This window comes from Sutcliffiella horikoshii (assembly GCF_019931755.1).
Lineage (GTDB): Bacteria > Bacillota > Bacilli > Bacillales > Bacillaceae_I > Sutcliffiella_A > Sutcliffiella_A horikoshii_E.
In genome coordinates, this window is record NZ_CP082918.1 from 3,508,933 (window position 1) to 3,566,603 (window position 57,671).

The following is a 57,671-nucleotide window of genomic DNA, read 5'->3' on the forward strand; positions in this document are numbered from 1 at the left end:
TAGAGGATGCTCTTTACAAAAGTCCTTTTATTCACACTAACTCACTCCTAATCCATGCTTTTGCGGTACATAGCTTTAAATGTTGCAAACGAGAAGATTAACGTAATTAAGAATAATCCGTATGCGACCGCTGCGGCGTATCCATAGTTGTTAAATTTAAATGCCTGGTTGTACATATATAAAACCATTGTGTTTAGAGATCCTTGCGGTGCACCCATACCGTCTGTTAATAACATCGGCAATTCGAAAATCTGCAAGCCGCCAATTAATGAAGTGATCATGATATATAACATAATTGGTTTTAACAATGGCAATGTAATGTGGAACAATGTTTTCCAACGGTTCGCTCCATCAATAAGTGCCGCTTCATAGTAATCCTTTGAAATACCTGAAATACCCGCCATTAATACGATAAATGTATGTCCGAACCACATCCAAGCTCCGATAAGAGCAACAGACCATTTTGCTGTAGTTGGGTCGTTAAGCCAGTTGATTGGCTGAGAAATAATTCCTAAATCCATTAATAAATGATTCAATGTTCCATGATGCCAGCCTAGTAAAATACCAAACAATAAAGCCACCGAGGCGATAGTTATCAAGTTTGGAAGATAAAGTACAGCTCGGAAGAAACCAAGTCCTCTCATCTTCAAGCGAATATCAGAAAACAATATGGCAAGCCCCAATGCTATAAGCATTTGAAAGAAGAAGTTAACTCCCCAAATGTACCAAGTGTTAAAGAATGCTTGTAAAAAGTAGCTGTCAGTAAGTAGTCTTGTATAGTTAGCCAATCCAATAACTTCAGGAACTCCCATACCGGAATAGTTTGTAAAACTATAATAGAAGGTTAGTAGTATTGGATAGATGCTAAATATCCCAAAGACGATGAAAAATGGTAGGATGAACAGATAGCCATAATGATCTTTTTTCTTCAAATCAATCGCCTTCTTTCTTTAAATGATGGGTGGGAGCTAAGTTTTCAGCTCCCACCACATCCTTTGTTGCATTATTCAGGTGTCTTAATATCCGGGTATGCATTTTTCACTAAACGATAGAACTCTTCAATTGCTTCTTCTTTCGTCTTCGTTCCTTCTACATACTCCCCAACCATAGATCCGAAGAATCCGTCAATCTGCTGGTCATATCTTGTTACAGTACCTGGGTTGATGTTTGCAGCTTCTTCTAAGAAAAACGTGTAGTTATTTTGTCCGCCTAAGAATGGCTCTTCGAATTCACCCTTGATCTTTTCTGTAACCGGTAAGTAAGAAAGCACATCTCCAGTTTCTGTTGCCCAATCAGTTAAGAACTCTTCATCATGAGTCATCATTTGAACAAATTTCCACGCTAGGTCTTTATTTTCAGAACCTTTGTAAATTCCTAACCAAGTTCCGCCCCAGAAGTATGGGTTCGGACCGTTTGTTACTGCCCAGTCTCCAACAGTTTCTTCTGTATTTGTTTTTAGAACACTGTGAAGACCCCAAGTTGGTAGTGCATAAGCAAACACTTCTGTTTGATCAGAACTTTCCTCGTTAACTTCTTCCCAACCTGCATTGTAGTTGATTGGCTCATCCATTGCTGCGAACCAAGCAGGAGACCATTCTGGTGCAAATGCAGTTAAATCTTTATCACGTAATTCTTTCGCATAATCGAAGTAGTTGATTCTTCCTTCTGTAAGAACAAGTTCGTTATTTTCGTTAACCCAAGGTTGTGGATCTTGACCTTGTGCAAACCAACGAACAGCTCCTTCATCAGGGAATAGACGGTATCCAGCGGATTTCAATTCTTCTCCGACTTCAAACAAACCGTCCATTGTACTCATTCTTTCGCCGATCTCAGTAGGATCATCAGTACCTAACACTTCTTTAGCAATACTTCTTCTATAGAAGATACCGCCTGGAGTTGTTTGCCAAGATACAGCCTTGATTTTTCCTTCAGAGTCTTTTCCTAGGTCGAATACGTAAGGAATATAGTCATCTTCCCATTCTTGTACGTTATATGGCTCTTGAGAAAGATCTTCCCAATAATCTTGCTCTACCCAGTCTTTAATGAATGCAAGTTCTCCAGTAAATACATCAGGAGCTCCTTGGCCGCTCTCTAATACCGGACGTAAGCGCGTTGGATAATCTTCAATTGGAATAATCGTCAAATCAACCGTTACTCCATTTTCTTCTTTAAATACATTAATTGGTTCTTGTAGCTCATCCGTAAAGGACCATACTGTTAAATCTGCTTTCTTTGAAGAAGAACTGTTGCTGCAGGCAGCCAAAAGGCTGAACGTCATTACTGCAGTAATAAGAATTAAAAGCTTCTTTTTCACAAAAATACCCCCCTGTTTTTTGTTGTAAAGATTTACTAAAGCGCTTTCGATTTTGCGAATAGAATACTAAAGCGCTTTCGTATTATGGATAAAAAGAAGACTTATTTAGTCCCCTCTTCACTCATCAGTTTTAAGTGCCTTACACGATTCCCTGATAATGAGTTCTACTGGGATCGTAACGGCTTTGTTGAGCTTTGTTTTGTCATTGATCTGATCTAGTAATAGATCGGCTGCTGTGGAACCAAGTTGATCCATATTCTGTTTGACTGTGGTTAATGGCGGTGCTATATGTTGGGCAATATCAATATCATCATAACCGATGACAGAAATATCATCTGGTACAGATAATCCTTTTTCCCTGATTGCTTTAATTGCACCAAATGCCATATTATCTCCTGCAGCATAAACTGCCGTTGGAGGATCATCTAGTGATAACAATTCTTTCATCGCTTGCTCTCCACTTTCCATGGAGAAGAATCCACCATTCACAATGTAAGATTTGGGAATATCTAAGTTATGCTTTTTAAGCGCTTTTATAAAACCCTTTAATCTTTCCGTACCTGCATACGTTTCCTGATGTCCGTAAATATGTGCAATCTTTCTGTGCCCAAGCGAGTATAGGTGGTCAACAGCCAACACACTTCCATAGCTATTATCACTATACACAACACTTGACTTGGAGCTATGCATATCAATGATTACGGTAGGTAATGGAGACTCCATAAGCTTTTTCACTTCCGGATCATCGGATATGGAGCAAACTACCACTACGCCATCCACTCCTCTATGGCGGAAATGGTCCAGGTAGCTTTTTTTCTCATTGATGATGTTTCTTGATACAAAAAGCATGTCATAACCAAACTGCTCTGCTCTTTGCTTAAAACTTTCAATCACGGCATTGAAAAAGGGATGTTTAATACCAACACCTAAGTTTTCCATGAAAACCACACCGATTGTCCAAGATTTCTTGGTCATCAATGAGCGGGCATGGGAATTGGGGTAGTACCCCATTTCTTCTACAGCTTCTAATATCTTCTTTTTGGTCTTCTCACTTACATCTGTATAATTGTTTAATACTTTTGAAACAGTTGTAATGGAAAAACCGGTCTTTTTCGCAATATCATAAATAGTTGTCATTGTTTTCCCTCTCTCGAACCGAAAGCGCTTTCGAAAGTAATTATAAAATAGAATGTAAACGCCGTCAATGACTTTTTACAAAGAAATTTCAGAAATATTGCAGAATATTACTGGTAAATCTCCCCTTCTCAAAATTTGCCCGCTAAACCTTAAACCTTTTCCCCTCCATTTCGTTATAATTAGTGAAGGATTTAATAATGAATGTTGTTCTACTTGAGATTGGAGTGCAAGGTGTGAGACTCCAGCGGGGGAGTAACGGTAGCTTGAGACCCCACAGGCGAAGCCGAGGAGGCTCAAGCACCGTCCTCTGGATAAGCGAACACCTGGAACGGAAATCTCAAGAAGTTAAACAAATTTTTCATGCAGTCAAACAGAAAGAAGGATTCACCATGATCGAAATTCGCAATCTATCAAAAACATATAAACAACAAAAAGTGCTCTCTTCCATTAACCTGCGAATTTCCACAGGAATATTCGGTCTCTTAGGTCCTAACGGCGCAGGAAAATCCACACTGATGCGAATCATGGCCACCTTAATGAAACCATCTGCCGGAGACATTCACATCGACTCGATTTCCATCCTTTCACATCCCGAAAAAGTTCGGAGATTGATTGGATACCTGCCACAGCACTTTCATGTCTATCCACAAATGTCCCCGATGGAGATATTAGATTTTGTTGGAGTGATGAAAGGCATTACTAACAAGAAAGAACGCAGAGAACAGATAGAACACTGGCTACACGAGGTGAACCTCACTTCCAAAGCCAATGAAAAGATTAAAACTTTTTCCCATGGAATGAAGCAACGTGTCGGCATCGCCCAAGCGTTTATGGGAAATCCGAAATTAGTTATTTTAGATGAGCCTACTGTAGGATTAGATCCAGAAGAGAAGCTTCGATTTAGAAATCTCTTATCCAAAGAAGGTCTAAACAAAAGTATCCTTCTCTCTACACATGTTGTAACAGATATTGAAAGCAGTTGCTATGAAATAGCGGTATTGAAGAAAGGCGAACTTCTATTAGATGCTACGGTTGAAGAGTTGAAAGAGTTGGCTTGCGGCAAAGTGTGGGAAGGAACTGTTCCATCAGGTTATTTAGAAGATATGGCAGAAGATACAATTCTATGTTCAGAACACCGCGGCAGCACTGTTCATGCACGGGTCTTGGCAGATGAAAAGCCATTTTACGGAGCAAAGATGCTAGAGCCAAGCTTAGAGGATGGTTATCTCGCCTTATTAGGAGGGACTTCCTCATGAGATTTTTAAAACAATTGCAACTAGAGAACCGTTTCCTTCTAAAAAATTGGTTCTTCCTTTTAGCCCCACTGATATATGGGATTAGTATGGCTTTATGGATGTCCAATCAAAATCAAGCAGCTACAAACATTCTGGGACAATATACATCCGGTTTCTTTAAAACGAATAATGAATTCCTTGCAATAGGGCATACCCTTTCCCTTGGAGTATTATTTTTAGCAAGTGTCCTTTCGATTCGCAGAGAGAAACAGACAGTCTTATTGGATTGGACGAATTCCTTGCCCAACTCCTTTTTATCCATTATTCTAGCAAAATTTTTATCCCTTGTTATTTATAGCGGTCTGTTTACTTTATTTTATTTCTTGGTCTTCTTGTGGCAAGGTTCATCCTATGGCAAAGATATGTACTATTTACTAGAGCACGGCTTGACATTCTCGATTCAAAGCCAGTTATCTTATGCTGTCACTATTTCTTTAGGGATGGTATTAGCGGTTCTAATCTCCAACCGAATTGTTTATATTATCGTATTTTGCGCATGGATGTTTGGCACTTTCTTTATGGAAGGATATATTATTCAACGCTATCAATTGCATTTTTTAAAGACGTTTCATCTAAATCAGTTTTTCATGGATGTCTCTCATTCTGAAGATTGGGGGTACCGTATTTCTAGAAAAGAAACCTTGTACTCACAGCTTTTTGTGATGTTCTTCAGTCTTTTTCTATTGGCAATTACGATCATGAAGTCATCCACCAATCGAATCTCATCTTTTGAAAAGAGAAAGTGGACTTTCTTTGGACTTGTAACTGCCCTCACCATTGCTTCCTTTCTTCCTTACGGCTCTTTATGGGCAGACCGTTTAGGGCATTATAATTTTTTGAAAGCAGGTGCTGTGGAGCAGATTGATTCTGAGGATGGAACTCTCCTGGACACAGTAGGGGAATTTTATTACGTGGATAGCTATTCCATTAAGATGGAACGGACCGCAAAGAATTCATTTCACGTAAAGGCAGAGTTGGTTATCCCTAATTTGAAGGATAACACCCCTTTAAACTTTAGTCTGTATCCCTCTTTTGAAGTGGAATCGGTATCTTGGAACGGTGTGAAAACTGACTTTAAAAAGGAACATCATCTCATCACAGTCTCAGACATAGATCAACAAGAATCAAACCGGTTAGAAGTAGAATATACTGGAAGCCTAAACGAATGGGGACAAGTTTACGGAAGGGAAAGGAATTTTACTTTCTTTAAAAAGGAAGATATGTACATTCCATCCTATATAGGTTGGTACCCTTTACCGGGAGATTATCCTATTTATACTCTTTTTGATGCAAATACGGAGGATTACATTCATACGATTGGATTTAATCGCCACATAGAATTGAACCAGGCACTTCCCACTTCCGATTTTCAAGTGGAATTGATTAACTTTGATCATCACGTTTTCAGTACTGCCCATTCTAGTAAAAAAACTGCTGACGGGGTGCAAATATTCACCAGCGAGAATGCTAAAGGCCTAACACTTTTTTCAAATAAAGGACTTGTTGAAAATAGGGGGAATCTCCCTTTTTCTGTTATTGCGCATAAGGAAAACTATCAGATCATACAACAGAAGCTTGGCGATATGGCTGCAATAGAAGATTATTTTCAAAGCTGGCTAGATGAAGAATTTCAAAAAGACTTGAAGCTCGTCTATATCCCATCTCTTGACTATGTCGGGACAGAAACATATAATAGCAACCATTTTGACGAAGCACTCTTCTTTGATGATAGTGTTCAAACATACGTACAGGTTGATGATGGTAAAGTCATTAATAATACGATGATAGATTTAAAATCCAGATTAATGTCGTTTTGGCTGTTCAGACATGAATCTCTAAACCACTATTACGAGGGTTCAGAAGACTCCGTGTTAAGGGGGCTTTTGGAAACATACCTGTTTGTTTTATATAAAGATTATTATAACTTCAAATGGAATGATTTCGAGCAATTCAATGGCACAGATTTCTATTACCTCTCTACTGTCTCTCATATTAACTGGATGAGTTCATCCGATGATATGACCACCCTTGAAAAGTTTGATGAGCTAATGAAATCATACAAGCTTCAATATAATAATCAGGTTGTATTGATGGTGGCAAAGGAATGGGAGAAGGGGAATAAAGAAGAAATAAAAAAATTACTTAAAGAAATATATAAAGATATAAAGACCAATAATAAGGATTCTTTCACTTATGAAGAATGGATGACCTATTGGAATCGTACGTTTGAAAGCGGGGGAATGCGGTGATAAGCGATGAAAGGCTCCTTGAACAAATGGCTGAGGGTGACCAAGCGGCATTCGAAGCATTTGTTCACAGGTATCATGTACCGATACATCAATATACAGAAAGACTATTAAAGGATTCAAAAAAAGCGGAGGATGTCGTCCAAGAAACATTCATCCGCTTGCTGAAACAGCTAAAGTCAAAACAAATACCAACATATCCGAAGGCCTGGCTCTACCGCGTGGCTTCTAACATTTGCAAGGACTACTGGCGAAGTGCTCAGTACCGTTCTGAAGATACGGCAAAAGAAGAAATGCCGATCACGGTGGATCAGCAGGCATCTGTTGTTGAAATATACGAGCGACAGGAAACCAGAAAAGAAATGTTAGCTTCCTTAAAAAGTTTGTCAGAGTCACAACAACAAATCGTTACATTGAGATTTTATGAGGATATGAAATTGAAGGAAATTGCAGATATTCTGGATATACCTTTAGGGACTGTTAAATCCAATTTGTTTCATGCTTTAAAGAAACTTAAAGGGGTATTATCAAAAGAAGCGGAAAAGGAGGCGGAGAAAAATGAAGGAACAACACAATCAAGACCAAGAGCTGTATCAACTAGAAGATGAAATGAAAGAAGTGTTTTCTTCATATGTCGTTAAATCGCCATCCAGTCAGGATACTAAAGCACTACTGGCAGCCTTGCAGCCTACATTCAATGAAATCGGCAGTTCGCCTGAAGAAGAATTTATACAAGAAACTATTCAACCACCAAGCTTCCTTTCGCAGCTAAAAGCACAAATCTCTTTTTATCAATGGCACTTTTGGGTAACCAGTACGCTCATTTTTGTCATGCTGACATTATTTTCATCTAATGCATATGTCACTGAAGCAACACAATTTTACCAGTTTGCCATTCCTTTATCGATGCTGGTTGGTGTGTTCTATACGTACCAAACATGGAATAAACAAATGCGCATAATTGAGAGCATTACACCTTTTCCACCTGCATTGCTATTGTTAAGTCGGATGGTAATCATATTAGCCATGAATATTATTATGGGAATTATAGGCTCCTTTTACCTTAGCTTCAAGGTTCAACACTTTGAGCTGCTTCCCTTTTTGTTAGATTGGATCGCGCCCGCAATGTTGATTTATGGAATGATCGCATATGTCATGATGCGAAAAGGAGTAAAGTTCGGTCTTGCGTTCGGTATAGCAGCATGGATCGTTCTTATGGTTATTGGCGCCATTTATCAGACACATGGATATGCAATAGTCCAGTTTTCACACAGCCAAGTAGCAGGTATACAAACCTTTTTGGTCACTCTTGGCCTATTCCTTCTATTTTTAGCTTACAAAAAAAGCCTGAAACTCCAAACTATGTTTCGTTAATTGAGGCGATGATAAATGATAAGACTAAATAACATTTACTGGAAATACAAACACTTTTCCTTAGAAATCGATGAATTAACCCTTCAACCTGGGATAACGATTCTAGTAGGAAACAACGGGTCTGGAAAGTCTACACTTCTGCATCTCCTTGCAACCGCAACACGGGCGCCGCGGGGGACAATTTATTATCATGATGATACGATGGATACAGACCTTCCTTTAGTTAGAAGTAAAATTGGTTTTGTACCGACAGGAGTGGAACTATATCCTGATTTCACTCCTGTAAAATTATTGATGTATATGGCACAGCTTAAAGGTCTGGGAAAAGAATTTTCCATGCGCCAAATTGAGGAACTGTTGAGTGTTTTTCATCTTGAAGATGTTAAAAAGAAGAAAATCAAAAAACTATCCCAAGGTATGCAACAACGATTGGCGCTGGCACAAGCTTTTCTCGGAAAACCCAGCTACATTTTTTTGGATGAACCTCTTAACTTTCTCGATATTCATGAAAGAAAAAGTCTATTAAACTATGTAGCAAAACTCGCCCCACATTGTGTCATACTTGTAGCTACCCATGAATTGAATGAATGGGGTCCAGTCTGCAATAGAGTTTTATGGATGTATCAAGGAAGAGTTATCTATTCCGGGAGCAAACTAATGTGGAAACAACAACTCCCCTTAAAAGTTTGGACCGGTGAACTACAGGATAGCTTATACGAGAACTTCTCATCCCAACACCTTATCGTTTATGCAGGAAGAGTTAAAGATAAACTGACTGTCCGTTGTGCAAGCAACGTAAAACCTGTATTAGGTTTTGTAGAAGCACAACCAACCATGGAAGATGCTTTCTTTATTAGAAAATATCAAAAAGAAGCTAAAAATTGATAGCTTCTTTTTTTCTTTAAGCTCTGTTAAACCCCGCTGTTACACAAGTTTCACATATTCCCAATATCTTTGTAACAGTGTGGTATTGTATAATAATATCGGGGGAATATTTTCTTTGTGAAACCAGCCTTTTTAAAGGAGTATTAGAGAATGATAAATTTTTTCAAAAAACTTGATTGGTTACTGTTAACAGCTATCGTGTTGTTATGTATATACGGTTTAATTATGATTTACAGTGCCGGGATGTTGCTAGGTTATGAACTTCATGAAGACTACGCTTATTTCTTTGACCGCCAGAAAACTTGGCTTTATTTAGGAATACCCGTTTTCATAGCTGCTATCATCACTCCTTACAAACTATATGACAGATTGACTCCTTTATTAGTAGGATTAACACTTTTCTCTTTATTACTTGTATTGGTACCGTTTATCGGAAATGAAGTGAATGGGGCAAGAAGTTGGTTTCAATTAGGGAGTATCAGTGTGCAACCCGCTGAAATAGCAAAATTGGTCATGATCATCTATTTTGCTAGGGTTTATGCAAGAAAACAGCCTTATATCCATCAGTTTGGTAAAGGCGTTGCCCCTCCTCTGGCTGTTCTTTTTTTAGTATTATTTTTAATAATACTTCAGCCCGATGTTGGGACCGGCTCTATGATTACCATTGCCTGCGGAGCTATCCTCATCTGTTCTGGAGCTAGATGGAAGCATATTCTATTACTTGGCTCTGTTGCAGCCTTTGCGATTTTCATTCTAGCAAAAACCGCGAGTTACCGTTGGGCAAGGATTACTTCTTTCATCGATCCTTTCGGTGATGCTTCAGACACAGGTTTCCAACTGGTGGAATCGTTTATCGCCATTGGCAACGGCGGCTTATTAGGGAGAGGCTTGGCGCAAGGCGTACATAAACTGGGCTATCTTCCAGAAGCTCACACAGATTTTATTTTAGCAGTAATATCCGAGGAACTTGGTATCTTTGGAATTCTGACATTGTTTTTGCTGTATGGAATCGTACTGGTACGGGGAGTTCGGGTTGGGGTTTCCCTAAAAGATCCTTTTGGCAAATTACTTGCATTCGGAATCACTTTCCAGATCAGCAGTCAGGTGTTCATTAATGCTGGTGCAGTAAGTGGTTTAGTTCCAATTACCGGCATCACACTTCCTTTCATCAGTTATGGAGGGTCTTCCCTGCTCATCACTATTTTTGCAGCAGGCATTCTAGTTCACCTATCTAAACATGCAACCATCGCGAGAGAAGCTAGAGAGGAGACAGAATCAACATGGGGACAGAAAATAACAAGCTAGAGTATAGTCGAATAGATTATACTTTGTTATTTCTGCTGTTTTTGCTATTTATTATCAGTTTAGTAGCTGTTTATAGTGCATCGGGTCAGTACTTCGTCAATGACCCGTATTATTTTGTGAAACGGCAGATTATTTGGTACATAATCGGGGTAGGAATTATGTTTTCCATCATGTTCTTTGACTACGAACTATTGGAAAACCTAGCCTTACCCTTTTATTTTTTAGGAATTAGTCTTTTAGTTGCCGTTCATTTATTCGGGACGGTAAGAAATGGATCACAGCGTTGGATCAACCTTGGCGGGTTTATGTTACAACCTTCCGAGTTTATGAAGATATTCCTGCTAATTTTGCTTGCAGGAGTCATTTACAAATGGGCGAAAGAAAAACATGAATTAGATACTAAGACTCCTATCAGTGTCGTAGTGAAAATTATGGTCTATTCCCTGCCTCCTTTTGGCTTGATCCTTTTACAGCCTGATTTAGGAACGGCACTTGTTGTTGGGGCCATCATGGTGACTATGATATTTATAAGCGGGACTTCTTGGAGGATACTTACCTTACTTGCAGGAACCATCATCGCTGGATTGACGACACTTGTTTATTTGCATAACAATCATATTGAATTATTCTCAAAGTTTATTAAGCCTCACCAGCTTGAACGGATTTACGGTTGGTTGAGTCGGGAGGAATATGCCTCCTCCTATGGTTTTCAGCTAACGGAAGCTTTGAAAGGAATTGGTTCCGGCCAAGTGTCCGGGCGAGGCTTATTAGAGGGCGTTCAGTCACAGAGCGGCCGGATACCTGAGGTTCAGACAGACTTCATATTCGCCCTTATTGGAGAGGAATTCGGATTCATTGGAGCAACTCTTGTAATCTCTATTTACTTCATCATGATCTATCGCTTAATTATCATTGCCATAAGCTGTGATAATCCTTATGGCACCTACTTGGTGACAGGGGTCATTGGCCTGTTGGCATTTCAGATATTCCAAAACATTGCCATGACCATCGGCTTAATGCCAATCACCGGCCTCGCCCTTCCATTTATGAGTTACGGCGGAAGTGCCTTGTTGACAAACATGATAGCCATGGGAATAGTCATGAGTGTCAAATACAGAACAAAAAGGTTTATGTTTAACTAATATAAAGCATCTCATCTTTCATTAGATGAGATGCTTATTACATTTCACGGACCCATTGTACAAGCTTTAAGGATAAATGTGTAGCATCCTCTGAACTACTGAATACAGACCGAAACTCTTCTTCCAGCCTCCGCGTCAAACTCGTATTACTTTCCTCATACGGAATAATAGTAGACCATTTAATAGAGGGAATAGCAATCAATGTCTGCTCCTCTTTTTTATTCTCATGTATATACACACTAACAGTATCCATTTCTAAATTTGCTTTTCTTATCTTCATAGGTAAACCTCCTCCTAATCTTTATAGTTCATATTTTAACGAGACTTACATAAATAATCAATTAACCGTTTCATTTGTCAACCTGAAAAAGAATGATGTTGACAACTATCAATCTTTTAGATTATTATTTTATTGTCAACTACATACAACAAAGGGGTTTACATTATGAAACGTTCACTGTCAACATTGGATATTACCTATGCAGCTATGTTTGTTGCCTTAATGGCAATTGGCGCCAATATCGTATCATGGATGCCATTTCTTCAAGTTGGTGGTGTTCCACTATCTATGCAGCCATTTTTCTGCGTTTTAGCTGGAATATTATTAGGCTCAAGACTTGGAGCTCTTTCCATGATTGTGTATCTGCTAGTAGGTATTGCAGGCGCACCGGTTTTTGCTCAGTTTAGTTCGGGGTTTGCAACAATCATCGGCCCGACTGGAGGATTCCTATTATCCTATGTGGTCACCGCTTTTGCAGCTGGACTGATTGTAGAAAAGAAAGCTCAACCGAAACTAGGCACATTTATGTTTGCCTCTTTCATTGGCATTTTTCTTATTTATTTTATCGGAACAAACTACATGTTTGTGATTCTTAACTATGTATTAGAAATAAGCACACCATATATTGCGGCATGGTCAACAATGGCTCTTTTCGCTTTAAAAGATGTTGTGTTTACGATCCTTTGTGCATTGCTTGCTGCTAGATTGTTCTATGTCGTAAATAAAACAACCAAAGCACCTTACACACGTAAGGTCGCTTAATAAGACAAACCGGGCAAAGCCGCCCGGTTTTTTTATAGTAATTTTAGTAATCTGTTAATCTCCGCTGTTCCTTTCCGCAAATAGCTGCGCTTTCCACGGGGCGACCTTGAGCCTCCTCGCAACGCTTGGGGGTCTCAACATTGCCGCTACTCCCCCGTAGGAGTCTTCGCCATTTGCTCCAATCCACAGCTAGGAATCACAAGAGCATTAGGCTACTGCTTTTTTCAGTATGTCGGTTAGATAGCTTTTTACACTTCTGTGAATGCAATAACCTTGTTGATTGGAGTGGAAGGCGCGCAGACGCCCGCGGGCGGAAGGGACAGGTGAGACCCCGGAGGCGCAAGCCGAGGAGGCTCACGGACCGTCCGCAGGCAAGCGAAGCGCCTGGAACGGAAATCAACGGTACAATATACCTTCTTATTCTTTAACAAAAAGCCAGGCTGCAAAACGCGCAGCCTGGCTTTTTTGTGTATTTTATAAGATTACCGCAGCAATACAGCCGAAAATAATCAGCGGGATATTGTAGTGTAGGAAAGTAGGTACACATGTATCCCAAATGTGGTTATGCTGACCATCCGCATTCAAACCTGAAGTCGGTCCAAGCGTACTATCAGAAGCAGGAGACCCAGCATCACCTAGAGCAGCCGCTGTACCAACAATAGCGATTGTTGCCATTGCACTGAATCCTAGCTCCGCACACAACGGCACAAATATCGCTGCAATGATAGGGATGGTGGAAAAAGAAGATCCGATTCCCATGGTTATGAGTAGTCCGACTGTCAACATGGCTAATGCTGCAAGCAACTGATTAGATCCAATCCATTCTGCAGAAGAAGCAACCAATGTTTCAATATCACCAGTCTCTCTTAAAACACTTGCAAATCCTGATGCCGCAATCATAACAAATCCGATGAACGCCATCATTCGCATACCTGATGTAAGGATAACATCGGTCTCATTGAATTTCATTACTCCGCCCGCATACAAGATGATGATCCCTACAAGTGAACCATAAATCATTCCTTGTACATTCAACACCTCGCTTAGGTAGACTTGCGTGGCAAGCGAGATAACCACAGCCACTAAAGCAATGATGATAGATTTCTTAGTATATGTCTCTGTTTCTTGGTCTCCTATAGTTTTTTGTTCGTACGTTCTCGGCTTTCTATAGCTGAAGAAAACCGCAATTAGAAGTCCTACTATCATTCCTGAAACCGGTATTACCATTGCAGTTGGGATGGAGGATAAGCTGATATCCAAACCGCTTTCTTTCATATTCGTTCTTAAAATATCATGGAAAATTCCGCCAAACCCGACAGGCAACAGGATGTATGGTGCCGTTAGACCGAAAGTGATGATCGTCGCTGTCAGCCTTCTGTCAATATTCAGTTCATTAAGGATCTTAAGTAATGGCGGAATTAAGATCGGAATGAACGCAATGTGAACAGGAACAACGTTTTGTGACATAATTGAAACTGCTAATAGGATAAGTAAAATAAGTACCTTGGATAACGCTTTTTTGCGTGTATCTTCCTTTGTTCCAACTAGCTTAATAGCACCTTCAACAAGTGCATCCGGAAGTCCTGTTTTGGAAAGTGCCACTGCAAAAGCACCCAAGAGGGCATAACTTAGGGCGACCGCTGCATTTCCTCCCAGACCTTCTGTAAAAGTATTGATTGTGGTTTCAACGCCTAAACCTCCAACCATTCCACCGATAAAAGCACCTGAAACCAGCGCAAGTACAACATTTATTCTAAGTAAACTTAATGTAAGCATAACCAATACGGCTATGATAACTGCATTCATAATAAAGACTTCCTTTCTATCTGTATATCATGTTGTTTTTTACTTTAGTCAATTAAATCATTAGAGAATTAGAGCAAAAAAGCATAAAGATAAATTAACATAGATTTAGAGAGACTGTCAACGGAAAAGTAAGGAAAAAATTTGGATTGGCAAAGCGTTAAACGGGAGTTGGCGGTTAATCGACGCTGTTCCTTTCCGCTAATGGCTTCGCTTTCCTCGGGGCGACCTTGAGCCTCCTCGGCAAGCCTGCGGGGTCTCAACATTGCCGCTACTTCCCCGATGGAGTCTCCGCCATTAGCTCCAATCCACAGCTAGAAGTTACGTGAACAAATCATCAATTCTTATTCAGTTAACTCGGTTAGATGTCCTTTTATTTACACTTAGTTAAATGAAGCAACCTTGTTGATTGGAGTGGAAGGCGCGCAGACGTCCGCGGGAGGAAGGGACAGGGGAGACCCCACAGGCGAAGCCGAGGAGGCTTCCGGACCGCCCGCAGGCAAGCGAAGCGCCTGGAACAGAAATCAACAGAATCTTATACTCTTAGTCCATAAAAAATACGCATCCTAAAGTAGGATGCGCATTAAATATACTCTGTATGAATGATTAATTTTCTTCTGTCTGTCCAAAACGCTCTACTAGTGTAACAAGCGTTCTAACCATAGCTCCTGTTCCACCACTTGGACCAAGGTCATAGGCAGACTTGGCAGTAGCAGTACCTGCGATGTCCAAGTGTACCCATGGAGTACCTTCTGCAAATTCTCCGATGAACGCTCCTGCAAAAATGGCATGCCCGTCACGACCCGGCGAGTTGTTCAGGTCGGCTACTTTGCTGCTGCGAACTCTTTCTTTTGCATGATCAAAAATCGGAAGTCTCCACATTTCTTCTCCTGCTTCATGGGATGCTTCAAGTACTTGTTCAAACCATGCCTCGTCATTTGTCATCGCGCCTGTGGTGTGATGACCTAACGCGATGATGACTCCGCCAGTAAGGGTTGCCACGTCAACAAGGTAGTTAGCTCCATGTTGTTTTGCATAGGTTACCGCATCAGCTAATACAAGACGCCCTTCCGCATCCGTATTTAAGATCTCGATCGTTTTTCCGCTCATGGAGGTGATTACATCATCCGGTTTAAAGGCTTCTCCGCTAATCATATTGTCTGTAGAAGCAATAACTGCAAGCACATTTTGCTCCGGCTTCAACTCACCAATCGCTTCCATTGCTCCAAGCACCGTTGCCGCTCCACCCATATCTGTTTTCATTCCGACAATGCCGTCTTTTGGTTTGATGGAATATCCTCCAGTATCAAATGTGATTCCTTTTCCAACTAAACCGATCACATCTGTCCAGTCTTCTTTTCCTTGATATTTCAGCACGATCATCTTAGGAGGTTCCACAGAGCCTTTGTTAACAGCTAACAAAGCACCCATCCCAAGCTTCTCCATCTCTTCTTTTTCAAGAATTTCAAGTTCAAAGCCATACTTCTCTGCTAGTCCAGCAGCATAGTTTGCAAGATCTGTTGCAGTTAACATATTACCTGGAAGGTTTACAAGCGTTCGAGCGCTATTTGTTCCTTTAGCAAAGACATATCCTACCTGTGCACTTGCTCCAACTTCTTCTTTATCATGTTCTGTCAGTAGAACAACCTGCTCCAGGTTCACTTCCGGTTCATTGGATTTTTGCTTATATCCTTCGTACTTATAAGTTGCTAACGGAATCGATTCACCCAAAGCATGTGCAACGTCTAACACATCCAAATCTTCTGTTACGAAAGGATCCAGCGCCACTACAACACTGTTAAGTTTTGATTCTTGAAGAGTTTTACCCACTTTACCAAAAACCTTACGCAATTCAACGAAAGTCAGTTTCTCTTCACGACCTGTCCCCACTACAAAGATTCTTTTGTAGGAAGTTTTGCCAAATGTATGTATTCTTGCTAGCTTTCCTTTTTTTGCAGATATGTCTCCGTCTTTTAATAATTGCGTCAGATGTCCTTCCAACTGAGAATCTAGTTCTCCCAACAATCCATCCAATTTGCTATGTTTCTCAGAAAGGCCTACTACCAACGCCTCCTGTTGACTTGAAAAGTCCACTTCATTATGTACGACAAACATATTTGAACACCTCCATTTTATTGTAAGTTTATTATATCGAACTTAAGGAAATAAGGGTATAGTAATAGTAACAACTGCTGAGAAAGGGCGATACTATCAAATGGAGTTATTTTCTAATTTTCCTCTGTGGGCTGCACTTGCAGCAATCGGATTTGCACAATTTGTAAAGGTTCCTATTCAATATATTGCTTCAAGAAGGATTGATTGGTCCCTGATCACAAGTACAGGTGGCATGCCAAGCTCCCACTCTGCTGCGGTTACGGCATTAGCTACAGGCGTTGCATTTGAAACTGGCTTGGATTCTCCGGTTTTTGCCGTTGCGACCGTCTTTGCTATCATCGTGATGTTTGATGCAACCGGGGTTAGGAGACACGCGGGCGAGCAAGCAATTGTGTTAAACAAACTTGTTGGTGATTTTAACCGATTTGTGGAAGAGACCAAGAAATGGCCGAAAATGAATGAACAAGAAAAAGTGAAAGATTTGAAGGAACTACTTGGCCATAAACCGATTGAAGTATTTTTCGGAGCGATTACAGGGATTTTGCTGACCATCATTTTGCATTATTTGGTTCATGTTATGTAAAGGAGGTAGGAGTGGATGAGACTTATATCCATTTGTCCGAGCAACACGGAGTTGCTACACTATCTTGGATTGACAAGCAGACTAGTGGGAGTGGACGATTTCTCCGATTGGCCAAAAGAAGTTTTAGACCTTCCAAAGCTTGGACCAGATTTGAATATCAATATGGAAAAGCTGGAAGCCTTAAAACCTGACTTAGTACTAGCCAGCTTAAGTGTCCCTGGAATGGAGCGGAACATTGAAGAGTTGGAAAAGCGTTCCATTCCACATATTATATTAAATCCACAATCACTCGAAGATATCGCGCGTGACTTGATGACGGTAGGAGAACAAACAAATTCCTCCTCCAAGGCACACGAGATTGCTTCCTCTATGAGGGAAATAATCCAGACATACAGACAGTGCGCAACAGCATGTGAAAATAAACCCTCTTTGTATTGGGAATGGTGGCCAAAACCCATTTTTACTCCCGGCAAGATCAATTGGCTGACGGAAATAAGTGATTTGGCAGGGGCAGTCAATATCTTTTCCGATAAAGAAGTGGCAAGTTACCAGACAGAGTGGGCAGAAGTGGTGAAGAAGAATCCTGATGCAATTTGTATGATTTGGGTTGGGGTAAAGGAATCAAAAATGAATCCTAAGCATGTGATGAAACGGGAAAATGCCGAGACCATCCACGCCGTTCGAAACTCCCACATACATGTACTAGAGGAGAGCCTCTATTGCAGACCTTCTCCAAGGCTTATCTTAGGATTACAAAAACTTGCAGCCCTTCTTCACCCTACAAGCTACCCCGCGTACACGGGAAACGACCCTTTATTGAAATAACAAAAAGCCGTACCCTCAGAAAACATTCTGAAAAGGTACGGCTTTTGTCATGCTATTCTCCGGTCCCTCTATATTGCTGACGGAACACCTGCATGCTTTCTTCTTCGTTTAACCTATTTAATTCTTCCTCGGTCAATGTGCCATCGCCTTTTTTAATAATATAAACATCTATGGTCTGCTTGCCCCAATCATTGAACACTTCATCCACTGTATCGTAGTAGAGATCGATTTTATTCCCTTTAATCGCACCGCCGATATCAGCCACTACTCCATAGCCATAACCGGGTATAAATAGTATTGTACCTATGGGAAAGACATTGATATCTGCTGCAATCGTCGAGTATAGATCCCTTTTCACTTTAAGACCTGAGTATGTAATCCCATAGCTTGGATCACCTGGATTCTTGCCTGTTGATTCATAGCCTGCTGTATATCCAGTGGCGTGGACCGTATGTGTCTCGTATTGATCCCACTCTAGATCTTCCAGTTTCTTTGGCTTATCTATCGCCTCTTCCGCTGAAACCATGGTAGGTGTTGCAGAAAGGAAATTCAATTGTTTTAAGTCTAGTCCGATTTTCTTAAAGAAGCCTTCTTGTTCTTCTTCTTGATCACCTTGTCCATTAGTGGCATATATGTTATTTTCTTTTAGCCAGTTGTGAATGGTGGATGCCTCAACACCTGATATGGATTGGAAGGTTACAGACAGAGCAAGTACAAATAATAACCCGATAACCGTCCTCCGACAAATTGTTTTCGCTAATTTCATGTGATTCACTCACACTCCTCTCACAAGATATTCCTTCCCTGTTTTGAAGAAAAGTATTCCTTTTTTGTGAGAAAAGCTAGTAATCACCTATTTTTTCCAATAATAAATACTAGATTAGTGGAGTATTTCGATGCATTAGGCAATTAAAAAAAACCGGCCAAAAAACGCTCGGTCCTTCTTAAAAATAAAACATTAGTTTGTGGTTTACAGCCGCTGTTCCTTTCCGCAAATGGCTTCGCTTTCCGCGGGACGGTGCTTGAGCCTCCTCACAACGCTTCAGGGGTCTCAATCTACCGTTACTCCCCCGCTGGAGTCTACGCCATTTGCTCCAATCCACAGCTAAAATTTGTGTAAATGTTACGTTAATGCTTGTTCAGCTACCTCGGTTAGATACCTTTTCATACACCTTAAATGAATGAAGCCATCTTGTTGATTGAAGTGGAAGGCGCGTAGACGCCCGCGGGAGGAAGGGACAGGTGAGACCCCGGAAGGCGAAGCCTGAGGAGGCTCACGGACCGCCCGCAGGCAAGCGAAGCGCATGGAACGGAAATCAACCGGATTATATACTTTCTTATTCATAAAAAATAAGAACCGGCACAGTACCGATTCTTAACTTGACTTTAAAACATTTGATATCCATTTTTGCGAAGCATTTTAATCACGATACCAGAAGTGATCGCCCCAGCTAAGCCACTCAACAAAATAGTGATATCCGCAACCTGCAAGGAAGCAACCTCTGAGCCGAGTTTTGAAAAAGCACTAGCTGGCTCCCTGAAATAATCGATCAATCTCACATCATCCTGAGCGATGATCCACACACATACTATTGGATAAATAATTGCCATTATCCAAGACATGCGCAATAACATATTTAAAAGGAATCCGATTCCAAAGAAAAGTACAAAAAATAAGACAACAGATATAAGTAAAATTGGTATATTCAATACCAAGCACCTCCATTACACATCTTTCCTTAGTGTACTGAAAGCGTTGATACGAGTCAATTAATTTTGGCAATCAAACAAAAACACAATCGCAATTGTCCTAAATACGTCATAAATGACCTATCATAGAACTAGCGCGATTGTGTGGAAAACTCATAAATTTATTTCCTTCCGCTTCCTCCACAGCAGGAACAAGTTTCTGATCCGCCTAGCAAAAGTTGAAAATACCCCTTACCCGAACAATACGGGCAATCCTTCTTCTCTGTTTGCAGTTGATTTTTCATTCCCTATCCCTCCAGATGATTTTTCTCAAAACAGAAATTTAATTTAATTTTCTGATAATATATCATCCTTTTTAGGGAAAAGGAAAGGGACAAAAACGGCTGAAAAATACGATGTAAGCGAATACATCTTATCCAATCTTTCTGTTTCTTACTTTTTCTTAAATTTACAGAATTATTAGAAAAATAACTTGTACGAACTATAGTTAAAAACCTGTCCGGGATTCATGGCATTCGTTTCTTTTAATATAGAAAGGTTTGTAAGCTTGGAGCAATAGTGGATGAGTAAAGAAGAATCCGGATCACTCTCCAATTCCTCAAGCGATTTAAATGCCGCGTCAGATAGTTCGCTTTCCTGATAGACAACGTCTTTGTTTAAGGGAGTACATAAAAACAGGAGCATATTATCGCTAATCCTTTCCTTAATCACGCCAGATCTGACTCCAACCAAACCGTCAACTTTTACTCTAATGCCTGTTTCCTCTAATATTTCACGAGCAACAGCCTCATCTACGGTTTCATTTGCTTCCACAAATCCTGCAGGAAAGGACCATTTCCCCTTTAGTCCTCCGTAACTTTTTTTCACGACAAGCCATTTGCCGTCCTCCGCTACCACAATACCTGCAACCGCGAGCCAGACATTTTCTCTTTTTCCCATGTTATCGTCCCCCTGTTTCTAGCTGATAAAGTAATGGTATCAGGAAAAAAGGCAAAAAGAAAAGCTGCACGTTATAAAAGGTGCAGCTTCTTTAAGATATATTTTATAATACGTTAAATTTACCTTTTTTCATTACTAGTCCAGCTCCACCGATCATATATAGAGCACGGTTGTCGACCATTTTCTTCATGAAAGATGCTTTGGAACCCCAGATTTTGCGACCGAATACTACCCCGATTGCATCATCTTCACCTAGAGAACAAACTGTTCCTTTTAGGTCTGGAGTGAACGTTTGTAATTCACCTTGGCCACGAACCAATACTGCCAAGTTTTTCGCACATACTTCCCCTTGCTGCATCGCGATTTGTGCAGTTGGAGGGTATGGACGGTTGATTTCTTCGTTGATGATTAGAGAACAGTCTCCAACGATGAATACATCCTCATGTCCAGGAGCGCGCAAGTATGGATCTACTTTCACACGGCCACGCATGTTTTCGAATCCGGAATCTTCCACCAAGTGGTTTCCACGTACACCAGCAGCCCAAACAACTGTACCAGCTTTGATTTCTTCCACTTCTTCGTCTTTTGCAACGATGATTCCTTCTTCCGTCGCTTCTTTGATCGCTGTGCCAATTTTGAACTCTACGCCTTTACGCTCAAGCGTGTTTACAGCGTATTCCACTAGTTCTGGATCAAACCCAGGAAGTACAGTCGGTGCTGCTTCTACACACACGATGCGTACTTTTTCTTTAGGAATATCAAACTCTTGGCAAAGTTCAGGAACACGGTTAACTAATTCTCCAAGGAACTCGATACCAGTAAATCCAGCTCCACCAACTACGATAGTTAAACGATCGTCGCGGCGGTGTGCTTCTGTGTTGTAAGTAGCAAATTGATATTCGATGTGTTCACGGATCTTACGAGCAACATTTAGGTTTGCGATTGTGAACGCATGCTCTTTTAAGCCTTTGATGCCAAAAGTCTCTGCTTCATAACCAAGACCAACCACTAGGTAGTCGTAAGAGATTTCTCCGCCTTTAGTCAATGCAACAGTTTTGGCTTCACGGTTGATGCCAGTAACTGTATCGTGTAAGAAATGAATCTTGCTGCGATCAATAACATCAGAGATTTTGTAACGCGTACGATCAGCTGGCAATGTTCCTGCTGATGCTTCGTGTAACCATGTAGACTCGTAATGGTAATCGTTTTTGTTTACCAACGTAATATCGGCTTCATTGACACCGATCATTTTTTGAAGACGAACAGCCGTTACTAGTCCACCGTAACCTGCACCTAGAATAACTATACTTGGCTTTTTCAAATGAATCACACCTTTTATATTGAAATTTTTTATAAAATAAATATGAAGACATGGAACAAATCCCACTTTACCTACTCTTACTATCCACTATTAAGATAAAATTTATTAGAAATAAATGATTGTGAAATACTTCACGAATATGGACGGCAAAAAAGTGCGAAATTTGTCACAAAGAAACTTAACCTACCTAACATCATATTCTTTTTCCGTCTTTTTTTCAAGACAAAATCATAGTTTAAAAAGCTTTAAAATATTCGGAAAAAACAAGTAATTTAGAACAAAAATTCCTAAACTTCTATCTATTTTCAGTATATGTTCCCCTTTTTCCAAGGTTGAAAACAGAAATTGTGAGAAAATTATGCTATGATAAAGAAAGAAAGTTAACAAATGTTTAGGGGGATAGATTAAGATGAGCGAAGAACAAAAAGTATTTGACATCACCATCATCGGTGGAGGGCCTACTGGCTTATTCACTGCTTTCTACGGAGGTATGAGGCAGGCTAGCGTCAAAATCATTGAAAGTCTACCACAATTGGGTGGACAGTTATCCGCATTATACCCCGAAAAGTACATATATGATATTGCCGGCTTCCCAAAGATCCGTGCACAAGAATTGATCAACAACCTAAAAGAACAGATGGCCAAGTTTGAGCCAACGGTTGCACTTGAGCAATCTGTACAAACCCTTGAAAAAATGGGAGACGGCACGTTCAAGATTGTAACAGATAAAGAAACACACTATTCCAAAGCAGTAATCATAACTGCCGGTAATGGAGCATTCCAACCACGCCGCCTTGAGCTTGAGAACGCTAAGGAATATGAAAACAAGAACATCCACTATTTTGTTGACGATATGAATAAATTTGCAGGCAAAAAAGTCGTTGTATTCGGCGGCGGGGATTCCGCTGTTGACTGGGCGTTAATGCTTGAGCCGATCGCTGAGAAAGTAACACTGGTTCACCGTCGTGACAAGTTCCGTGCACATGAGCACAGTGTCGAAACATTAATGAATTCCAAAGTTGAAATTAAAACGCCATATGTACCGGCGGAACTGATCGGTGACGAGAACGCAATCAATCAGGTTGTCCTCGAAAAAGTAAAATCCGAGGACCGTGAAGTATTGGATGTTGATGATGTAATTGTAAACTATGGATTCGTTTCCTCCCTTGGCCCTATCAAGGATTGGGGGCTTGAAATCGAAAAGAATTCCATCGTGGTCAACTCCAAAATGGAAACGAATATCTCCGGAATTTATGCTGCTGGAGATATTTGCACCTACGAAGGAAAAGTGAAACTAATCGCTTGCGGCTTTGGCGAGGCACCTACTGCTGTAAATAACGCCAAATCTTATATCGATCCAAAAGCAAAAGTACAACCGCTTCATAGTACTAGTTTATTCTAAGCCGACTATGAAGGTGCAGCCAACCCTTGTGGAAAACAGGGGTTGGTTTTTTTGTGTTTGGGAGACATTTCCTCTGTAACCTTCCTCCACCTTTCACCGTCTAACTTATTAACAAACCTAATGAGGTGATCAGCCAAATGAAACTCTTCAAAGTTGTGGTCCTATCTTTTCTCCTCTCTATGCTATCCTTACCGTTCTTCTCATCAACAGGCTACGCATGTTCCTGCTTGCCACCGGGTACACCGCAAGAGGAACTGGCAAAAATGGATGCCGTATTCACTGGAAAAGTATTAGAGGTTGACGAAAAATACAACAGTACAACAAAAGTTAAGTTAAGCGTGTCAGAAACATGGAAAGGTGTGAACACGAAGGAAGTAGTTATTTACACCGCTATGGACTCCGCGGCATGTGGGGTTTATTTTGAAAAAGACAAAGATTACTTGGTCTATGCTCATTTGGAGGATGGAGAATACATGACATATCTTTGTTCAAGAACAGCGGAGCTTGCGCAGGCACAGTCCGACTTGAAGGAACTTGGGGAAGGTACTGTCCCCACAGATGATACAAAGCCATTTGCTAACTTCTCCACACAAAATGCAGTTATCGGAACCTTGGGAGTGGCACTGGTGCTAGGCGCATGCTTCTTCTATCGCTGGAAAAGCACAAAATAAATAAGTATGGAAAAAGCACCTCTCTTTTGGAAAGGTGCTTTACTTGTTTAATATGATTAATATAAGACAATGATACTGCCATTATCGAGGCTAATGAAATATCCAACATAGTTTCCAAGATCTACACTTACCTCTTCCCCAGTTTCCAGGACGTGTTTAATGCCATCCACTATCCCGGTATACTCCATCCAATCGTCTGTTGAAAAATAATCGATCAACACCTCTGCATGAGTGGGGTCTGTCCCCGCTGCCCCTGTGCTCATGGAAAGTAATACGCCTTCTGTCTCATGGTAGATCATGAATCCGTCGGAATTTGGAATTCCATACAGATTGGCACCATGTTTTTCTGCGATGGCTATATGATTTTTAAATTTTTCATCATTTATTTTGTGATAGGTATAGTCTCCTAAAGTGACTGTTTCAGGCTGTTCTTCAACCTTATCTTTCTTATGATCAACTGTTTCCGGGGCAGGGGGATCTTCACGAGGAGCTTCAGTTGGGTTTTCTACTGGCTGAGTACTGACTTCTGTAACTTCTTCTGCTTCATTGCTATCTGCTTCATTGTTATCTATGGAAAATGTATTAGATGGTATCGCCATGCGGACATATTGATTGGAAGTTTTTTTTGAATGAAATTGGTATGACTCACTGGCCTGTGTGTCAACTCCCTGACAGGAAGCTCCGATACTTGCAAATCCTAGTGCCGACAAAAGAATAATTGCCATGCTCCTTTTCTCTTTCACTGCGACCACTCCTTCTTTTTCACCTAACAATATAGACGGTTCGAAGTGGTATTTGGTTTCATAATTTTGGAAAATAAATAAAATAAAAAAACTTGGATAACCTGAAAGGCTACCCAAGTTTTTGACTGTTTTTTAGCATTCTTCCGGCTTACCTGCTTCCGTTGCTGTACGGAAGGAAGAGCCACAACCACAGTTTGCTATCGCGTTAGGATTGTCGATGGTGAATCCGCCGCCCATCATGGATTGTTTAAAATCAATTTTTACATCTTGAAGAATTGGCTTGCTTTCGGCATCGATTAAGATCTTGATTCCGTGCTGTTCCAATTCGATGTCCTTTTCGCCTTTTTCTTCTTCAAAGCCCATACCGTAAGAAAGACCGCTACACCCTCCACCTTTCACGCCTACACGTAAAAAGACGGATTCATCGCCGTGTTCTTTCATCATATCTTTTATTTGAAAAGCTGCTGCTTCTGTAATTGTGATTACATCACTCATATGTTACACCTCCCAATGTATTTCCAGTTCCATTACCTTTATTATATCGTGAAACGGAAGTCTGCTCAAACTTACTGCTTTTATAGTATATGCAAGAGGAACAAGCCATTGTGATTAATAATAGAAAGATCCTGTACAGATAACTTCCGCTGGCCCACGCATTTTTACAGAACCGTCTTTTGTCCATGTGATAAAGAGATCTCCCCCTGCGAGGTGAACGACCGTTTCTTTGTCACGGGCCGTTTTGTTGTTCAGAACAGACGCCACTACTGCCGCACATGCACCTGTACCGCATGCTTGCGTAATGCCAGAGCCTCTCTCCCAAACACGGAAGTGAAGTTCATCTTCTGCGACAACCTCCACAAATTCAACATTTACGCCCTCAGGAAAACGAGGATCTTTTTCTACTATAGGACCAAAGGTCGTTAGAGGAGCATCTGTAATGTCATCCAGATAAAAAATAACGTGTGGGTTCCCCATGGATACTGTGGTTATTTCGTAAGTTTCTCCGTCGACTGTGAATGGTTCCGCAACTAGGGCTTCCTTTTCCTCCACAAGTATCGGGATTTCTTTTGAAGAGAGCCTTGGTTCTCCCATATCGACCGTTACAGAAGTGACCATGCCGTCTTCTAGTTCAATTTCGGCTTCTACTAATCCGGAAAGTGTTTCAATTTTAAAAGTTTCTGTTTGAACGATTCCCTGCTCGTAAGCATATTTTGCCACACAGCGAAGCCCATTCCCGCAGTTCTTCCCTTCGGATCCGTCGTTATTGAAGATTCGCATTTTTACTGGTGCTTTCTCCGACGGGCAGATGAGGATCATCCCGTCAGAACCTATACCTGTATGGATGTTTGCAACCTTGACGGCTAGATTTGATAGCTCATCTTCTTTTAACTTTTCCTCAAACATATTTACATATATATAGTTGTTTCCGAGTCCGTGCATCTTGGTGAATTGAAAGGAGCGCATTTTTACTATTCCTCCAAAAATAATTATTTCTTCAAGTATAAATACATAAAAGTCTGAACACAATAGAAATATCCCCCGTTTTATATGAAAAACCCATGTATCGCTTGCTTCTGCGGAAGCCCGATAACATGGGTTTTTCTGGTTTTGGTTGAAGGATTGTAAAGGTGAGGACCTGTTTCGGGCGGTCTCAGGGCTTCATTCGCATTATGAGGACCTCTCTCGCTCGGAAATCTGCTCTTAAAGGTCTTCATTCCGCTTATGAAGACCTCGCTCACTCGAAAATCAACTCTCTAAGGTCTTCATTCCGCTTATGAAGACCTCGCTCACTCGAAAATCAACTCTCTCAGGTCTTCATTCCGCTTATGAAGACCTCTCCCGCTCGAAAATCTGCTCTCAAAGGTCTTCATCCGTCCCATGAAGACCCTTTCATTCAGAAATCTTCTCAATAGTGTCTTCATCCACCTTCCATACAAAAAAATCCACCCGCCAGGTACACCAGCGAGTGGATCACTCAATTTTAGAACAAGAACATACCTGCGATTGCAGCACTTAAAAGGTTTGAAAGGGTACCGGCAATGATTGCGCGGAATCCTAAACGTGCAATATCAGGACGACGGCTTGGAGCTAAGTTTCCAAGTCCACCTAATAGGATTGCCAAGGAAGAAAGGTTGGCAAATCCACAAAGTGCAAAAGAAATGACCGCAATGGATTTGTCGCTGAACATATCAAGTTGAGCAGAGAAAGTGGAATAGGCAACAAACTCGTTCAATACAAGTTTTTGACCAATCAAGTTACCTGCAGCAACTGCTTCACTCCAAGGAATACCGATTACAAACGCAAGTGGTGCAAATAGATAACCAAGAACGAAATCAAGTGAGAAGTTGTCTGAGCCGAACCAACCACCGATTCCACCTAAGATTCCATTAATTAATGCAATCAATGCGATGAATGCTAGTAGCATTGCACCAACGTTAAGTGCCAGTTTTAAACCGTCAGATGCGCCGCGAGCAGCAGCATCGATTACGTTAGTTGCTCTGTCTTCTTCAGATTCACCAATTTGAGCATTTGTTTCGTTTTTTGGCTCTTCCGTCTCAGGAATAAGCATTTTGGCCATGATTAATCCACCAGGCGCTGCCATGAAACTTGCTGCCAATAGATACTCTAGAGGAATTCCAAGTGCAGCATAACCGAACAATACAGAACCTGCTACAGATGCAAGTCCACCTGTCATAACCGCGAATAACTCAGATTTGGTCATTCCTGCGATATAAGGACGAATGACTAAAGGTGCTTCTGTTTGTCCAACAAAGATGTTGGCGGAAGCGGATAAAGATTCTGTCTTGCTTGTCCCTAAAAGCTTCGCAAGACCGCCACCTAAGAAACGAATGACAATTTGCATAATACCAAGATAATAAAGAACGGATATTAATGCAGAGAAGAAAATGATAATCGTTAATACATGGAATGCGAACACAAATCCTGTAGCTTCAGCCCCAGGGTTACCAAGTACCGGCCCGAAAAGGAAACCGATTCCTTCATTGGCGTAGTTGATAATATTTTGTACTAGTTCAGTTAACCCAAGAAAAGCTTGTCGGCCTAACTCCCATTTTAATACGATAAATGCGAATAGCAATTGAATAGCCAATCCGCCTAAAATAGTACGAATCTTAATCTTTCGTTTGTTTTCCGAAAGTAGGAATGCGATTGCAAAGATAACTGCGATCCCCATTAAACCCCAAAGGATATTATTCATAATATTCACCTCTATTAAAAATTTCTGCAAGTTGTTTGTCGTCAGACATCTAACTATCACAGTACCACTTTACTACGAAATGAAAGCGTTTGAAAGAACTTTTTTTTGTCAATTTGTTACATCCAATTAGAAACCGTTCTCATAACTAAGTGTTCTTAAATAAATTACCCAACAATTACAAAATAATGTATAGACAAGGAAAAAAACACAGCCACTTTTTCTAGGCATTTAGCATCAATTAAGTTGTACAAATTTTGCTCTTATGGTACTTTTGTATTACATCGTTGAGAAAGGGTGATAGTGATGGATCCGTACTATAGCAAAAATATTTCATGCGAAAATTGCCAACATGAATATAGCACATTAAAAATTAAATCTCGTTTTATTCGCCCTTTGACACATGATTCGGATTTTTGCACTACCTACCAATCAATAGAAATGAACCCTCTCCTTTATTACGTTTCAGTTTGTCCACATTGTGGATATGCTGTGACGGAGGAATTTAGTGCGAAGCTTCATGAAGAAGCACATCTAGCCATCCAAACAAAAATACAAAAGCATTGGAACTATAAAGATTACGGACAGATAAGGTCTGTCGACACTGCCATAAACGCTTATAAACTAGGAATCTATTCCGGTATTATCAAAAAAGAAACCCCGATTGTCATGGCAGGTCTATACCTTCGACTCGCCTGGATATACCGCACTATTGAACAAAGCAAAACACAAGAACAGCGATTCTTAAAACTTGCTGCCGAGCAGTTTGAACTTTCCTATACACTAGGAGATTATGAAGGGAAAGGTATGTCTGAAATAAAATTGCTTTACTTGATAGGCGACCTTAATTTCCGTTTGAACTTGGAACGGCAGGCTATTCAATATTTCCAAATGGTCATCGCCCACAAGCAAAAGGATAAGGAACAACGCCTTGTCGGAAAAGCAAGAGACCGTTGGTATGAGATACGGACCTCCTCTAGAATGAAAGTAAGTAGCTAGTTATTGGTTATTCGCCGCTGTTACTTTCCGCAAATGGCTTGCTTTCCGAGGGACGGTGCTTGAGCCTCCTCACTTCGTTGCGGGGTCTCAACCAACCGTTACTCCCCCGCTGGAGTCTTTGCCATTTGCTCCAATTCACAGCTAAAAATAACATAAACAATACGTTAATGCTTATTCAATTATCACAGTTAGATTGCTTTTCTTAAAACCTTCGATATATGTAGTCACCTTGTTGATTGGAGTGGAAGGCGCGAAGACGCCCGCGGGAGGAAGGGACAGGTGAGACCCCACAGGCGCAAGCCGAGGAGGCTCACGGACCGCCCGCAGGCAAGGGAAGCGCCTGGAACGGAAATCAACCGTAATAGATGATTTCTAATCTTTTAAAATAAAAAGAGCATGGTTCCCTGTGTGGGTTCCATGCTCTTTTTGGGTTAAAACATCGGGTTTTCTTCCAAATAAATATATATGTTGTCTACCAGTTGTTCCGGAGACTCTCCTGCCACTACATCTCCGTTGACGAGGGCGAAAAGTGTGTCAAAGCATTTGCCGCAATAACCTAGGCAGCCGTACTCTACAATATCCAGATTTGGATCCTTTTCCAACACTTCTCTCGCCTTTTGCGAACCACTGGCTAAATTGCTAATACAAAATTCGATGATTGGCTTCACTTATTTCACCCCTCTATTGCCCTTCCATGCTACCTTTTTTTCCTTAAAACGTCAATTATCAAGTTTCCCTGTAAAGCGTTGATATAACCATGCTGATTATTCGACGACCCTCAACATTTTTCCGAAAGAATGTTGTTATTTTGTCATAATTTCGATATACTTTTAATGTTATTTTATTTAAACGTGTTATACATTTTCAAAATGAAAGCGCAATTGTCGTATAATATGTGTTTTCTTTCACATAAAAGTTTTCCTTGAATACTAGTTTTATCCATATTATTACAATTACCTGTAAAAGGTCTTCATTTATTATACTTTTGATTCTATTAGCTTAAAAAGGGGTTTAGCTGCTATGAAAAAACTTGTTGTGCTTGGCGCAGGCTACGGCGGAATGCGTATTTTACACCGACTTCTTCCTAATCAATTACCATCTGACACTGAAATTGTATTGGTAGACAGAGCTCCATACCATAGTTTGAAAACGGAATTCTATGCGTTGGCTGCGGGAACGATTTCAGACCATCATGTGCGTGTCACTTTTCCAGAGCACGAACGACTTTCTGTAAAATATGGAGAAGTTTCCAAAGTGGATATGGACGGCAAAGTGGTGCACTTTGAAGATCAGAGTACGCTTTCCTTTGATGATTTGATTATCGGCCTTGGCTGTGAGGACAAATACCATGATATTCCTGGTGCAGAGGAATACACGTACAGCATTCAGACTATTAATAAGTCCAGAAAGGCTTACCAAGCTTTAAACGACTTACCGGCTAATAAGGTGGTTGCTATTGTCGGTGGTGGATTAAGTGGGGTTGAGATTGCCAGTGAACTTCGTGAAAGTCGTCCGGACTTAACTATTAAACTATTTGACCGCGGTAATATTATTCTTTCTAGCTTCCCTGAAAGACTTAGTAAATATGTACAAAACTGGTTTGAAACACATGGAGTGGAAGTGGTGAACGGCTCTAACATCACTCGTGTAGAGGAAAATACCCTTTATAATCATGACGAACCGGTACATTGTGATGTAATCGTTTGGACTGCTGGAATTCAGCCAAACAAAGTAGTTCGTGAGTTAGATGTAGAAAAAGATGGACAAGGCCGCGTGGTCCTGACAAAGCAGCACAACATACCTGGGCATGAAAATATTTATGTGGTTGGAGATTGCGCAAGCCTCCCTCACGCACCAAGTGCACAATTGGCAGAAGGACAAGCTGAACAGATTGTCCAAGTGTTATTGAAACGATGGAACGGTGAAACCCCGCCAGAAGAATTCCCAGCGATTAAGCTAAAAGGAGTATTGGGCTCACTTGGCAAGAAGCATGGGTTTGGATTGGTAAATGAAAGGCCGTTAACTGGCCGTGTGGCACGATTATTGAAATCCGGTATTCTTTGGATGTATAAATATCATAATGGATAAAAGTTATCCCCAAAAGTCGCTTAGACTCTTGGGGATTTTTTTATGATGCCGCGTATCCGTACTTCTCCATGGCAGAATAGATAGTTTTCAATTTCGGATTGCCTTCTCCTACAATCTCCCCTTCGATTACCACTACCGGGTAAAACATATCTTCCTCCACAACCCTTGCGGCAAAATCTCTCTTCTCCCCGTCACACTCTTCCGTTTTAAAAATATCTATATATGAGATGGCGAATTCCTGATTTGGATATTTTCTTGCTACCGCTGCCTCTAACCATTCGTATGTTTCTTTTGACGATGGAAGGTTAACACAGCTAGGGCATAACACTTCTGCACCATATACACAAATTTCAACCATTTTCTTCATAAGCCGACATCCCCCTACATTCACAGCATTTTCTTCATTTTAACGTAAAACGCTTACTTTTTCATGAAATAAATCTTCATTTCCTAAAAAGACCCAGTGCAGAGCAATAGATTTTTTGAACAGTTTTCTTTATAATAGAATTATGTAAGGAAAGGAGCGATAACTATGTCTAACCCGGAAATCAATGCGCAAGTTCAGGAAGTACTAGATAAATTACGTCCATTTCTTCTTCGTGACGGAGGGGACTGTGAATTAGTAGATGTGGAAGACGGCATCGTAAAGTTGCGTCTATTAGGTGCATGCGGTTCTTGCCCAAGTTCCACTATCACGTTGAAGGCTGGTATTGAGCGTGCATTACTTGAAGAAGTACCAGGCATCATCGAAGTAGAGCAAGTATTCTAATATTCTTTTGAAAAATAAAACCGGCAAGCGGACATTTCCAGTCAGCTTGCCGGTTTTTTATATGGATGACACTTTACATAAATGATTGGAATGCACCTCGCTGCCTGCTTTACTTACTTGTAAAAGCTCGACTTTATGTTGCGGAAACTCCGAAGAGAGCGTGCTGACGACATTTCTCCCTTTTCCTTTTTCACAAAAGCAGATGACAGTCGGGCCTGCACCGCTGATTGTCACACCAAACGCTCCCGCCTTCCCTGCACTCTCTTTTAGTTCCCTGAAGTTTGGAAACAGTTTTTGGCGGTATGGCTCATGGAAAATATCACTTTCCATCATTTTTCCGACAAGATCCCACTTTTTCAACATAAATGCCCCGAGCATCACGTTGGCATGGCTGCTGCCTGTCACAGCCTCACCAAATGAAAGTCTGTCTGGCAATAATCCTCTTGATTCCTTCGTTTTGGTTTCAAATTCTGGGATGACTGCCACCATCTCCAACTCCTCCACCGGCAGCTTTACATACTCCCATTTATTATTCTGATAGGTAGAGACGACAAGCCCGCCATAGAGAGAGGCTGCGACGTTATCCGCATGTCCTTCGAATTTTGCTGCGAGTTGCAGTTTTTCATCAGGGCTAAGATTTTTCTCACATAGTACATTCATTATTTCAATGGCTCCGACAATGGCTGCTGCACTGCTGCCAAGGCCCCTCGCGAGCGGAATATCACTCATGGTCAATACGTGCGCAGGAGGAGCTTCCACGTTCCATAGCTTCTGCAATTCCTGACAGACGGTGTAGAGGATATTTTCCTCTTTTTTGATGGAAAGAGGCGGGACACTTGAAAACTTCCACTCGTCTGCATGATTGACAAAAAGGGTAACATATTTGTTCACCGCCATCCCGATGGAGTCAAATCCCGGTCCAAGATTGGCAGAGCTGCCTGGTACTTTTATAACAAATCCATCTCTGTACCCATTCATACTGTTACTCCTTCAAAAGATTTTAAGAGCTGTGAATAGTCATTTGGGATCTTTTGTACGTTTACATTTGCATAAGTAGTGGCTGTCACTGGATCTTTCAATCCATTCCCTGTTAGGACTGCCACCACCTGTTTACCTTTTGCCAATTCGCCGGATTTCAGCTGCTTGATAATCCCGGCAACAGAAGCGCTGGATGCCGGCTCTGCAAACACCCCTTCTGTTTGAGCAAGTAGTTTGTATGCATACAGCATTTCATCATCAGTGACCAAATCAATTTTCCCTTTTGACTCACTTGCCGCGCGGACCGCTTGCTCCCAACTTGCAGGGTTTCCGATCCGAATGGCTGTCGCAATCGTTTCCGGGTTAGGAATGACCCGGTTTTGTACGATGGCAGCGGCTCCCTCCGCTTCAAAACCACGCATTTCAGGTAATCCCGTGCCAAGGGCTAGATGGTATTCTTGAAATCCCCGCCAATATGCTGTGATGTTCCCTGCATTTCCGACAGGCAGAGCGAGGACATCTGGTGCTTTTCCAAGCTGGTCGCACACTTCAAATGCTGCCGTCTTTTGTCCTTCAATTCTGTATGGGTTAAGCGAGTTTACAAGTGTGATAGGAAGCTCCTCCGATAATTTCCGCACTATCTGCAAAGCTTCATCAAAATTGCCGTCCAAGGAATAGATTTCGGCCCCATACATGACAGCCTGAGCAAGCTTTCCTTGAGCGATTTTACCGTCCGGAATAACGACAATGCACTTCATCCCTGCTCTTGCCGCATATGCCGCCGCAGAAGCTGATGTGTTGCCTGTAGAGGCACAGACAACTGTTGTACTTCCTTCTTCCTTCGCCTTTGCAACTGCCAGAGCCATTCCTCTGTCCTTGAAGGATCCGGTTGGGTTGGCACCTTCCACTTTTACATGTAGCTCCACTCCCAATTGTTCAGAAAGGTTCTCGAGGAAAAGAAGAGGTGTATGCCCTTCCTGAAGGGAGACGTTTGGTGTTTGCTCACTAACTGGTAAGTATCTGCTATATTCTTTGACTAGTCCTCTCCAAATCATACAGCGACTTCCCCCTCCACCCGATAACTGCTTTTGATTTCTTTCACGTATTGCATGTCTGCCAGCTCTTGAAGGAGATTGTCATAGCGCTCTAATGACGCGTGGTGCGTAACTACCACCACTTCTGCCAACGCTTCTTCCTTTAATGGCAGCTGCAAGATTTTTTCGAAGCTGACTCCTTTTTGCGAAAATAGATTCGTAATGTGAGAAAGTACTCCTACTTCATCCTGTACATGTACACGGAGGAAATGCTTTGCCTGGATTTCTTCTTTTTCTTTGAGTGTTTTTTGGAACTGAGGGGAGACCATACTTTTGCCGTTCACGCCAAGGCGCATGTTTTTCATCACTCCCACAAGGTCGGACACAACCGCTGTTGCTGTAGGCAAGCTGCCTGCGCCTGGTCCGTAAAACATCGTTTCTCCTACCGCTTCGCCGTATACATACACCGCATTATATTCGTTCTGTACACTTGCCAATGGGTGAGCTTGCGGTAGAAGTGTCGGCTGAACGCTGACTTCGACCTTTTCTTTTTCACGATGGGCAATGCCGATCAGTTTCATTGTATAACCAAGTTTTTTGCTATAGTTCAGGTCCTCTTCCGAAACGGAACTGATTCCTTTCACCTGGACATCTTTTAGTTCGATATTCATGGAAAACCCTAGCGTGGAAAGGATGGCCATTTTTCTTGCCGCATCGATTCCTTCCACGTCTGCAGTTGGATCGGCTTCGGCAAATCCAAGTGCCTGGGCTTCTTTCAGCACTTCTTCATAGGAGGAACCCTCATTGTTCATTTTTGTAAGGATGAAATTGGTCGTTCCGTTCACGATTCCCATCATTTTCGTGATTCTGTCTGAGGCAAGGCCATCGACCAAACCTCTTAGGATTGGAATGCCGCCTGCCACACTTGCCTCATAAAACAGGTCACAATTGTTCTGTGCAGCTGCCGCTAACAGCTCTGATCCATATACGGCCATCAAATCTTTATTTGCAGTAACAACATGTTTCTTATTATGAAGTGCCCTTAAAATGTGATGACGAGTCTCTTCGACGCCCCCCATTACCTCAATGACCACGTCAATCTCCGGGTCATCAAGCACCTCCTCTGCATGAAGAGTCAATAACTCAGGATTCAAATCCACCAGCCGCTCCTTATTCAAATCCTTCACAAGCGCCTTCTTCACCCGAACCGGACAACCCACCTGATGCATCAACTTATCCTGATGTCCCTCCACAATCTTCACCACACCACAACCAACCGTACCCAACCCCAACAAACCAACCGAAATCACCTTCACACTACTCCACTCCCCGCTTTTGTCTTCTCTGTATGCACATTTGTTTTTATATAATGGACATTATAGTGTGGTTTGACGTGCTTGACAAGGGGGTATTTTCACACTTTTTCCAGTGTAAGCGCTTAACATGTTGGGGGAGTAATAAGAAAAAATAAAAGGCCGGATCTCTTCTCCACACTTCTTTGGAGAGAAAAGAATCCGGTCCTCATTAAACTATTGTCTTTGCTTTGTTTCCTTGCAGCACTGCGACTATATTATCTCGGCATAGCTTTATCATCGTTGTCCTTGTTTCTACACTTGCGCTTCCAATGTGAGGGATTGCTACAACCTGTGGAAAATGATGCAAAGGATGGTCAGATGCAATTGGCTCTTCATAGAAGACGTCCAACCCTGCTCCGGCGATTTCATTGTGATTTAATGCAGCGATGAGCGCCTCCTCATCCACCACCTGCCCTCTACCTACATTAATGAAGAATGCAGATTTCTTCATGCGTTTGAATGCGTCATAATCGAACAGATGCCTTGTTGCGTCCGTTAAGGGAGTTAAGCAGACAACAAAATCCGATTCCTCCAACAACTGTTCAAAGTTGCGGTACGCCGCGCCTAGCTCTTGTTCAGCTTCTAGATGACGATTTCTATTATGGTAGAGAATCTCCATTCCAAAACCCCTTGCACGCCTAGCAACGGCTTGTCCTATTTTCCCCATGCCGACAATGCCGATTGACTTATGATGCACATCGACTCCTGCAAGCAGGAAGGGACTCCAGCTTTGCCAGCGCCCCTCTTTTACAAATTCTTGAGCTTCTGTAATTCTTCTTGCTGTTGCAAGCATCAGCGCAAAAGTGAGATCTGCAGTGGTTTCGGTCAACACATCTGGTGTGTTGCAAACCGTCACACCTCTTTCTGAAGCTACCTTCACGTCAATATTGTCATATCCAACTGCAAGGTTTGCCACTACCTTTAGGTTCGGAGCGCTCTTTAACAGTTCTTCATCCACTTTATCCGAGAGCATCGTCAAAAGGGCTGTTGCTTTTTGAGCTTCTTTCATCAGCATCTCCCTTGGAACGGGCTCGCTGTCACTGTCCCACATCTTCACATCCGCAATTTCCATAAGTGGGGCGAATAGTTCTTCGTTTAGCTTTCTCGTAATAAACACATACGGCCTTGTCATCTGTCTCTCTCCCTATATCTTGTTGTCTGGAATAGTTACTAAAGCTATCTGTTATTTTATCACTCATAGCTTTTCCGAAACATACAAATATAGGGCAAGCGCTTATTTTTTCACCCAGTCTAATACCGGAATACCATAGTTTTTTGCAGGTACTCCTGCAAGATCATAAAAATTCCCAAGAACTTGTTCATAGTACGTAGAGGATTGCAGTATTGCTTTCATCCGGTCCTCATGCCATTTTTTATCTGCAACAGGCCCGCTCGTATAATAGTCCTCTACACATTCAAAATAGTGAATTGGAAAAGTCAGCCTGGCATACAAGAGTCGCCAGGAAAAGCTTGAAAGCGGCGATACCCGTTCATAGTCTTGTAAAAATGTTTGGATCTTCGCAGGGTTCATGTCTTTTCCTTTGCGACATTCCACCCGTATCCATTCAGAAAGGTCTCTGCTTGCATGATCAAAAATCCAATCTGTCGGAAGCTTCATCCATTGCGCTTGCTGCCAGGTAAGATCTGTGAAGCGGTGGTGGCATAGGGTGGCCGCATCATTCATCATAGGACTATCATCAAGCTCTGTATCCACTAGATACTGAATGGCATTTTCGGCTAAACCTAGATAGTAAGGAAAAGATTCGACAAACTGGGTATCAAAAACATCAACTGGGCTGCTTCTTACCTTTTCCCTGAAAAAGCTCTCCATTTGGTCGACCCTTTTCACCCATAAGCTTTTCCATTGGCCAATTCGATTAATGGCTGTCACTTTTGCAGGATAGCTTCTAGCATGCGTATGGAAGGCTGCAAGTTCTTTTCCAACGACTAATTGTCTGGAACTATAATCATAAGGCATCCGAAAAAGAGCCATCTGACGGCCATCTATCTCTGTGGTATAAGTATCATTCTTATTTTTCACAAAAGAACTAACATATATATCTTTATGCGTGCGTATCATATAGTCACTTATCTTTTGAAGCTCATCAATTTCTTCCGCTTCCAAGTGAGCAACAGGTACCATGATATAAAGTACGCGATTAGACCAAAAAGCATCAAACTGTCGTACCCTTTGCTTCCTTTCCACCCTTAACTCATATTGATCATAAATTATCTGCTTCAACTCTGTTCCCTCCTTCTCCCTAGTACCAACTATATGAAGAAAACAGAGAAAACTTGTTAACAATAGCTATCTTCCTAAACTTTATGACCAAAAGCTATTAATTCCACCAAATAAGGGCATAAAGGGTAGATAAAGAAACAAAAAATGAAAGAGAAAGGGGTCTGACCCTCACTGCTCTAAAGTGTTAAAGATCTAAAGAGGGGTCTGACCCTCACCGCTCTAAAGTACTAAAGAGGGAGCAAAAACCCCTCGACTATATTATAAAAGATGGGTGAGCTGTATGAAGAATTTTGAGAGTATGGATGATGTGGAGAAGAAGGCGCGGGCGTTGTTGGAGGAGCGCGGGGTGACGATGGATGATATTGCGGAGTTGGTGTATTTCTTGCAGTCCAAGTACCATCCTGCCCTTGAGCGATCAGAATGTCTGGAAAATGTGGACCGTGTTCTTTCTAAGCGTGAAGTGCAGAATACCGTTTTGACTGCGATTGAGCTGGACATATTGGCTGAACAAGGCAAAATACAAGAGCCTCTTTTAAGAATATTGCGTGATGATGAAGGATTGTATGGAGTGGATGAGGTTTTGGCATTATCCATTGTTAACGTTTATGGCTCCATCGGCTTCACGAATTACGGCTATATCGACAAATTGAAACCAGGCATACTAGAACACCTAAATGACAAAAGCTCCGGGAAAGTTCATACCTTCCTAGATGATATCGTCGGAGCCATCGCTGCCGCAGCTTCAAGCCGTTTGGCACATAGAGCAGCGAATACCGAATGACCATTAAAAAAACCAGGCAGCTCCTATCAAATCTCGGCTGCCTGGTTTCTTCACGTACGTCCTTCAAATAGAAGTCCCTTAAATTCTTTCTATCCACTCTTCCAACGAATCCACCGTATATGTCGGCTGCTCCTCATACGTTTCTAAATGCGCCTTTGTCGTCACACCTGTATGCACAAGCAGCGTGTCCATCCCCGCATTCATTCCAGCCTTAATATCTGTATGGTAATTATCGCCCACCATCAGCGTTTCTTCACGAGGTACACCCAATACTTTCAGGGCCTGTTCCATGATGACCTTTTCTGGTTTGCCGATGAAAGTTGGCAGAGTTTCCGTTGAAACCGTCAATACCGAAGTTAATGAGCCGTTACCAGGAAGCAGACCTCGTTCAGTTGGAATTGCAATGTCCCCGTTAGTGGAAATAAAACGCGCACCATTACGGATATTAATCGCACCAAGTGCCAGCTTTTCGTAACTAATCGAACGGTCAATTCCACTTACTACAACATCTGCTCCTTCTTCAACCAATTCAAATCCTTTTTCCAATAACGCCGTTCTGATTCCTTCCTCGCCAATCACATAGATTTTTGCCTCAGGCTTGTAATCATAAATATAATTGGCCGTAGCATTACTAGTTGTAAAAACTTGTTCATCTAATGTCGGTATCCCAAAGTCCCTTAATTTCTGTGCAACCTGCTGGGGAGTTCTTGAGGAATTATTTGTTACAAAAAGATACGGTATCTTTTTATCATAAAGTGCTTTTACAAAATGACTTGCCTCTTCAATCTTTTCTTTTCCGCGATACATTGTTCCATCAAGGTCAATTAAATATCCTTGGTATTTTTTCATCTATCTTCACACTCCACTATGTTCATTTCATTAGTTTAGGTTTCTTTTAACCTGTTCATGTTAGCACAATTTACTAGCCCGATAAAAGCAAGAAAGAACGCCCTCATAAAAGAAAGCGTTCTCAACTCTAAATTAATTTCTAAAAGCCGAAACAGGTCCTAATTCATTTTCCAAATAAGTGCGGACAGCACTACAGAATCCAACAACTGTTTCCTGTACTTCCGCTAGACATGCTTCCACCTCTTCGTGACGAATAAGAAGGTATTCTTGTACTAGTGTTTTACGAAGGCGAACAAGCCTCTTTAACTGTTTCGCCATATCATCTGTCACTACTTTTTCATCTTCTAAAATGTCAATGATGTCCTCATAGCTGCCAGGATCCCGCATGATAAAACCGTCAATCATGGCATTTCCTACATCCAATATACCTTCTATGATTGCTACTGCAACACGCTCAAGGGCCTTCTTTTCAACGGCAGTATTCCATGTAGAATGTTGTTGATATAAGGTAATATTTTCTTCTATATAAAGTAATGTCTGCTCAATTTTTTCACGATCCACAAAGTACATTCTATATTCTCCTTTGTTTGTCATCTTAGCTGTAGTTAAGTTATCGGTTGCAGCACTTTTGGCCTGGCGTAAAAATAACCTTGCGCCATATCCACCTTATGTTTGGAAAGAATCTGGACCTCTTCTGGACGCTCAATTCCCTCTGCAACAACAAGCGAACCTGTCTCATTTGCTATTAACAAAAGTCCCTGCAGCATCTTCTCTTTGACCATATTTTTATCAATATCTTGAATAACTGAACGATCAATTTTTATTATATCAGGCATAATTCTATTGATGGTATGAAAACTCGCATAACCGGCACCCGTATCATCGACGGCAATTTGAAAGCCAAGTTCCTTGAGCGCGACAATGTTACGCTCAAAATTCTTCAATCCATCGATAGAATCCTGCTCTGTCACCTCAATGGCGATATTCTGCGGAATAATCTCCGGATACTTTTTCAACATGGTCAGCATCTTCTCAATCAACTCTACCTCGTTTAAAGTCGTAGGCGTAAAATTGATAAAAATTGCTTCCTTCATTTTGCATTGATAAATAAGTTGAAATGCCTTTTCCAATATGAGTAATTCCAGCATAAATAACCGGTTGGTCTGCTTGGCAATGGAAAATAACTGCAGTGGATTTTCCATCAATGATCCTTTAGGACCGCGAGTCAGCAATTCCCATGCCTTGATCCCGCCTTTAGACACATCCATAATCGGTTGAGCTAAAAGGGTGATATCTTTAAAAGCTATGATTTGATTTATTTGAAATTTTAATTGCTGGTACTGTAATTTATCCTGTTTTTCAGCCATGGCCATTGCCTGTACATGTGCTTTAAGCATGCATTCGGATAGCGTATAATCCCTTGACTCCAAGAAAACATAACCAGACTGCACGCACAAATGCTGATTACCCAGTTGTTTATACTTTCGGCATTCTATTACAGTCTTCACCTTAGCAAGCTTGTCCTCAAGTTCTGTTGTACTGTGAAACCTTGCATCCACCTTCAGCAACAAGGAAATCCCATCACTATATTGTTCGTGTAAACATACAATTTCATCTTCTGTGAATGTTTGTCCTATGACTTTTCTAAGCTGCGCCTTAATTACTTCTCGACACGATAAATATTTACGCCTGCCTATTTTTGAAATGATATTCTCCAAATCAGGAAAATAAAAGGAAATCACCGCTACCTGAAAGCCCTTTTTCAAGGTATGTGTCACTCTTTGTTCAATCGGGTTCCTCAAAATATAAATCGGCGGATAATAACGCAGATATTTGGACGGAAGCATTATTTTTACTAGATGTGAGCCATTCTTCTTATAGTATCTCTTTATGCGATTCCAGCTTCGCCCCATGAAGTGGCTCCCTTCTCTCTAGACAAAAATCAGCAAGTTGTATTTCTTTTATTTTATCATAAAAATTAAGAAAATTGTCCCATTTCTTGCACGGCGTAGATATAATGGAAAATATCCAATAACAAGAATGAGGTTGTATTTGTTATACTAGAAAAAGATGCAAGAAGGAGGTTTCAATATGGGAGAAAAATTCTTTTTATATGATGATTCAGTCGATACCAAAACCCGTTTTGTTAGCTTTATGGGGGAAAACAGCCGCTTTGATTTGGCAATAGTCAAATCTGATCGCTATTATGGAAAAAGTCTTGTCCTTGATATACAAGGCAACCGTTTTGCCATCATCGGAAGTGATGATCTGGACGAGCCAGGCTATCTTGAACATGCATACCAATTATCTGAAGAAGATGCAGCAGAGTTGCGTTCATTTTTGTATGAGGTAGTATAAACACTTGAAATTCATAATAATCCTCTTTTGTCTCGGTAAAACTAACCTTACTCTATGACAAAGGGGATTTTTTCATGTTTATTGACGAAAAGGATAAAGAGGAAGAGCATTATACTGACTTCTCCAACGTGGAAACACAGCAGAATTATTTGATACCTGAAACATTACCCGAAGGTCCTTACGGCTCTCCACGTGGCAAAGACACTCCTGTGGAAAACAAAAGTAGTCCATGGCGTGAAGGTCAGCGTTATTATAGTGCCTTTAATTATGAAAATAAAAACCTTCATCAGGACATCCCAAGACAGCATCCTGGTGCCCATCCGACCCATGATGACAAGAATATGAACGAAGAGCCTCCATACGGGAATCCAAAAGACTAATTATTAAAACCCCATCATCGTTGATGGGGTCTTTTTAGGCAATGAATCACTTCGCCTCAGCAGCAGCCTTTTTTACTTTCTTCAATACAAAGTAAGCACAGCCGAAATTACAGTATTCCAGTATGTAGTCTGGCAAGGTGCTTATCTTCGTGTCGTGGGTGGATTTATGGTTTTGGTCTTCAAAAAATCCCCGTAAACGCAACTGGTTATAACCCCAGTCACCAACAATGTAGTCGTATTTGTTTAGAACATCAATATATCTTGCGCGAAAGGTTTCTTCGTTGAAGCCGTTTCGATTCTCTTCCAACAGTTCGTAGCAATGGTTTCCTATACAAATCATTTTCCGCTCCTCCATTTCTGCTCTTATTTACATTATAGACCATTCTCCACTAATTTCTAAGTCAAAATTTTTCTCAACGGGCAATCCTATGTGTAAGGAGGTGTTTCCATTGAGGAAAACAATAAAAATTCTTGCAGCATGTAGCTTAGTTACTGCTATCACTTCAGCCTGTTCTTTTGACCCTACGCCAGAAGAACGACAAGCCAGAAGCGCTATATACGGGCGTGACGGGCAGCCAATGAATACAAATACAGGACACCGTTACGATATGTATGATGTAAGGGACAGCAATAAACATGACCAAACTCATTTCGGGTACGTTCGCGACCAAGCAGAACCTGTGAGAAATTCCCAGCGCTACAACGAAAATATAGCTGCTGTGGATTATGGTGAGATTGCCAATATCATCAATAAAATGGTGGTTCAATTACCTGCAATAGAAGATTCCGCTACATTGGTGACGGATGAAGAAGTACTTATTGCATATGAAACAAACAGTGAAGACCGCGAGCTTACAGCCGACCAGGTAAGTAAAACGGGATTGTCCATCGTTCCGCGTTACTACCATGTTTACATTTCTGATAATCCAGAAATGATCCATGATATCGAACGCTTTCGTTCCCTTGGTGTGACAAGTCCTAGAGTGGATGAAATATTAGAAACCACTATAAAAGAAATGCTCAAATCACCCCAAGGCAAACAGCTGAACACTGGCGAAAACGGCAACGGCGAAGCAGACGGTGAAATGAACGAAGAAACAGACAAAAGCGAGTTCCGTAAACAAATGAAAAACGATTAACAAAAAAGGTACAGCCACGTAAATGTGAGGCTGTACCTTTTTTAAATATAGGCTCTGATTAAACACCGCTGTTAATTTCCGCAAAAAGACTTCGCTTTCCGCGGGGCGACCTTGAGCCTCCTCACAACGCTTCAGGGGTCTCAACATTGTCGCTTCTCCCCCGCAGGAGTCTACGCCTTTTGCTCCAATCAACAGCTACAGAATTGTCATTATCTTAAAATGCTGACTAATTATGCCTGTGCTTGTCTTGCTTTAGATGCTTCGTTTACCTGCTCATCGGCATGATAAGAAGAACGAACAAGCGGACCAGCTTCACAATGACTGAACCCTTTTGTCATCGCAATTTCCTTCAACTCTGCAAACTCATCCGGGTGATAATACTTCTGCACCTTAATGTGTTTCTTAGAAGGCTGCAGATATTGACCGATCGCCATAATGTCCACATTGTTGGCACGAAGATCATCCATTGTTTCAATAATCTCTTCTTTCGTTTCTCCAAGTCCAATCATGATGCTTGATTTTGTCGGGATGTCAGGTTGTAATTCTTTTGCACGACGCAATAGTTCTAGAGAACGGTCATAGGTTGCTCTCGCACGAACTCGAGGTGTTAAAGAACGAACTGTTTCAATGTTATGGTTTAGAATATCAGGTCTCGCCGCCATTAACATTTCAATGTTTTCATAAACCCCACCCATATCAGATGGTAACACTTCAATAGTCGTAAAAGGGTTTTCACGGCGAACCGCTCTAATCGTTTCAGCAAAAATGGCAGCACCGCCATCTTTTAAATCATCACGGGCAACCGCTGTGATAACAGCATGCTTTAAGTTCATCAGTCTAACGGACTCTGCTACGCGTTCCGGTTCTTGTGTATCAAGTTCTGTTGGCAAACCTGTCTTGACCGCACAGAAACGGCATGCGCGCGTACAGATGGCACCAAGAATCATGAAAGTAGCTGTACGTCTTACTGCCCAGCATTCGTGAATGTTCGGACACTTTGCCTCTTCACATACTGTGTTAAGGTTGTGCTCTCTCATCAGTTTCTTAAGTCCTGTATAATTTTCATTCGTATTCAGCTTGATTTTCAGCCAATCTGGTTTACGTATGTACTCCTCTTTTTTAGCCATATGATCAACTCCAACTTGTCTTATTTTCAAGATGACTTCATCAATATTTTATCTGTATATTTTCACTATTCTAACTTATCTCATAGGGAAAATGACATATTCACACCTGTCACTTTATCAAACATCTGGTAAAGAAACAAGTCCAAAACCTTCCACGGACATACTCCTAACAATCTTCCATGAATTAGTATTTATGAAATGAGGAAAACTTACCAAACTAACAGTAGGAAAAGAAAGAAAAGGAAGGAGTGAGGACTTGATACGGCTACTTTTTTGCGTAATTATTCTTTTTAGCATGATTCCTGCAGATGCTTTTGCTGCCGAAACAAACTTAACAGACGAACAAATATATGCTAAAAGGCAGGAACTATATAATCGAATGCAATCTGTCACCCAGATACCATGGTACTATTTTGCAGCTGTTGATCAATATGAAAGAAATGTCCGCAGAGTAAGACGAGATATTCCAAAAGCCAAAGGAGTTATCGGCATTTACTACAAACCTGAGGTATGGGCAGGTCCTTTAAATCCCAATTCACAAGACAGCAACCCTATGAGCATTCAGTTTTTTGGCGGAATGGGGATGGATGGGAATGGAGATGGAGTCGCTGATTCCACAAATGATGAAGATGTATTGTTTACATTTGCGAATTATTTGCAGTCTTATGGTACTGACAAAGAAAACGTCAAAATTGCTTTATGGGAATATTATCAGCGGGATAAAACGGTCGGGCTTATCATGAACCATATGAAGCTATACAGTACGTATAAAACGCTCAAGCTTGATTCACATGCTTTCCCTCTCCCAATCCGCTCCAATTTCAGTTACCGCAATACGTGGGGAGATGCACGGGGCTGGGGTGGTCGAAGAATGCATGAAGGTACAGATATTTTTGCAAGCTATGGTGTCCCCGTCCGTTCCACTTGTTATGGAGTGATTGAAATTAAAGGCTGGAACAAGTTCGGCGGGTGGCGACTTGGAATCCGTGATATTAATAATACCTATCATTATTTTGCTCATTTAAATGGCTTTGCCAAGGACCTTGAAGTAGGACAAGTCGTAGAGCCGGGGCAAATTATCGGTTCTGTGGGAAGCTCTGGGTATGGACCACCTGGAACAGCAGGGAAGTTCCCTCCGCATCTCCACTATGGCATGTACAAAGACAACGGCTACTCCGAATGGTCCTTTGACCCGTTCCCACACCTAAAATCCTGGGAACGTGGGGATAGAAGAAAGCGTTAAGATTTTTACGAAAAAAACATAGTAAGTGGTTAAACGCAGCTGTTCCTTTCCGCAAATGGCTTCGCTTTCCGCGGGACGATGTTTGAGCCTCCTCACTTCGTTGCGGGGTCTCAATCAACCGTTACCCCCCCGCAGGAGTCTTCGCCATTTGCTCCAATCCACAGCTAGAAATTACGAAGACGAAAAGGTAATGCTTTATCAGTTAACCCGGTTAGGTGCCTCTTCATAATCGCTTAGTTGAATGAAGTCACCTTGTTGATTGGAGTGGAAGGCGCGCAGACGCCCGCGGAAGGAAGGGACAGGTGAGACCCCGGAGGCGCAAGCCGAGGAGGCTCACGGACCGCCCGCAGGCAAGCGAAGCGCCTGGAACGGAAATCAACCGGACTATATGCTTTCTTATGCTAAAAAAAGCTGCTGACCGAGTTTACATTCGATCAACAGCTTTTAATTTTTATGCTTCCTTACTCTTCTTCATAGCCCACAGGATACTACCAGCAAGGCCACCCCAAATGATGACAATTCCGACAACCATCATGATAATCGCGCTTGTTTCCATTATTTATTGACCTCCTTAGACGAGGAAACCGGAAGTTCCAACGTGTCTTTTTTCCATTTAATAAGGGAGAAGGCAAAACCTACAAGCAATGCAAGCACCGCGACAACTACACCATACTGAATTGTGAAGATACGAGTATATCCGTCAGCCGCTCCGTAAACTTCCGCAATATTTGTACGGATCAAGTCAAACATCATATATCCAAGTACAATCGGAGTGATTACTCCCAAGGATAACTTCCACCATGAGCCTAAGAAACCAGTTAATTTAACATCTGAAATCGCATTGGCATGACTCTGTAATGGTTTCAATTGTCTTGCGAACCAGACAACCACGATTACTTGCACAAGACCTGCAAGCGCCACACCGAATTGGTTGATGAAGTAATCAGCCACATCAAGGAAGTTCAAACCGCCTTTTGTAGCAAATAAGATAGAAATCAAAGCCGATAAACCACCACCGAAGGCAACTGCTTTTGTACGGGATACTTTGAATTTATCCTGCACCCCTGCAACAAATGTCTCTACAATAGAGATTAATGAAGATAGTCCAGCCAATACTAGTGATCCAAAGAACAAGAACCCAAACAGTTCTTTAAAGGCCGGGAATTCATTAATGATTTGCGGGAATACAACGAACGCTAATCCGACACCGCCCGCTACCACTTCATCTACGCCAACACCTTGTTGAACTGCCATAAATCCTAGGATACTGAATACACCGATACCTGCTAATAATTCAAATCCGGAGTTACTGAAACCGGTAATAAATGCGTTATTGGTAATATCAGATTTTTTCGGTAGATAACTGGAATACGTAATCATGATGGCAAATGCAATGGATAAACTGAAGAAAATCTGTCCATATGCCGCAACCCAAACCTTACCGTCAGCAATAGTGCTCCAATCAGGTTTGAAGAAAGCGTTTAGTCCTGTTCCAGCCCCTTCTAGTGTAAGAGCGCGAACAACGATAATTAAGAACAATACAACAAGTGCAGGGATGAAAATCTTATTTGCTACCTCTACACCCTTCTTAACGCCTTTAAATAGTACTCCAAGTGTTACTGCCCAAACGATTACTAATGGCAGAAGAACAGAAGGAACAAGTCCCCCAATCTCACCTGGTGCAGCTACCTGAAGGTATTCTCCAATCAGGAATCCGCCTGTGTCGTCTCCCCACTTCAGATTCAGGGAGAACACGGAGTAAGACATGGCCCAAGCGATGATGACGGCATAATAAGTAGAAATTACGAATGCAATACCAACTTGCCACCAGCCAAGCCATTCATACTTTTTGTTCATTCTTGCATAAGAAAGTGGTGCAGATCCGCGGTACTTATGACCCATAGTGAATTCAAGGATCAATAGTGGAATACCTGCTGTCAGAAGAGCGAATAAATATGGTACAAAGAATGCTCCTCCTCCATTTTCATAAGCAGTTGCTGGAAAACGCCATATGTTTCCTAACCCGATGGCCGATCCAACCGCTGCTAAAATAAATCCTGCTCTTGTCCCCCATTGCGGTCGATTTTCCATTCTCTTTCTCCCCCTACTTAGACTCTTTTTTTACCAAAAAATAGATGAAAGAGTCCAAATGTTTTATTTTTTCTGATTATTTAATATAATTTATACATAGTATAACTAGACTTTATGACTATGTCAAAACAAACTTTTACACTATATTAATCGACATCATGTGACAATTCTCAACACCGTATTTTTATTCTATTAATATTTCTCAAAAGGCTAAATGCACTGATGCACAAGAGTTATATTATGAATATTTATTCATTTTATTTTTCAAAAGAAAAACACCTCTCTTTTTACCACTTAGTTAAAAGTAGATAAAAAGGAGGTGTTTATTACTTTATTTGAAAAGTATTATGAAATTATTCTGCTGTTTTCAACGTTTTAAAACTAAAACCGATAATAACAAATGCCACTAATACTACTAGCAGTCCAAGTAATGTGCTTCCAGTTAAACCTAGAACAATATATCCTGCAATTGCGACACCTGCACTAATTAGCGCGTAAGGCAGCTGAGTCAGTACATGGTCAATATGGTTACATCCTGCACCAGTGGAGGAAAGGATGGTTGTATCGGAAATTGGTGAACAATGATCTCCGAATACTGCCCCAGCCAATACAGAAGCAAGTACAGGTAATAAAATCGATACATCTGTTGCCACAGCTATTTGACCTGCAATAGGAAGTAACAGCGTGAAAGTACCCCATGAAGTTCCTGTTGCTAATGCTGTAAAACCGGCAATGACAAAAATGATTGCTGGCAAGAAAGCAATATTAATATTAGAGTTTTCCACTTGTTCGGCAATGTATGTTCCAGTTCCTAAGCCATCAATCAATCCAGCAATGGTCCAAGCAAATAATAGAATATAGATGGCAGGAAGCATGGATTTCGTTCCTTCTGCAATCCCGCGACCCACTACACTGTTTGATACTCCACCTTTGGAAATCTGGCTGAAAAGTAAGATGAAAGAAACTACTAAAGCAAACAATCCACCATAGAATAATGCTGCAGATGGATCTGTATTTTCAAAAATACCTAGGACCGTGATATCTCCTTCAATTGCGGAAGCACCCGTCCAAAGCATCGCTCCAATAACCCCAACGAAAAGTGCTACAATCGGCCATATAAGATTGCCAATCGTACCTTTTGTGCTAGTAGGAAGTTCGTCTGAAAGCTCTCCAGGCACTTCTTTTTCAGAATCGTATAATTCACCAGTCTCCATAGCACGTTGCTCGTGCTTTCTCATCGGCCCAATATTGAAGTTAAAATAACTTACCAAGAACACCATGATCAATGCAGAAAAAACGTATAAGTTCATCGGAATGATTTGCATAAAAGCACTGATTGCTGTTAAGTCACTAATATTCTGTCTTACGATTACATCTGTTCCAATAATACCGATAATAACTGCACCCCAACTTGATACAGGTGAGATGACACAAATCGGTGCAGACGTGGAATCAATCAAGTACGCTAATTTTGCGCGTGATACTTTGTAGCGATCCGTTACCGGTCTACTAATCTGACCTACTGCCAATGCGTTGAAATAGTCATCAATAAAAATAACGATACCTAAAATAGCAGTTAAAACCTTTGATCCTCTTCTTGTCTTGATTTTTGTCTGTGCCCAGTCAGCAAAAGCCCTGCTGCCACCAGTGATAGAAATGAATGCAGTAATAATTCCCAAGATGATTAAGAAAACAAGGATATAAATATTCCATAAGTTCAACTCTTTATCGTCTACGGAATAAAAAAGACCTAATACCATATCCCAGATCAGCACCACCATTGTAACCGGATTAAAATCGGCTAACATTAAAGCTGCTGCCAGAATACCTACTCCAAGTGAAAGCAAAACTCTTCTGGTCAAAATAACCATCAAGATCGCAAGCACTGGAGGAATTAACGAATAAATTGTTCCTTCCATAACAAAAAACCCCCATTAAGCTGTAATATGTTTGACTGGTTACAAACGGGTTTACAACAATGGAAGGCACTGAAAGAAAACAAAATAAAAAGTAATGATAGAAAATAACTATCATTACCTATGTAATGTGTTATCCTCCATCCGATCAGTAGCCCTCCATTATAAAAACCGTCCGTACCGGTCATAATGGCAGTGTTATCCTTATTCAAGATAACCCCAGCAACATGAGTTCGACCGCTCATATTGCTTCGGCACAGCATCCTTTCTTTCTACCATCTTAGGTGTCAACCTCCAGTAGTTTTACTCTTATGCTATGCAGCCTCTACCTCATCGTATGATAAGGGAAGTATATTATTTTATGATTTTACTATAACATATATCCTGATATAGGACAAAGGAAATATATTTCTTTTTTCTCTACTCTTTCCTTTTAGCTGACTGCTGCTATTTTTTTAAGAGAATCACAGTCAACAATCGCTAAACTCAGATGGTCTTTTAAGTTAATATCGTAAGGCGTTTCCAAATCTTCGCCTTCTTCTTCGACCACCCTTATGACTGGGCGTTCAGTCAGGTCTTTATTTTGGCCGACAACAAGCCCTTTTCTTCCATCATTCAATGTGACCATTAAACCGTATGGATAAATGGCTACCGATTTGCGGAACGCTTCAATAATTTCTGGTTCATACAAAGAACCAGATCCTGCATACAAAATTTCAAGTCCTTCATGTGGAAGCATGGCACTCCGGTAAATCCGATGAGAGGTAACAGCATCAAAAACGTCTGCTACCGCAAGAATTTTACCAAACAGATGTATATCATCCGACTTAATGCCGCGAGGATAGCCGCTGCCATTAAGACGCTCATGATGTTGGAAAGCACAATGTGCAACCATTAACGGAATCGTCTGCATGTTGCGAAGGATATCGTACCCATAGGTCGCATGTCGCTTCATTTCAGCAAACTCATCACTTGTAAGTTTTCCCGGCTTAAAGAGAATCTCATTGGGAATCAACATTTTGCCGATATCATGAAGAATTCCACCAAGCCCTAATGTTTCTAATTCTTTTTGGGACAACCCTAATTTCAATCCTATGGAGAGGGAATAAAGCGTCACATTTAACGAATGGGTAAACACGTAATTGTCGTGTACATACACATCGGTCAAAAGTGCAGAAACTTCTTCATTGGATTTCATATCTGTCAGCAGATTTTGAATAAGTGATTTGATGCTTTTGGAAGACTTGTCCATGACAAACCACTTACTTAACTCTTTTTCATGTTCCACGGATTTAAAGGTATCAGTGATTGTCTTTACTGCTTCCTTACGGGTTTTGTCCGAAATAATAGTCGGCACTTCCATCCCGCTTGTCCGTGCATCTTCTATATATACATACGTTACATTCAATTGTTGCAAACGTGTAATCATGCGTGAAGTAACAGAGATCCCTTCACTCAACAGCACTCTACCAGAATCATTGTAGATCGACCTGGCCAACACCATTCCCGGTTTCATTGATTTTGTAGGTAATAGTCTCATAACTTCTCCTATCTTCACATTTCGACAAAATCTATATATTTCCTATTATAGTAAAAATTCCGGGATAAAGCTTGATAAAATAGAAAAAAGTTTTGAAAAGTTTATTGCCAACATAAAAATACCACCGTTTGAGCACGATGGTATTATATATTTGGGGCTAAAGGCTGCAAGTAACAACTAGCACCTCTCACCCTTTATAGCATTTTTAACAAAGCCTCTTTCCCAGGCATTCCAACAGTAATTCCGACATTCTCCGCCTCATACGTAATGGATTCCAAAGGGGCCTCTATTAATTGCTCGATGGTACGCACTCCAACTGCCCGCCCTGCAATGATTTTCCGGTCTTTCAGCTTGGCATTCAGTAAGCCGACATCCAGCGCACCGCACATGATATACCCTTTATCACTAGTCACCGCCAAGAAATTAGTTTTTGGCAATCGTACCGTAATCGCAGTAAACGTATGGCCTTCGATTGTAATTGGTGTCATTTCAATCATAGATAATTGTCACGCTCCCTTCCCATATCAATTTATGGTGTGTGAATGGAAAGGGTGTGAAAAATAGGTCAATTATCAGAAAATGAATGTGCTAACACATCACGAAGCAGTTCTGGCAGGTAAAACTTCTTTTCTTTTGCACGAATGATGCTTGGATACATTCTTCCAAAAGTAAACATATCAATGGTCCCAACTGTTACATCATCTTTTGACGACAATCGTTTATCACCAATATAAATATCTGTCACTTGAACGCTTCCATCTTTTATCGCCTCTGTGTCGAACCTGACTCCGCTGAATGCCATGCGCCCCATTACCTCACCACGGAACCCAAGACCTTTCACTCTCAAGTTTTCCATATCAGGGTGCAAAGCCTGCTGGACCACTTCCCTTAACTCCTCGCCAGTCAGGGTCACCCTGCATGGATTAATAGGATGGGGACAAATACGGTGGAGCATTCCAAGTGTTACCTCTCCTGCATCAAGTCCATCAAGCAACACACCGGCATTGACCATTCCGATATCTGCCTGACACCATTCTCTTAATTTATCTGCAAGGAAATTAGGGAAAAAAGAAGGCGCGAACCACTCTACCGGTAACGTTTCTTTGATACTTCCTACTTTTTTATTCAAATGCTTCTCCGCTACTTGTTCCATGTCTTTTATCCGCTCTGTTAATTGCTGATCTGGTTTATAGAGTTCCAACTTATGAAGTTTTGCAGTAGATTGAGTGAGTGATTTTACCTCTTCATCATATACAAGATCTACTTGGCCGATATATTGTCCATACTTCCCCGCTCCACAAATTAATGTATTTCCGATCCTTCTTCCTTCAGGCAAAACATGGTGGGTATGTCCGCCAAGGATAACGTCTATATCCGGAAACCTCCTTGCCATCTCCTCATCATCAGAAATGCCCAGATGGGAAAGGACCACAATAACGTCTGCCTCTTCTTTTAAAACAGGCAGGTATTTTTCCAAAATAATATAAGGATCTTCTATTTTCCAGCCGAGAAGAGCATAAAAATGCTGATAGAAAACAGTCACTCCGATAAATGCAACTTTAACATTTCCCATATTTTTCACATCATAAGGTTTTACCCAATCCGGATAATCGCCATTCTCTTCGAAAAGATTGGCAGCTAAAACGGGAAATTCCGCCTCTTTATAGAGCTGAGATAACCCCTGATAGTCCAATGTTATTCCTTCATTATTTCCGAAAGTGGCATAATCATAGCGCAGCATATTTAGTAGGCTAGTGTTTGCCTTTCCGCCCGTAGCTTCGGTAATAGGATGAAAACGGTCCATATTATCACCAATGTCAACTAGGGCCGATGGCAGTGTCGAAGCCTGATCCTTTAAAAAAGTCGCAAGTTTGGGATAGGCATCAAAGTGACTATGAATATCGTTTGTATGTAAAATTCTAATTTGTTGCACACTGTCTCTCTCCTCTAAAATAAATCTAGTTGCCTTGGGGCCAATCCCGTATATTCGACACCCAACAGGTCAATCATCTTCTTGGCATTTCCAGCTGCATGGCCGCCAGAATTATTGTTAAATAACATATACATGTTACGAGTTAAAGGCGTTAATTTTTCTAGGTTTTCCTTCCACTCTAATAACTCCTCATGGTTATAGTCATACAGATACCGGACCTCTCTCCAGTCCTTCCCTGATGCAGGCTTTGTCCAACCATAGGTGTTCCGACCGTGAAGCCGCACTAAAGTATTGTCAGGATCGGTTGGGTGCAGGATGGTAGGAATGGATCCCGTTCCCGCTTGCGGTTCATCACAGATGCTGTGGATCCACCCTTGCTCTTCCATAAAGGTGAGAGTTCTGTCATGATAGGCAGACTGGAACCATGTCTGGTTTCGGAACTCGAGGGCTACTTTTATGTCCCCCATCTGCTCCTTGCACCATCTCAAATAATCCACATTCTCTTTCTTGCATTCAAACCATGGTGGAAACTGAAAAAGAACCATTGCCATTTTACCAGCCTTTTCGTAAGGCTCAATAGATTGCTTAAAAGCAGTGAACATCAATTCTTTAGAGTCAAAAGGAATTTCACCACGCTGATGACCTGTCATTCCTTGATATGCCTTTACGATGAACTGAAAATTTTCGGGTGTATCCGTTACCCATTTTTCCACGTTCTGTTTCGGTTGGATGGCATAAAAGGACGCATCCACCTCTACTGTAGGAAAGTGCGCACCATATTCCAACAGCTTGTCTCTAGGTGCAATACCTGCAGTATATAACGAATCATGATCTCCCCAGCCTGTCACACCAACATAAATCATCCGCTTCACCTCATTTTTTACATTTTATCATAACTGGAGGTAATTTCTCATGTTTATAGTGCAGAATATGGGAGTAATTGGTATGATTAATGTATCATTGATACTTTCGGAGGCGCTATGAAAAACAAGATTGTTGTTTTTGACTTACTTTTCTATTTGGCTTTACCTTATCTGATCTGGAAATTTGGACAGGAACCGCTTGGAGACTACTATGCGATATTGCTTTCCACTGCGCCGGGCTTTGTCTACACAATCGTTCGTTTCGCTGTTGAGAGGCAGTTTAATGTGACAGGGATGTTTATTATGGTTTCTTTGTTTGTGAGCACGCTCGTTGATATCCTCTCAGGTGATGCCTTTACCATGCTTCAAAACTCGGTATATGTGTCTGCAGGATTTGGCCTATTGATTCTCGGCACCATCCTTATTAAAAAACCTTTAGCACTTTATTTTGGAGCTGATATTGCCTATTTACAGGGTCATAAGCGAGAAGAAAGCTTAAAGCTTTATCGACACAAAACCATTCTGCCTACCTTTTATTTTATTACTGCTGTATTTGCACTAAGAGGTCTTGTGGGTGCAGGATTAAAGTATTATCTTATCGGTGTTTATGGGGTGGACGGGTATGATAGAATACTATTCTTTATGAAGGTAAATGGCTGGATATTTGGTGCATTAATTGCTGCAGGATTCATATATTCGAGTTTGAAAATAAATGATTATTTGGAAAAAACGAAAGTCGTGGATACCAACAATAACGATTTAGTAGAGTAAATTACTCCCTATGGGAAAAATAAATGCCTGCAAGGGAAGTATGGATTTGCAGGCATTTATATATATCTTAGGAACCCTCGTCGGCTGGCATTCTTAAATTCCCTTCGTTTTGGATATTAATTTTGATATCTTGTGTAAATACGAGCTTTGGATAATATTTTGAACGCCAGTTTTTTAATTTCTCTCTAGATAACTCTTTTCGAAAATACTGTCCAATTCCGAGGATATCAGCTTCACTTAATTGAATTTTTGAAAACATCTTATCGTACCTTTCCAGAAGCAATGCTGTCAACGCCTTTCTTATTTCCTCTCTCGAAGCATCTTCCTTAGTTTCTAAAACCATCACATTCAACCGTAATTCGGAATGAAAGTATGGCCTTCCATTTACTATCTTACTATCGTGATTCATTCTGTTTCCTAAAATCATGACACTTCCTTCATTCATCACTTCAATTTTTCCTTGATTGCTTTCATCATTAAAGGCATTGTAAAGCAACGTTTCGTCGGAGTCTATCATATCAACCATTTTCCCGTTTTTGATGACTGCCCCTCCGACAAATTCACATAGAGATTCTTCCCCTTTGCTTATCATGGCAATGGAAACGTCTTTCGTATAGGAATGAATGCTATGATAGACATGCCATACCCTTGTAATCGGAATTTGCGGATTCCAGCCTGCGTTTTTTTCAAAGAAATCCAACAACACCGTTTCTTCAGAATGCTCCTGGTTTTCCAGTGCGGTAAATAAATCCTCTATATCATTCTGGCTAATGACCATTAACGCTTTGGAAGGAACATCCCTTGACCTCATGAAACCAGATATTAAATCCTTCATTCCTTCCTCAGCCAAACTTCTGTCGACAATGATGACTTTGGCATGTAAAAGATCTACGTTGCTCTCCAAATTTGCGCTCATCTTATCAATAATTTGGTTAATCGTGCTACCCGTCTCTCTCACGATAGTTGTTCGTACTTGTCCCCTTGCTGCCTGAGGTACTTGCAAGAATAGCTTATATTCTTCTTGGTTCTTAGTAATCCCAAGAACCACTGGCATCGTTCTATGATTAATATCTTTATTATCCCAACATCCTGCTAGGATTAGAACAAACACAAACATTATACAAAGTCCAAGCTTTTTAAGCACCATGCTTCTTTCCTCCCTTTGAGAGCATCCCCATGCACAATAATGATAATGGTACGGTAATCAGGACGTAAAATCGAAAAAAGGTATTCCAGCTAAAGAGTTCTTCTACATCACTCCAGTTAGGAATCAAGAGACAAATTAGAAAGATGCTCAAAGTAAAAACAAGAGCCAAATAAGATGGTTTTACAATGGGAATAAACGAGTGGGCGATTCTTACTGCCTTCCACATTACTAATGAAAGGAACAGCATGATGAAGGTTATTAAACTCAATAAGAAAAATATAGTGACCCGATCAAACATCAGCCATGTGATGTTGATTGCATCCAATGTCATCACAAAAGGAAAGAAAAAAGTAGATGCAGTAGCCTGACCATAAGTAAGGATTGGGACATAGACTGAAAGAAAGAAACATGGAACAACCAAAGCAATTCCCAAAAAAACATTCTTTTTCTTGTAAGAAAAATATGGTTGTACAAAACCAAGAAACAAAAACCCTCCACCTATAGCAAAAAAGCTATTCAAGAAATCCTGTTTCTTCAAGAAGGAAAAGTCAGAATTCCAAACAGGGTAGAGGTAGTTCCAATCCACATTTTGAAAAGAAAAAACCATGACAAAGATAATGAGCGGCAAAAAAAGATAGGCAATCACTACCCCAGTCCTAAAGATGGCTTCTACCCCCTTGATGGCCATATAACAAGTGATAACCAATAATAAAAGCATAATGGCCCAGAGCGGAGTATTCGATAAAAACACTATGGTGATGATTTCTGAATATGCACGGACGGAAATAATCATCGCCATCATAAAATACGCAAAAATCGGAAGAAGGAAGAGTACTTTTAATAACTGTCCTCCTTGTGTATAAATTTCAATGATATCCTTACCAGGAAAAAAGGCCAAACCTTTCAAATACAAATAGACAATACAAATATGAAGCAGCACGCCTATCAAAACAGGTATCCAGTGGGACTCATCAGAGCTACCGATAATATTGGCTGGGTAAAGAAAGAAAATGAGACCAAGATGAGTCAACAAATATATGAAAACTACCTGCCAGCTTTTATCCACTATTTATATCACCCTTTGAAAAATCCATATTTAAATACGGGACGCCAAGCGTATTTATACTGGCAAAATATCCACAAATCAAAAACACTCCTGCCATGATGCCTAGAACACCGAATATAGACGCTAAAATCAAAATGGTATACTTCAACATCCGAATGGTGATCAAATTCTGGTAGCCAATGACGGTTGCGTTGGCAATGGTTGTTGCCGCCAACACTATAATGAGAAGATTGCTGACCAATTTAGCCTCAACAGCTGCTTGGCCAAGGATAATCCCCCCTACCATGGTAATGGTTGGTCCGATACTTTGGGGCAACCGGATACTTGCTTCTACAATTAACTCCAAAATCACCAGCATCAGGATGATTTCCACTAAAGCAGGATATGGAACACCATTTCGGCTTTGTGCAATCGATAAGGCCAATTCAATCCGTAAGACCTCCGGGTTGACAGCAACCAGCGCAACATATAATCCAGGAGCAATTAACGCAATCATCACTCCGATTAATCTTAATACTCGAATGGAAACGGTAATTGGCATAGGAAAGTTTTTATCATTTTCTAAAATAAAAATATCCCAAAAAGTGCTCGGCAGTATATAAGCAAACGGAAAACCATCGATAAAAACAACCACTTTCCCTTTCACCAAACAACTAGCAGCTTGTTGGGGTATTTCTGTAGCATGAATTCTACCCACTGCACTCCATGGGGATAGTTTCAGTACTTTCATTAAGTCCTGTATCGATTGTAATTCTATCTCTGAGCCGTTCTCTAACAGTTCTATTGTTTTTTGTAAAAGCTTTTTATTTACACTTTTGGCATCGTAGCTGATTGATACATTTTTCTTCTGTCTTTTCCCTATCAAAAAATCTTTCACTCGCAGCTGATCAGATACCAATCTTTTTCTGAGTATCCCAATATTCACTAACCTTTCTT

The 57,671-nt window shown here is 41.0% G+C and carries 59 protein-coding genes and 1 riboswitch (2 of these 60 only partly in view); of the genes, 21 read left to right on the plus strand and 38 right to left on the minus strand.

Annotation, left to right across the window (positions count from 1 at the left end; all coding sequences use genetic code 11):
- The 4 genes from K7887_RS18040 to K7887_RS18055 form a co-directional block, all read right to left on the minus strand.
- A protein-coding gene (locus K7887_RS18040; RefSeq protein WP_010196480.1) for a carbohydrate ABC transporter permease crosses the window boundary here: on the minus strand, positions 1 to 35 show its 5' portion. The gene continues 796 nt to the left of window position 1, outside the view; the window shows 35 of its 831 coding nt (coding positions 1–35); its start codon is at positions 33 to 35; its stop codon lies beyond the left edge, outside the window.
- Positions 36 to 47: 12 nt separating this feature from the next.
- On the minus strand, positions 48 to 932 hold the full coding sequence (locus K7887_RS18045; RefSeq protein ID WP_148979094.1) for a carbohydrate ABC transporter permease: 885 nt from the start codon (positions 930 to 932) through the stop codon (positions 48 to 50).
- A gap of 71 nt (positions 933 to 1,003) precedes the next feature.
- Positions 1,004 to 2,314 carry an ABC transporter substrate-binding protein gene (locus tag K7887_RS18050; RefSeq protein WP_223490996.1) on the minus strand — a complete coding sequence of 437 codons (1,311 nt, stop codon included), beginning with the start codon at positions 2,312 to 2,314 and terminating at the stop codon, positions 1,004 to 1,006.
- Between the two features lie 117 nt (positions 2,315 to 2,431).
- Positions 2,432 to 3,451: a LacI family DNA-binding transcriptional regulator gene (locus tag K7887_RS18055; protein WP_223490998.1), complete on the minus strand. Its 1,020-nt coding sequence runs from the start codon at positions 3,449 to 3,451 to the stop codon at positions 2,432 to 2,434.
- Positions 3,452 to 3,840: 389 nt separating this feature from the next.
- On the opposite strand from K7887_RS18055, the gene K7887_RS18060 reads away from it, so the two are divergent.
- The 7 genes from K7887_RS18060 (at position 3,841) to rodA (ending at position 11,698) form a co-directional block, all read left to right on the plus strand.
- Positions 3,841 to 4,707 (plus strand): ABC transporter ATP-binding protein, encoded by an 867-nt coding sequence (locus K7887_RS18060; protein WP_223491000.1) that lies wholly within the window; start codon positions 3,841 to 3,843, stop codon positions 4,705 to 4,707.
- Entirely contained in the window at positions 4,704 to 6,995 is a 2,292-nt protein-coding gene (locus tag K7887_RS18065) for an ABC transporter permease (RefSeq protein ID WP_223491002.1), read from the plus strand. Before K7887_RS18060 ends, K7887_RS18065 begins: the two co-directional genes overlap by 4 nt.
- Entirely contained in the window at positions 6,992 to 7,600 is a 609-nt protein-coding gene (locus tag K7887_RS18070; RefSeq protein ID WP_223491004.1) for an RNA polymerase sigma factor, read from the plus strand. The genes K7887_RS18065 and K7887_RS18070 overlap by 4 nt, the downstream gene beginning before the upstream one ends.
- Positions 7,551 to 8,366, plus strand: coding sequence for a hypothetical protein (locus tag K7887_RS18075; protein ID WP_223491006.1), 816 nt, complete (start codon positions 7,551 to 7,553; stop codon positions 8,364 to 8,366). Before K7887_RS18070 ends, K7887_RS18075 begins: the two co-directional genes overlap by 50 nt.
- A 15-nt stretch (positions 8,367 to 8,381) precedes the next feature.
- The gene (locus K7887_RS18080; protein ID WP_223491008.1) at positions 8,382 to 9,251 is read left to right on the plus strand and encodes an ATP-binding cassette domain-containing protein; all 870 of its coding nucleotides are present in this window, start codon (positions 8,382 to 8,384) and stop codon (positions 9,249 to 9,251) included.
- A gap of 150 nt (positions 9,252 to 9,401) precedes the next feature.
- Entirely contained in the window at positions 9,402 to 10,556 is a 1,155-nt protein-coding gene (gene ftsW, locus K7887_RS18085; RefSeq protein ID WP_223491010.1) for a putative lipid II flippase FtsW, read from the plus strand.
- Positions 10,532 to 11,698 (plus strand): rod shape-determining protein RodA, encoded by a 1,167-nt coding sequence (rodA, locus tag K7887_RS18090; RefSeq protein WP_223491012.1) that lies wholly within the window; start codon positions 10,532 to 10,534, stop codon positions 11,696 to 11,698. The genes ftsW and rodA overlap by 25 nt, the downstream gene beginning before the upstream one ends.
- Before the next feature lie 37 nt (positions 11,699 to 11,735).
- Here the strand turns inward: rodA and K7887_RS18095 are convergent, their stop codons facing one another.
- Positions 11,736 to 11,978, minus strand: coding sequence for a YueH family protein (locus K7887_RS18095; protein ID WP_223491014.1), 243 nt, complete (start codon positions 11,976 to 11,978; stop codon positions 11,736 to 11,738).
- Between the two features lie 165 nt (positions 11,979 to 12,143).
- Between K7887_RS18095 and K7887_RS18100 the strand changes: the two genes are divergently transcribed.
- Positions 12,144 to 12,740, plus strand: coding sequence for a biotin transporter BioY (locus K7887_RS18100; protein ID WP_223491016.1), 597 nt, complete (start codon positions 12,144 to 12,146; stop codon positions 12,738 to 12,740).
- A 474-nt stretch (positions 12,741 to 13,214) separates the two neighbouring features.
- On the opposite strand, the gene K7887_RS18105 is transcribed toward K7887_RS18100, so the two are convergent.
- Complete coding sequence (locus tag K7887_RS18105) at positions 13,215 to 14,546, minus strand: Na+/H+ antiporter family protein (RefSeq protein WP_223491018.1); 1,332 nt, start codon at positions 14,544 to 14,546, stop codon at positions 13,215 to 13,217.
- Positions 14,547 to 15,149: 603 nt separating this feature from the next.
- The gene (locus K7887_RS18110) at positions 15,150 to 16,658 is read right to left on the minus strand and encodes a leucyl aminopeptidase (protein WP_223491019.1); all 1,509 of its coding nucleotides are present in this window, start codon (positions 16,656 to 16,658) and stop codon (positions 15,150 to 15,152) included.
- 100 nt (positions 16,659 to 16,758) lie between these two features.
- Between K7887_RS18110 and K7887_RS18115 the strand changes: the two genes are divergently transcribed.
- Complete coding sequence (locus K7887_RS18115; RefSeq protein WP_223491021.1) at positions 16,759 to 17,241, plus strand: divergent PAP2 family protein; 483 nt, start codon at positions 16,759 to 16,761, stop codon at positions 17,239 to 17,241.
- Positions 17,242 to 17,256: 15 nt separating this feature from the next.
- Positions 17,257 to 18,066: a cobalamin-binding protein gene (locus K7887_RS18120; protein ID WP_223491023.1), complete on the plus strand. Its 810-nt coding sequence runs from the start codon at positions 17,257 to 17,259 to the stop codon at positions 18,064 to 18,066.
- 52 nt (positions 18,067 to 18,118) lie between these two features.
- Here the strand turns inward: K7887_RS18120 and K7887_RS18125 are convergent, their stop codons facing one another.
- The 5 genes from K7887_RS18125 to K7887_RS18145 all read right to left on the minus strand — a co-directional run bounded on the left by K7887_RS18125 (position 18,119) and on the right by K7887_RS18145 (position 22,045).
- Complete coding sequence (locus K7887_RS18125) at positions 18,119 to 18,832, minus strand: 3D domain-containing protein (RefSeq protein ID WP_223491025.1); 714 nt, start codon at positions 18,830 to 18,832, stop codon at positions 18,119 to 18,121.
- A 620-nt stretch (positions 18,833 to 19,452) separates the two neighbouring features.
- Positions 19,453 to 19,782 (minus strand): YuiB family protein, encoded by a 330-nt coding sequence (locus tag K7887_RS18130; RefSeq protein WP_223491026.1) that lies wholly within the window; start codon positions 19,780 to 19,782, stop codon positions 19,453 to 19,455.
- 155 nt (positions 19,783 to 19,937) lie between these two features.
- Entirely contained in the window at positions 19,938 to 20,060 is a 123-nt protein-coding gene (locus K7887_RS18135) for a YuiA family protein (RefSeq protein ID WP_157860702.1), read from the minus strand.
- Positions 20,061 to 20,235: 175 nt separating this feature from the next.
- Positions 20,236 to 20,715, minus strand: a complete 480-nt coding sequence (locus K7887_RS18140; RefSeq protein WP_223491028.1) for an NUDIX domain-containing protein — start codon at positions 20,713 to 20,715, stop codon at positions 20,236 to 20,238.
- A 103-nt stretch (positions 20,716 to 20,818) separates the two neighbouring features.
- Entirely contained in the window at positions 20,819 to 22,045 is a 1,227-nt protein-coding gene (locus K7887_RS18145) for an NAD(P)/FAD-dependent oxidoreductase (protein WP_060665617.1), read from the minus strand.
- Positions 22,046 to 22,445: 400 nt separating this feature from the next.
- Between K7887_RS18145 and K7887_RS18150 the strand changes: the two genes are divergently transcribed.
- Positions 22,446 to 23,438: an NAD(P)/FAD-dependent oxidoreductase gene (locus tag K7887_RS18150; RefSeq protein ID WP_148965616.1), complete on the plus strand. Its 993-nt coding sequence runs from the start codon at positions 22,446 to 22,448 to the stop codon at positions 23,436 to 23,438.
- Between the two features lie 137 nt (positions 23,439 to 23,575).
- Positions 23,576 to 24,109 (plus strand): hypothetical protein, encoded by a 534-nt coding sequence (locus tag K7887_RS18155; protein ID WP_223491030.1) that lies wholly within the window; start codon positions 23,576 to 23,578, stop codon positions 24,107 to 24,109.
- Positions 24,110 to 24,165: 56 nt separating this feature from the next.
- Here the strand turns inward: K7887_RS18155 and K7887_RS18160 are convergent, their stop codons facing one another.
- The 4 genes from K7887_RS18160 to K7887_RS18175 all read right to left on the minus strand — a co-directional run bounded on the left by K7887_RS18160 (position 24,166) and on the right by K7887_RS18175 (position 28,069).
- Positions 24,166 to 24,852: a hypothetical protein gene (locus K7887_RS18160; protein WP_223491032.1), complete on the minus strand. Its 687-nt coding sequence runs from the start codon at positions 24,850 to 24,852 to the stop codon at positions 24,166 to 24,168.
- A 132-nt stretch (positions 24,853 to 24,984) separates the two neighbouring features.
- Positions 24,985 to 25,347, minus strand: a complete 363-nt coding sequence (locus K7887_RS18165) for a HesB/IscA family protein (RefSeq protein ID WP_010196553.1) — start codon at positions 25,345 to 25,347, stop codon at positions 24,985 to 24,987.
- Positions 25,348 to 25,461: 114 nt separating this feature from the next.
- Positions 25,462 to 26,316, minus strand: coding sequence for a diaminopimelate epimerase (gene dapF / locus K7887_RS18170; RefSeq protein ID WP_223491033.1), 855 nt, complete (start codon positions 26,314 to 26,316; stop codon positions 25,462 to 25,464).
- A 517-nt stretch (positions 26,317 to 26,833) separates the two neighbouring features.
- On the minus strand, positions 26,834 to 28,069 hold the full coding sequence (locus K7887_RS18175; protein ID WP_223491036.1) for a NupC/NupG family nucleoside CNT transporter: 1,236 nt from the start codon (positions 28,067 to 28,069) through the stop codon (positions 26,834 to 26,836).
- A gap of 303 nt (positions 28,070 to 28,372) precedes the next feature.
- Here K7887_RS18175 and K7887_RS18180 point away from each other — a divergent pair, with 303 nt between their 5' ends.
- Positions 28,373 to 29,065: a DUF2225 domain-containing protein gene (locus K7887_RS18180; protein WP_223491038.1), complete on the plus strand. Its 693-nt coding sequence runs from the start codon at positions 28,373 to 28,375 to the stop codon at positions 29,063 to 29,065.
- Between the two features lie 431 nt (positions 29,066 to 29,496).
- On the opposite strand, the gene K7887_RS18185 is transcribed toward K7887_RS18180, so the two are convergent.
- A complete protein-coding gene (locus K7887_RS18185) occupies positions 29,497 to 29,733 on the minus strand; it encodes a YuzB family protein (protein WP_010196565.1) in 237 nt (78 codons plus the stop codon).
- A 352-nt stretch (positions 29,734 to 30,085) separates the two neighbouring features.
- On the opposite strand from K7887_RS18185, the gene K7887_RS18190 reads away from it, so the two are divergent.
- The gene (locus K7887_RS18190; protein WP_223491039.1) at positions 30,086 to 31,153 is read left to right on the plus strand and encodes an NAD(P)/FAD-dependent oxidoreductase; all 1,068 of its coding nucleotides are present in this window, start codon (positions 30,086 to 30,088) and stop codon (positions 31,151 to 31,153) included.
- 40 nt (positions 31,154 to 31,193) lie between these two features.
- Here K7887_RS18190 and K7887_RS18195 read toward each other — a convergent pair whose 3' ends face one another.
- Positions 31,194 to 31,520, minus strand: a complete 327-nt coding sequence (locus K7887_RS18195; RefSeq protein WP_223491040.1) for a YuzD family protein — start codon at positions 31,518 to 31,520, stop codon at positions 31,194 to 31,196.
- Between the two features lie 165 nt (positions 31,521 to 31,685).
- Between K7887_RS18195 and K7887_RS18200 the strand changes: the two genes are divergently transcribed.
- A complete protein-coding gene (locus K7887_RS18200) occupies positions 31,686 to 31,922 on the plus strand; it encodes a NifU family protein (protein ID WP_010196573.1) in 237 nt (78 codons plus the stop codon).
- A gap of 57 nt (positions 31,923 to 31,979) precedes the next feature.
- Here K7887_RS18200 and thrB read toward each other — a convergent pair whose 3' ends face one another.
- The 5 genes from thrB to yutH all read right to left on the minus strand — a co-directional run bounded on the left by thrB (position 31,980) and on the right by yutH (position 37,531).
- Complete coding sequence (gene thrB, locus K7887_RS18205) at positions 31,980 to 32,900, minus strand: homoserine kinase (RefSeq protein ID WP_223491041.1); 921 nt, start codon at positions 32,898 to 32,900, stop codon at positions 31,980 to 31,982.
- Entirely contained in the window at positions 32,897 to 33,952 is a 1,056-nt protein-coding gene (gene thrC / locus K7887_RS18210; protein WP_223493697.1) for a threonine synthase, read from the minus strand. The genes thrB and thrC overlap by 4 nt, the downstream gene beginning before the upstream one ends.
- Positions 33,952 to 35,250: a homoserine dehydrogenase gene (locus K7887_RS18215; RefSeq protein WP_223491042.1), complete on the minus strand. Its 1,299-nt coding sequence runs from the start codon at positions 35,248 to 35,250 to the stop codon at positions 33,952 to 33,954. The genes thrC and K7887_RS18215 overlap by 1 nt, the downstream gene beginning before the upstream one ends.
- Before the next feature lie 208 nt (positions 35,251 to 35,458).
- Complete coding sequence (locus K7887_RS18220; protein WP_223491043.1) at positions 35,459 to 36,421, minus strand: 2-hydroxyacid dehydrogenase; 963 nt, start codon at positions 36,419 to 36,421, stop codon at positions 35,459 to 35,461.
- Positions 36,422 to 36,523: 102 nt separating this feature from the next.
- Positions 36,524 to 37,531 (minus strand): spore coat putative kinase YutH, encoded by a 1,008-nt coding sequence (yutH, locus tag K7887_RS18225; protein WP_223491044.1) that lies wholly within the window; start codon positions 37,529 to 37,531, stop codon positions 36,524 to 36,526.
- A 298-nt stretch (positions 37,532 to 37,829) separates the two neighbouring features.
- Between yutH and K7887_RS18230 the strand changes: the two genes are divergently transcribed.
- Positions 37,830 to 38,312 carry a phosphatidylglycerophosphatase A family protein gene (locus tag K7887_RS18230; protein WP_034774906.1) on the plus strand — a complete coding sequence of 161 codons (483 nt, stop codon included), beginning with the start codon at positions 37,830 to 37,832 and terminating at the stop codon, positions 38,310 to 38,312.
- Between the two features lie 78 nt (positions 38,313 to 38,390).
- On the opposite strand, the gene K7887_RS18235 is transcribed toward K7887_RS18230, so the two are convergent.
- From K7887_RS18235 to K7887_RS18245, 3 genes are all read right to left on the minus strand, one after another.
- Positions 38,391 to 39,161 carry a TIGR01457 family HAD-type hydrolase gene (locus K7887_RS18235; protein WP_223491045.1) on the minus strand — a complete coding sequence of 257 codons (771 nt, stop codon included), beginning with the start codon at positions 39,159 to 39,161 and terminating at the stop codon, positions 38,391 to 38,393.
- A 132-nt stretch (positions 39,162 to 39,293) separates the two neighbouring features.
- On the minus strand, positions 39,294 to 39,731 hold the full coding sequence (locus tag K7887_RS18240) for a DUF86 domain-containing protein (protein WP_223491047.1): 438 nt from the start codon (positions 39,729 to 39,731) through the stop codon (positions 39,294 to 39,296).
- A gap of 35 nt (positions 39,732 to 39,766) precedes the next feature.
- Complete coding sequence (locus K7887_RS18245) at positions 39,767 to 41,074, minus strand: EAL domain-containing protein (RefSeq protein ID WP_223491048.1); 1,308 nt, start codon at positions 41,072 to 41,074, stop codon at positions 39,767 to 39,769.
- Positions 41,075 to 41,252: 178 nt separating this feature from the next.
- Between K7887_RS18245 and K7887_RS18250 the strand changes: the two genes are divergently transcribed.
- Together K7887_RS18250 and K7887_RS18255 are read left to right on the plus strand one after the other, a co-directional pair.
- A complete protein-coding gene (locus tag K7887_RS18250) occupies positions 41,253 to 41,519 on the plus strand; it encodes a DUF3055 domain-containing protein (RefSeq protein WP_223491049.1) in 267 nt (88 codons plus the stop codon).
- A gap of 74 nt (positions 41,520 to 41,593) precedes the next feature.
- Positions 41,594 to 41,899, plus strand: a complete 306-nt coding sequence (locus K7887_RS18255) for a cytosolic protein (protein WP_223491050.1) — start codon at positions 41,594 to 41,596, stop codon at positions 41,897 to 41,899.
- 46 nt (positions 41,900 to 41,945) lie between these two features.
- Here K7887_RS18255 and K7887_RS18260 read toward each other — a convergent pair whose 3' ends face one another.
- On the minus strand, positions 41,946 to 42,239 hold the full coding sequence (locus K7887_RS18260; RefSeq protein WP_223491051.1) for a YutD family protein: 294 nt from the start codon (positions 42,237 to 42,239) through the stop codon (positions 41,946 to 41,948).
- 109 nt (positions 42,240 to 42,348) lie between these two features.
- On the opposite strand from K7887_RS18260, the gene K7887_RS18265 reads away from it, so the two are divergent.
- On the plus strand, positions 42,349 to 43,038 hold the full coding sequence (locus K7887_RS18265; protein WP_223491052.1) for a YhcN/YlaJ family sporulation lipoprotein: 690 nt from the start codon (positions 42,349 to 42,351) through the stop codon (positions 43,036 to 43,038).
- A gap of 230 nt (positions 43,039 to 43,268) precedes the next feature.
- On the opposite strand, the gene lipA is transcribed toward K7887_RS18265, so the two are convergent.
- A complete protein-coding gene (gene lipA / locus K7887_RS18270; protein ID WP_060665476.1) occupies positions 43,269 to 44,165 on the minus strand; it encodes a lipoyl synthase in 897 nt (298 codons plus the stop codon).
- A gap of 295 nt (positions 44,166 to 44,460) precedes the next feature.
- Here lipA and K7887_RS18275 point away from each other — a divergent pair, with 295 nt between their 5' ends.
- Positions 44,461 to 45,408 (plus strand): M23 family metallopeptidase, encoded by a 948-nt coding sequence (locus K7887_RS18275; RefSeq protein ID WP_223493698.1) that lies wholly within the window; start codon positions 44,461 to 44,463, stop codon positions 45,406 to 45,408.
- Positions 45,409 to 45,859: 451 nt separating this feature from the next.
- Here the strand turns inward: K7887_RS18275 and K7887_RS18280 are convergent, their stop codons facing one another.
- From K7887_RS18280 to K7887_RS18310, 7 genes are all read right to left on the minus strand, one after another.
- A complete protein-coding gene (locus K7887_RS18280) occupies positions 45,860 to 45,964 on the minus strand; it encodes a methionine/alanine import family NSS transporter small subunit (RefSeq protein WP_010196622.1) in 105 nt (34 codons plus the stop codon).
- Entirely contained in the window at positions 45,964 to 47,499 is a 1,536-nt protein-coding gene (locus K7887_RS18285) for a sodium-dependent transporter (protein WP_223491053.1), read from the minus strand. The genes K7887_RS18280 and K7887_RS18285 overlap by 1 nt, the downstream gene beginning before the upstream one ends.
- A gap of 353 nt (positions 47,500 to 47,852) precedes the next feature.
- Positions 47,853 to 49,418, minus strand: a complete 1,566-nt coding sequence (locus K7887_RS18290; RefSeq protein WP_223491054.1) for a Na+/H+ antiporter NhaC family protein — start codon at positions 49,416 to 49,418, stop codon at positions 47,853 to 47,855.
- 141 nt (positions 49,419 to 49,559) lie between these two features.
- A riboswitch (Lysine riboswitch) is annotated at positions 49,560 to 49,751 on the minus strand.
- Between the two features lie 97 nt (positions 49,752 to 49,848).
- Complete coding sequence (locus K7887_RS18295; protein WP_223491056.1) at positions 49,849 to 50,955, minus strand: HD-GYP domain-containing protein; 1,107 nt, start codon at positions 50,953 to 50,955, stop codon at positions 49,849 to 49,851.
- A 194-nt stretch (positions 50,956 to 51,149) separates the two neighbouring features.
- Positions 51,150 to 51,452: a YunC family protein gene (locus tag K7887_RS18300; RefSeq protein WP_088019418.1), complete on the minus strand. Its 303-nt coding sequence runs from the start codon at positions 51,450 to 51,452 to the stop codon at positions 51,150 to 51,152.
- Between the two features lie 68 nt (positions 51,453 to 51,520).
- Positions 51,521 to 52,888, minus strand: a complete 1,368-nt coding sequence (locus K7887_RS18305; RefSeq protein WP_223491058.1) for a bifunctional metallophosphatase/5'-nucleotidase — start codon at positions 52,886 to 52,888, stop codon at positions 51,521 to 51,523.
- Positions 52,889 to 52,902: 14 nt separating this feature from the next.
- Positions 52,903 to 53,751 carry a DUF72 domain-containing protein gene (locus K7887_RS18310; protein WP_223491060.1) on the minus strand — a complete coding sequence of 283 codons (849 nt, stop codon included), beginning with the start codon at positions 53,749 to 53,751 and terminating at the stop codon, positions 52,903 to 52,905.
- A 117-nt stretch (positions 53,752 to 53,868) separates the two neighbouring features.
- Here K7887_RS18310 and K7887_RS18315 point away from each other — a divergent pair, with 117 nt between their 5' ends.
- Positions 53,869 to 54,522 carry a VC0807 family protein gene (locus K7887_RS18315; RefSeq protein WP_223491062.1) on the plus strand — a complete coding sequence of 218 codons (654 nt, stop codon included), beginning with the start codon at positions 53,869 to 53,871 and terminating at the stop codon, positions 54,520 to 54,522.
- A 67-nt stretch (positions 54,523 to 54,589) separates the two neighbouring features.
- Here K7887_RS18315 and K7887_RS18320 read toward each other — a convergent pair whose 3' ends face one another.
- The 3 genes in view from K7887_RS18320 to K7887_RS18330 are tightly spaced (each overlapping or abutting the next) and all read right to left on the minus strand, a layout consistent with a single transcriptional unit that may run on beyond the window.
- On the minus strand, positions 54,590 to 55,669 hold the full coding sequence (locus K7887_RS18320) for a Ger(x)C family spore germination protein (RefSeq protein WP_223491064.1): 1,080 nt from the start codon (positions 55,667 to 55,669) through the stop codon (positions 54,590 to 54,592).
- Complete coding sequence (locus K7887_RS18325) at positions 55,659 to 56,735, minus strand: GerAB/ArcD/ProY family transporter (protein WP_223491066.1); 1,077 nt, start codon at positions 56,733 to 56,735, stop codon at positions 55,659 to 55,661. Before K7887_RS18325 ends, K7887_RS18320 begins: the two co-directional genes overlap by 11 nt.
- A protein-coding gene (locus K7887_RS18330) for a spore germination protein (RefSeq protein WP_223491068.1) crosses the window boundary here: on the minus strand, positions 56,728 to 57,671 show its 3' portion. The gene runs 391 nt beyond the window's last position; only the last 944 of its 1,335 coding nucleotides appear in the window; the start codon falls outside the window, past its right edge; its stop codon occupies positions 56,728 to 56,730. The genes K7887_RS18325 and K7887_RS18330 overlap by 8 nt, the downstream gene beginning before the upstream one ends.

Bases quoted from the DNA above. Each gene is read 5' to 3' on its own strand.
- K7887_RS18055 (WP_223490998.1), bottom strand. From the start codon at position 3,451: ATGACAACTATTTATGATATTGCGAAAAAGACCGGTTTTTCCATTACA.
- K7887_RS18060 (WP_223491000.1), top strand. From the start codon at position 3,841: ATGATCGAAATTCGCAATCTATCAAAAACATATAAACAACAAAAAGTG.
- K7887_RS18065 (WP_223491002.1), top strand. From the start codon at position 4,704: ATGAGATTTTTAAAACAATTGCAACTAGAGAACCGTTTCCTTCTAAAA.
- K7887_RS18075 (WP_223491006.1), top strand. From the start codon at position 7,551: ATGAAGGAACAACACAATCAAGACCAAGAGCTGTATCAACTAGAAGAT.
- K7887_RS18080 (WP_223491008.1), top strand. From the start codon at position 8,382: ATGATAAGACTAAATAACATTTACTGGAAATACAAACACTTTTCCTTA.
- ftsW (WP_223491010.1), top strand. From the start codon at position 9,402: ATGATAAATTTTTTCAAAAAACTTGATTGGTTACTGTTAACAGCTATC.
- rodA (WP_223491012.1), top strand. From the start codon at position 10,532: ATGGGGACAGAAAATAACAAGCTAGAGTATAGTCGAATAGATTATACT.
- K7887_RS18095 (WP_223491014.1), bottom strand. From the start codon at position 11,978: ATGAAGATAAGAAAAGCAAATTTAGAAATGGATACTGTTAGTGTGTAT.
- K7887_RS18100 (WP_223491016.1), top strand. From the start codon at position 12,144: ATGAAACGTTCACTGTCAACATTGGATATTACCTATGCAGCTATGTTT.
- K7887_RS18105 (WP_223491018.1), bottom strand. From the start codon at position 14,546: ATGAATGCAGTTATCATAGCCGTATTGGTTATGCTTACATTAAGTTTA.
- K7887_RS18110 (WP_223491019.1), bottom strand. From the start codon at position 16,658: ATGTTTGTCGTACATAATGAAGTGGACTTTTCAAGTCAACAGGAGGCG.
- K7887_RS18115 (WP_223491021.1), top strand. From the start codon at position 16,759: ATGGAGTTATTTTCTAATTTTCCTCTGTGGGCTGCACTTGCAGCAATC.
- K7887_RS18120 (WP_223491023.1), top strand. From the start codon at position 17,257: ATGAGACTTATATCCATTTGTCCGAGCAACACGGAGTTGCTACACTAT.
- K7887_RS18125 (WP_223491025.1), bottom strand. From the start codon at position 18,832: ATGAAATTAGCGAAAACAATTTGTCGGAGGACGGTTATCGGGTTATTA.
- K7887_RS18135 (WP_157860702.1), bottom strand. From the start codon at position 20,060: ATGAAAAATCAACTGCAAACAGAGAAGAAGGATTGCCCGTATTGTTCG.
- K7887_RS18140 (WP_223491028.1), bottom strand. From the start codon at position 20,715: ATGGGAAAAAGAGAAAATGTCTGGCTCGCGGTTGCAGGTATTGTGGTA.
- K7887_RS18150 (WP_148965616.1), top strand. From the start codon at position 22,446: ATGAGCGAAGAACAAAAAGTATTTGACATCACCATCATCGGTGGAGGG.
- K7887_RS18155 (WP_223491030.1), top strand. From the start codon at position 23,576: ATGAAACTCTTCAAAGTTGTGGTCCTATCTTTTCTCCTCTCTATGCTA.
- K7887_RS18165 (WP_010196553.1), bottom strand. From the start codon at position 25,347: ATGAGTGATGTAATCACAATTACAGAAGCAGCAGCTTTTCAAATAAAA.
- dapF (WP_223491033.1), bottom strand. From the start codon at position 26,316: ATGCGCTCCTTTCAATTCACCAAGATGCACGGACTCGGAAACAACTAT.
- K7887_RS18175 (WP_223491036.1), bottom strand. From the start codon at position 28,069: ATGAATAATATCCTTTGGGGTTTAATGGGGATCGCAGTTATCTTTGCA.
- K7887_RS18180 (WP_223491038.1), top strand. From the start codon at position 28,373: ATGGATCCGTACTATAGCAAAAATATTTCATGCGAAAATTGCCAACAT.
- K7887_RS18190 (WP_223491039.1), top strand. From the start codon at position 30,086: ATGAAAAAACTTGTTGTGCTTGGCGCAGGCTACGGCGGAATGCGTATT.
- K7887_RS18195 (WP_223491040.1), bottom strand. From the start codon at position 31,520: ATGAAGAAAATGGTTGAAATTTGTGTATATGGTGCAGAAGTGTTATGC.
- K7887_RS18200 (WP_010196573.1), top strand. From the start codon at position 31,686: ATGTCTAACCCGGAAATCAATGCGCAAGTTCAGGAAGTACTAGATAAA.
- thrB (WP_223491041.1), bottom strand. From the start codon at position 32,900: ATGAATGGGTACAGAGATGGATTTGTTATAAAAGTACCAGGCAGCTCT.
- K7887_RS18220 (WP_223491043.1), bottom strand. From the start codon at position 36,421: ATGACAAGGCCGTATGTGTTTATTACGAGAAAGCTAAACGAAGAACTA.
- K7887_RS18230 (WP_034774906.1), top strand. From the start codon at position 37,830: ATGGATGATGTGGAGAAGAAGGCGCGGGCGTTGTTGGAGGAGCGCGGG.
- K7887_RS18235 (WP_223491045.1), bottom strand. From the start codon at position 39,161: ATGAAAAAATACCAAGGATATTTAATTGACCTTGATGGAACAATGTAT.
- K7887_RS18240 (WP_223491047.1), bottom strand. From the start codon at position 39,731: ATGTACTTTGTGGATCGTGAAAAAATTGAGCAGACATTACTTTATATA.
- K7887_RS18245 (WP_223491048.1), bottom strand. From the start codon at position 41,074: ATGGGGCGAAGCTGGAATCGCATAAAGAGATACTATAAGAAGAATGGC.
- K7887_RS18250 (WP_223491049.1), top strand. From the start codon at position 41,253: ATGGGAGAAAAATTCTTTTTATATGATGATTCAGTCGATACCAAAACC.
- K7887_RS18255 (WP_223491050.1), top strand. From the start codon at position 41,594: ATGTTTATTGACGAAAAGGATAAAGAGGAAGAGCATTATACTGACTTC.
- K7887_RS18260 (WP_223491051.1), bottom strand. From the start codon at position 42,239: ATGATTTGTATAGGAAACCATTGCTACGAACTGTTGGAAGAGAATCGA.
- lipA (WP_060665476.1), bottom strand. From the start codon at position 44,165: ATGGCTAAAAAAGAGGAGTACATACGTAAACCAGATTGGCTGAAAATC.
- K7887_RS18275 (WP_223493698.1), top strand. From the start codon at position 44,461: ATGATTCCTGCAGATGCTTTTGCTGCCGAAACAAACTTAACAGACGAA.
- K7887_RS18280 (WP_010196622.1), bottom strand. From the start codon at position 45,964: ATGGAAACAAGCGCGATTATCATGATGGTTGTCGGAATTGTCATCATT.
- K7887_RS18285 (WP_223491053.1), bottom strand. From the start codon at position 47,499: ATGGAAAATCGACCGCAATGGGGGACAAGAGCAGGATTTATTTTAGCA.
- K7887_RS18290 (WP_223491054.1), bottom strand. From the start codon at position 49,418: ATGGAAGGAACAATTTATTCGTTAATTCCTCCAGTGCTTGCGATCTTG.
- K7887_RS18295 (WP_223491056.1), bottom strand. From the start codon at position 50,955: ATGAGACTATTACCTACAAAATCAATGAAACCGGGAATGGTGTTGGCC.
- K7887_RS18300 (WP_088019418.1), bottom strand. From the start codon at position 51,452: ATGATTGAAATGACACCAATTACAATCGAAGGCCATACGTTTACTGCG.
- K7887_RS18310 (WP_223491060.1), bottom strand. From the start codon at position 53,751: ATGATTTATGTTGGTGTGACAGGCTGGGGAGATCATGATTCGTTATAT.
- K7887_RS18315 (WP_223491062.1), top strand. From the start codon at position 53,869: ATGAAAAACAAGATTGTTGTTTTTGACTTACTTTTCTATTTGGCTTTA.
- K7887_RS18320 (WP_223491064.1), bottom strand. From the start codon at position 55,669: ATGGTGCTTAAAAAGCTTGGACTTTGTATAATGTTTGTGTTTGTTCTA.